Source organism: Streptomyces phaeofaciens (assembly GCF_014648915.1).
Lineage (GTDB): Bacteria > Actinomycetota > Actinomycetes > Streptomycetales > Streptomycetaceae > Streptomyces > Streptomyces phaeofaciens.
Window position 1 is genome coordinate 227,751 of record NZ_BMSA01000005.1, and the last position, 55,747, is coordinate 283,497.

Here is a 55,747-nt window from a genome sequence, read left to right on the forward strand (position 1 = left end):
GGGTCTCCGTCTCCGTGTTGACCGCGTCCGGGGCCGCGGCCAGCGTGGTCACCCGGGCCTTCGACGCGACCCTGGCGCCGCCGAGGTCGATCGCCGTGCGGGCGTCCGCGGACTGGGCGTTGACGACCTTGACGATCAGGTCGCCGGTCCGCCGGTCCTCGGTGACGACCTGGCGGAAGGGCTCGGCCGGCTTGTCGTCGGTGAAGCCGCCCCACTCCTGGCCGTCCAGGTAGAGGGTGACCTGGCGGCCGCGCACCTTGATGTCGATGTCGTAGGCGCGGCCCGTCTCGATGCTCCCGGCCTTGGAGACCAGCGTCGACTTGCCGCCGTCCACGGCCTGCTCGACGGCGCTGGTGGTGTTGTTCCAGCCGCCCAGGTTCCACCAGTAGTAGGTGCCGGTGTCCTTGACACCGAAGGCGACGAGGAAGCCCTCCTTGCCGGACTTCTTGGTGGCCTTCACGTGCAGGTCGTAGTCGTGCCAGCCCGTGTCACCGGCCGAGACCATGGTGTTCTCGGCCGCGACGTCACCCTGCACGTACTGGCCGTCCTGGAGCGTCCAGCTGCCGCCGCCGGTGTGCGTCCACTGCCCGGCGTCGCCCGAGAAGTCGTCGCTCAGCAGCGTGGCGCCGTCCGCGTCCGTGACCTTCACGTCGTCGTACGCCGCCGTGGTCGCCCAGGTGGAGAGGCCGACGGCGCCGCTGATCGGGCCCTGCACCGAGGGGGTGCCGGTGGCCGTCGAGGGGACGACGCGGTCGCCGACGTTGGTCATGAACAGCTTCTGGACCTCGTAGTTGGCCGAGTTCCAGGAGGCGTGGTTGTTGAACCAGACCAGGTCGGGGCTCCACTGGACGTAGTCCTCGTTGGCGAACAGCGGGGCGTAGGAGGCGAGCTTCACGACGTCCGCGTTGCGTTCCAGGCCGGTCATGAAGGCGGCCTCGGCGAGGCCGTTCTTGAAGGCGTTGCCCCAGGAGGCGTACTCGCCGAGGAAGACCTTCGGGCCGGAGCGGTCGTAGGAGTCGTAGCGGTCGTTGTTCTGGAGGAACCACTGGGGGCTGTTGTAGTAGTGCTCGTCGACCATGTCGACCCCGGCGTCCCTGTTGAGCCGCCAGGCCGTGTCGAAGGTCGTGCCGGAGTCGTCCGGGCCGGAGTTGGAGATCACCGTGACGTCCGGGTACTTCGCCGCGATCGCGGCGCGGAACTCCGTGAAGCGGGCGAAGAACTCCTCGGGCAGGTTCTCCTCGTTGCCGACCTCCAGGTGGGTGAGGTGGAAGGGCTTGGGGTGGCCCATCAGGGCGCGCTTCCTGCCCCAGGCCGAGGTCACCGGCCCGTTGGCGAACTCGATCAGGTCGAGGGTGTCCTGGATGTGCCGCTTCAGCAGCGCGTCGTCGACGACCGCCTTGTTCTGCCCGCAGCCGGTCACCAGGGCCGGGACGACGGGCAACGGCATCGCGCCGACGTCCTCGGCGAAGCGGAAGTACTCGTAGTAGCCGAGGCCGTAGCTCTGGTTGTAGCCCCAGAAGTTGGAGTTGGTGGCGCGCTCCTCGACCGGCCCGATCGTGTCCTTCCACTGGTAGGAGCGGGCGCGCTGCCAGCCGGAGGCCTCGCTGTAGTCCTGCATCGAGCCGGTGTTGACCAGGCAGCCGCCGGGGAAGCGGACGAAGCCGGGGCGCAGGGCGGCGACCTTCTCCGCGAGGTCCTTGCGCAGGCCGTTGGACTCACCGCGGTAGGTGTCGCGCGGGAACAGGGACACCATGTCGAGCGCGGCTGCGGAGGAGGAGCCGACGGTCAGGCGGCCGTCGCCGCCGGTACGGGTGGCGGTGAAGGCCGCCCGGTACTTCGCCCAGCCGCCGGCGCGCACGGCAACCCGGCGGGCGGTGGCCAGGGTGCCGTCGGCGTCCTGGAGGGACACCGTCAGGGTCGTGCCGCTCTCGGCGCGGGCCCAGACCGAGAAGTCGTACGTCTTGCCCTGCTCGACGTGGACGCCGGTGTTGTAGCCGGCGTTGGTGACGGCCGAACCGGCGTCCAGGGAGAGGTAGTTGCGGTTGCGGTCGTTGAGCCGGCCCGCGTCGTTCACGACGTTCGCCGAGCCGGAGACCGTCCAGGAGGTCAGCGGGGTGTAGGACCGGTTGTCGACGGTGGAGTACTCGAAGGACCGGTTCTGCACGAGTTCGGCGTACAGGCCGCCGTCCGCGGCCCGGTTGATGTCCTCGAAGAAGACGCCGTACATCGTGTCGTCGATCTTCGCACCCTTGGCGGCGGGGTCGACGGTGAGGGTGTAGTCGGTGGCGTCCGCGGCCCGGGCGGGGGCGGGGACGGCGGGGACGGCGGCGACAGCCAGGAGGAAAGCGCTTGCTCCGAGGCCGAGCCTCAGGCGGTTGCGGGTGGTGCGTGGCATGGACACTCCGCGGCTCTGGGGGTCATGTGCGGTGGGCGCGTCGGCAGGCGTGGCACGTGGTGCGGCGGCGCGCCCGACGGACGGGGCGCTTGTTCGAAATCACGGACAACGGTCAACACTTCGAACGGCAAGATAGAGACGGGGCATGAGCGCGTCAATGGGGCGGGCGTATCGTCGGGGGCACGGACGCGCCGGCAGCCGTCGCCGTGCGACCGCGGGCGAAGGGATGACGATGGGGACGTTCTGGCCCGTACCGGACACCCTGGCCCATCTGGCCGGGAGCTGGCGGGTGGAGCGCGTGGTGCGGGACCTCGCGGGCGACGGCGAGGGGTACTTCCGGGGCACCACCGTGTTCCGCCCGCTGGCCGGCGGCGGCCTGCTGCACGAGGAGTCCGGCACGTTCACCTGGCAGGGCGTCCCGCGCCCCGCCGAGCGGACCCTGCGCTTCCTGCCCGGGCCGGTGCCGGGGACCGCGGACGTACGGTTCGCCGACGGCCGGCCCTTCCACACACTGGACCTGACGACCGGACGGCACACGGCCGACCATCCGTGCTCCGCGGACCTCTACCGGGGCGAGTTCACCGTCCGGGACGCGGACCACTGGCGGTCGGTCTGGCAGGTCGGCGGCCCGGCCAAGGACCTGCTGCTGGCGACGGACTACGCGCGCGTGGACTGAGTCGCGGCCCCGTCGAAGCGCAGGTTCCAGCGTCCGCCCCGGCCGGTGACGGTGGTCGTCGACAGCGGGCGCACGTCGATGTTCCAGTACGTCGACGGCGGCGCCTTCAGCGCGTAGACGAGGGCCGCGCGGATCACACTCGGCTCGGCCACGGCGACGATCCGCCCGCCGTCGCCCACCGGGCGGGTGTCGAGCCAGCCGCCCACCCGGGTGATGAAGTCCAGCAGGGACTCCCCGCCGTGCGGGGTGGCCAGCGGGTCGGAGAGCCAGGCGTCAACCGACTCCGGCTCGCGGGCCATCGCCTCGCCCAGGGTGAAGCCGCGCCAGCGGCCCATGTCGCAGTCGCGCAGGGCCGGCTGGACGAGCGGGGCGTACCCGAGCGCGTCGCCGGTGGCCCGGCTGCGCGGGGTCGGTGAGCAGTAGCGCAGTTCGGCGGCCGCGAGCGGCAGCAGCTCGCCGACCGCGCGCTGCACCTCGTCCCAGCCCGCCTGGTCCAGCGGCCGGTCGTCCTCGAACCGCTCCGCGAGCAGCGGGGAGCTGCGTGCGGCGGCGACGAATGTGACCCGAAGTGGCATGCGGCGATGGTGGGCCGAGCAACTGGGCAGGTCAAGAGGTGTCGGCCGGCGTGCGCAGAATTCTTACCGCAGGGTCAGGAAGTGCCGGACAAGTCCTGCGAAAACGTGCGCCTCACGCCATGCCGAGCTTGGCGAAGATCAGCGCCATCCACCGGTCCGGCCGCTCCAGCGGCTCGAAGCCCGCCTTCTCGTACACCCCGTGCGCGTCGTGCGTGGCGAGCAGGATCCGGCGCAGCCCGTACGGCCGCAGATGGTCGCGCACGGTGCCGGCGAGGGCCGTGCCGATGCCCCTGCCCCGCGCCGCCGGGTCCACGTACACGTCGCACAGCCAGGCGAAGGTCGCGAGGTCGGTGACCACACGCGCGTAGGCGACCTGCGCGCCCGACGCCGTGTCGTACACGCCGAAGTTCAGCGACCCGGCGATCGCCCGGTCCTGCTTCTCGCGCTCCCGCCCGAGCGCCCAGTACGCGTCGGTCGACAGCCAGTGGTGCACGCGCGCGGCGTCGATACGGGCGGGGTCGGCGGAGATCTCGTAGCCCTCGGCGAGGGCCGGGGTGTCGTTCATGACCGTCATGGCGGGATCCTCACAGCCCGACGCTCACCTCGTCGAACGGATTCCGGGGAACACCTCGTCGCAGGCCGCCCGCAGCCGCCGTACGCCTTCCGTGATCTCCCGCGTCCCCGCGACCGCCGCGAAGCTCAGGCGGACGTGGGCGGCGGGGGGTTCGGCGCTGAAGTAGGGCCGGCCGGGGGTGAGGGCGACGCCGGCGCGCAGGGCGGCGGCGGTGAAGGCGGCCTCTCCCCCGGCGCCGAAGGCCTCGGAGGTGTCCCCGGTGCCGTCGGGCAGCCGCAGCCAGAGGTGGTAGCCGCCGGCCGGGATGTGCGGGAGGGCGAGTTCGGGCAGCTCCAGGGCGAGCGCGGAGGCCATCGTGTCCCGGCGGGCCCGCAGCTCGGCGGCGACGGCCCGCAGATGGCGGGGCCAGGCGGGCGAGCCGACGAGTTCCAGGGCCGCCTCCTGGAGCGGGCGGGGCACGAAGAAGGAGTCGACGACCTGGATCGCGCGCAGCCGTTCCAGCGCGGGTCCGCGGGCGGCCAGCGCGCAGACCCGGAAGCTGGGCGAGGTCGCCTTGGTGAGCGAGCCGACGTGGACGACGACTCCGTCGGGGTCGTCGGCGGCGAGCGGGCGGGGCAGCGGACCGGCGTCCTCGTGCGCGAGCCGCCGTACGAAGTCGTCCTCGACGACGAAGGCGCCGGCCTCCCGCGCGATGCGCAGCACCTCGGCGCGCCGGCCGGGGGCGAGCACGGCGCCGGTCGGGTTCTGGAAGAGGGGCTGGCAGACGAACACCCGGGCGCCGGTGGCCCGGAACGCGTCGGCGAGCAGCTCCGGTCTCACTCCCTCGGGGTCCACCGGGACCGGTACCGGGCGCAGTCCCGCCGAGCGGGCGATGGCGAGCATGCCGGGGTAGGTGGGCGACTCGACGAGGACCGGCGCGCCGGGCGGGGCGAGGGCGCGCAGGGCGGTGGTGAGCGCCGCCTGGCCGCCGGCGGCGACCAGTACCTCGGCCGCCGTCACACCGCCGCCGATGGTGCGCGCGAACCACTCCCGCAGCTCGGGCAGGCCCTCCACCGGCGGCCGGCCCCAGGCGCCGGGCCGCCGTCCGGCCCGGGCCAGGGCGGCGGACATCGCGCGCTCCGGCTGGAGCGAGGGGTGCAGATAGCCGCCGTTGAACTCGATCACGCCGGGCGGCGGGGCGGCCAGCGAGACCGTGACACCGGAGGCGTCGACCGAGCGCGGGACGAGGTCGGCTGCCCCGTCCGCGCTGAGCGCGACCTCCTGCCAGGAGGTGTCCCTCGCCGACGGGGCCGCGGGGCGCGGCCGGGCCCGGAAGGCGCCGGCGCCGGGGCGGGTCACCACCAGCCCCTCGGCGGCCAGCTGCGCCAGCGCCCGCGAGACGGTCACGGGGCTCACCCGGAACCGTTCGACCAGGGCCCGGCTCGACGGGAGCTTTCCACCCGGAGAGTAGCGGTCCAGCTCTTGCCGCAGCTGATTCGCCAGGTCACCGACACTGCTACGCTCGTGCATGAAGACACAGAGTAGCGCTACTGCCAGACCTGCGATAGCGGTCACCAGCCCGCACCCGCCGGCCACCACCCCGCACCCGACGGGCCTCGGCACCCTCCAGGCCGCCCTCGGCGTGGTCGCCTTCTCCCTGACCTTCCCCGCCACCGCCTGGGGGCTCGAAGGGTTCGGCCCCTGGTCGCTGGTGGCCGTGCGCTGTGTCCTCGCCGGGCTGATCGCGGGCGGATGCCTGCTCGCCCTGCGGGTGCCGCTGCCCGCCCGGCGGCACTGGACCGGGCTCGCCGTGGTGGCCGCCGGGGTGGTCGTCGGCTTCCCGCTGCTCAGCACGCTGGCGCTGGGGACGTCCACCACCGCGCACGCCGCCGTGGTCGTCGGGCTGCTCCCGCTGACCACCGCGCTGCTGTCCGCCCTGCGGGTCGGCACCCGTCCCTCGCACACCTTCTGGGCGGCGGCCCTGGTCGGCGCGTGCGCGGTGATGGCCTTCACCGTGCAGCAGAGCGGCGGCGCCCTCACCACCGCCGACCTGTACCTGTTCGCGGCGCTGCTGGTGTGCGCGGCCGGATACACCGAGGGCGGCCGGCTGGCCCGGGTGATGCCGGGCTGGCAGGTCATCGGCTGGGCGCTGGTGTTCTGCCTGCCGCTGACCGTGCCCGGCGCGGCCCTCGCGCTCGCCCACGAGCCGGTCCGGCTGACGGCGCACAGCGTGACGGGGCTGCTGTGGGTCGCGGCGGGCTCGCAGTTCCTCGGCCTGGTCGTCTGGTACCGGGGCATGGCCGCCATCGGCATTCCGAAGGCCAGCCAGTTGCAGTTGGCGCAGCCCCTGCTCACACTGGTGTGGTCGGTGCTGCTGCTGGGCGAGCACCTGACGGTGGCCGCCCCGTTGACGGCGGCGGCGGTCCTCGTCTGTATCGCCGTCACCCAGCGGGCGCGTGGCTGAGCGGGCGGCCGCACGGCCCCTGCCCGGCACCTCGGCGCGCCCGTGGCCCTCGGGCCACGGACCGCTGCTCCCGCACTCGGTGAGGAGGCTCCTAGGATGCGTGCAACCGTGGGTGACCAGCTTGTCCAGCACGGCAGGGTGGTCGGCCAACACGACAAGGTCGGCGAGATCGTGGAAGTCATGGGCCAGGCGGGCACCCCCCCGTACCGTGTCCGCTTCGAGGACGGGCACGTGGGCGTGTGCGCCCCCGGCCCCGACACCGAGATCCGCCACAAGGAGACCGGGCCGTCGATGGGGCGGTAGGCCGGCCGGTCGACGGACGGTCAGCTCGGGGGCTTCGCCGGCTGCGTGTAGTGGCCGGCGACCACCCGTGACATCGCCCCGATCCGGTTCGCCGTCACGTCCTTGGCGGCGAAGAACACATGCCCGCGCGCCTGCGGGTACTTCTTCGCGAGCGTCAGGTGCCGGGTCAGCTCGGCCGGGTCCTGCCAGGCGGCGCCCTGGCCCGCGGCACCCGCCCGGTACAGGGCCTCGCCGAGGTACAGCCGGGTGCGGCTGCCCTTCACCACGTCCGCCCACCACGGCACCAGCTCGGCGTAGTCGGCGGCGGAGTTCCCGATGTGCCAGTACAGCTGCGGGACGATGTAGTCGATCCAGCCGTTCTTCACCCACTTCCGGGTGTCGGCGTGGATGTCGTCGTACGACTGCAACGCCCTGGTGTCCGAGCCGCGGGAGTCGGTGGAGGCGTTGCGCCACACCCCGAAGGGGCTGATCCCGAACTGGGTGGCGGGCCGTACGGCCTTGATCCGGGCAGCCGTCTCCAGCACCAGCCGGTCGATGTTGTCGCGCCGCCACGCGGCCCGGTTGGAGAAGGCACCGCCGTGGGCGTCGTAGGCCGCGTCGTCGTCGAAGCTCTGGCCGGCCACCGGGTACGGGTAGAAGTAGTCGTCGAAGTGCACCGCGTCGACCGGGTACTTCTTCACCGCGTCCATCATCGCGTCCTGGACGAACGCGCGGACCTTCGGCAGCCCGGGGTTGTAGTAGAGCTTCCCGCCGTACGTCACCACCCAGTCGGGGTGCTTGCGCGCCGGGTGGGAGGCGACCAGCCTGGTGCGGTCGGTGTGGGTGGCGACCCGGTACGGGTTGAACCAGGCGTGCAGTTGGAGGCCCCGCGCGTGTGCCTCCGCGACCGCCGTGCCCAGCGGATCCCAGCCCGGCGCCTTGCCCTGGGTCCCGGTGAGGACCTGCGACCAGGGTTCGTACGACGACGGCCACAGCGCGTCGGCCGTGGGCCGCACCTGGAAGACCACCGTGTTGAGCCGGTTGCGGGCCGCCACGTCGAGCCAGCCGATCAGTTCCCTGCGCTGCGCGGCGGCGGTCATCCCCGCGCGCGACGGCCAGTCGCGGTTGCCCACCGTGGCCAGCCACATGCCGCGCATCTCGGTGGTGGCCGCCCCGCGGCCGTCCGCCCGGGGAGCGGCCACCGCGCCCGTCGTGGTGAACGCCGACAGCGCGGCCAGCGCGAACGCCCGCCGGGTCACTCGCCCCATCACACACCCCCATCACTCAGCGGATCCGTTCGGTCACGGATCGTCTCCGCGCACAGCATGCACCCACCCCGACGATCGATCATCGATACTTGCTAGTAACGTGCACGATCGGAGCAGGCCGTCCGGGACCCGGCGAACCTGCCCCGGGCATCGATGCGTCAGCGTCAGAAAAGGGCCAGAAAAGAGGACGATGTGACGGGCATCCCAGCGGGAGACATCTCACGCGTCGGAGTGGTGGGCTGCGGCCAGATGGGGGCGGGCATCGCCGAGGTCTGCGCGCGCGCCGGCCTCGACGTCAAGGTCGCCGAGACCACCGGCGAGGCCCTGGAGATCGGCCGTACCCGGCTGTTCAACTCCCTGGCCAAGGCCGCCGAACGGGGCAAGATCAGCGCGGAGGAGCGGGACGCGACCCTGGCGCGCCTCAGCTTCACCACCGACCTCGGCGAGTTCGCCGACCGCGACCTCGTGATCGAGGCCGTCGTGGAGAACGAGCAGGTCAAGACCGAGATCTTCCAGGTTCTCGACCAGGTGATGACCCGCCCGGACGCGATCCTGGCCTCCAACACCTCCTCCATCCCGCTGGTGAAGCTGGCGGTCGCCACCTCGCGGCCCGACCAGGTCGTCGGCATCCACTTCTTCAACCCGGCGCCGGTGCAGCAGCTCGTCGAGCTGATCCCCGCGCTGACCACCTCCGAGGGCACGCTCAGCCGGGCCCAGCTGTTCGCCGAGAAGGTGCTGGGCAAGCACGCGATCCGCGCCCAGGACCGCTCCGGCTTCGTGGTGAACGCGCTGCTGATCCCCTACCTGCTCTCCGCGATCCGGATGTTCGAGACGGGCATCGCCAGCCGCGAGGACATCGACAACGGCATGGAGATGGGCTGCGCCCACCCGATGGGCCCGCTGAAGCTGTCCGACCTGATCGGCCTGGACACGGTCGCCTCGGTGGCGGCCTCGATGTACGACGAGTACAAGGAGCCGCTGTACGCCGCTCCCCCGCTGCTCCAGCGCATGGTCGACGCGGGCCGGCTGGGCCGCAAGACCGGCTCGGGCTTCTACGCGTACTGACGGCCGGCGGCACGTCGAACGGGCCCGGCGCTCTGCGGAGCGCCGGGCCCGCGTGTTTCACACCCCGTGCGCACCCCGGGCCCGCATATGCCGCGCGCACACGCTCCCCGGCGGTCCACCCGCCGAGTTGACTCATCATGCGCATGCAAGGGATGCGGTGGCGCACCGCTCGGCCTGCGCGACCTTGCCCGAACCTGTCCGACCTGCCTGATCCTGTCCGACCTGCCCGAACCTGTCCGACCTGTCCGGCCCCGTCCGATCACGGAAAGGAGTGGACCAGTGACCGCCGACCCGGAGCATCCCGTGGTCCATGGAGAAGTCGCAGAGTTACGTCGTCGCCTCGACGTGGCGTACGCCCGCGTCGAAGGAGGACTGGCCCTGCTCAGTCATCGCACCGAGGAGACCGCCAAGGAACTGGACGAGCTGAACACCCGCATGATCTCGCTGGAACACACACGCTGGCCGCTCCCCTCGCTCGCCGCGCTCACGGCCCTGGGCGCCCTCGTCGTGACGATCTGGCAGGCCCTGGCCCGCTGACCGCGCTACTCCCCGGCGAGCCTGAGATGGTGCAACAGCATCAACGCGGCCGCCATGTTGGCGGCCGGGACCTCCCCCCGGGCGACCAGGTCCGGGACGAGCTTGAGGGGGACCCATTCCCTGCGGTCCGACTCGAAGTCGTCCACGGGGTGTCCGACGTACTCGCCCTCCTCCGCCCAGTAGATGTGGTGGACGGCGTCGGTGAGACCGTTGGACGGTTCCACGCTCATGAGGTGGCGCAGAGGCCCCGGTCGCCAGCCGGTCTCCTCCTCCAGTTCCCTGGCGGCCGCGCCGGCGAGCTCCTCACCGTCCTCGACGACGCCCGCCGCGAGTTCCCAGCCCCAGCTGTCGGTGATGAACCGGTGGCGCCACAGCAGCAGCACCTCGTTCGCCTCGTTGATCACCGTGGCCACGGCGACGGGCCGCAGCCGTATGAGGAAGTGGTCGAGGTGCCGGCCGTTCGGCAGCTCGACATCGGCCAGGTTGACGCTGAACCAGCGGTTTTCATACACAGTTTGTTCGTTCTGTTTCGTCCACTGCACGGTTCTGCCACCTTCCGTTGAGTAAGTGGCAATATCGCAGCAGGGACTGAGCCTCGCCGGTGTTCGGGTTCCCGCTCCGCACGGTTCTACAGCGGTACGCGCAGCGCCCCGTCGATGAGTTCGGCGGCCTCGGACGTACCGGCACAGCCGCTGCGGACGAGGTGTTCGCGCACCGCCCGGAGTCTGTCGCGCAGCCGCTGGGACTCCATCCCCCGGGCCTGTTCGGCCATCTGCACGGCGGTGACCACCGCCTTGTCCGCATGACCCTGGCGCAGCTCGATCGTGCTGAGCATGGCGAGCCGGTGCACCCGGCCCCGGTCGTGCGCCGGGTTGTCGACGGCGGCCAGGGCGTGCTCGGCGGCCGCGCCGATCTCGCCGAGGCTGAGCAGCGCCTCCGCCACCTGGACGTTGACCAGACCCGGCTGGACATAGCCCGTCTCGTCGGGCTCGCGCCCCCGCCGGATGCGTTCGGCGGCCGTCTCCGCCCGCCGGATGCACGACAGCGCACTCGTGCCGTCACCGAGGTGGGCGTACGCCTTGGCCTGCATCGCGTACAGATCGGAGGCGAGCGCCGGGGTGATGTGCCGGCCGGCCGCCCGCAGCGCGGCCTCCGCGAAGGCGACGGCCTGCCGGAACTCCTTCATGAACAGCGACTGGTTGACGAGCAGCGCGATCACGTACGCGCCAAGTCCCCGGTCCCCGCTGGCCTTCGCCAGCCGCAGCGCCTGGTGGAAGTAGCGCTGGGCGAGGCCGTGCGCGTCGGAGTCGTAGGCGCAGATGCCCGCGACGGCCACCAACCCGCCCGTGGCGCGGTGCAGCTGACGCCCCGTCTCGTCGGTGTAGCTGCCGCGCAGCAGCGGGGCCGCCTCGGCGTTGAGGAAGCCGACGATCCGGCTGCGGGTCGCGATGCCGCCGGCCTTGCGGTACATCTGCTCGTAGTGGGTACGGGCGGCGCGCAGCATCTCGATGTCGGCGGAGGTCACCCGGTGCCGGCCGCCCCGGGAGACGTCCTGGTCCTCCGGCGGGTTCTCCCACTCCCACACGGGCATCACGGCGGGCGTCCCGGTCACGGCGGGCGCGCCGAGGAGGTGCGGGCGCTGCTGCTCGTCGGAGCGCCACAGGGCGGTGGCCCGCTCGACGAAGCCGGAGAGGGAGGTGCCGTGCGGGGCGGACGGCTCGCCCGGGACGCCGAGGCCGATGTCGTCGAGGGTGACCGGCCGGTGCAGCCGCCCCGCGAGGACCTCGCAGATCAGGTCGGGCACCTGCCCGCGCGGCCGCTGGCCCTTCAGCCACCGGGCCACCGCCGTGTGCTCGTAGCGCAGCGCGAGTCCGCGCGCCCGTCCGGCCTGGTTGACGTGGGCGGCGAGGCCCGCGTGCGAGACGCCCGCCTCGTCGAGAATCGCGTCGAGCAGAGTGTTGGGCTGCATTGGGTGCCCCCCGGTGCCTCGGTGCCGTCAGACTAGTGGGTCCGTCTTCACACGGGGTGTGAACGGAGTGCGCGTATCCACGCTGTACGCGCGCTGTCGCTGAGCGTTTCCAGCCGGTTGACTGAAATGCCTCGCAAGAGGTTCGCCGGGCCGTCGGCTCCCCCTCAAAAAGCGACGGCCCGGCGATGCGCTCCGCGGGGTGGGCGTGGCCACGATGCGTCGTGGCTACGGGTGCGTCGTCGGCTGTGGGTGGGCTGCGGTGGGCCGCGCGGTTCCCCGCGCCCCCGGGAGGTTGCACCCGCGTCCGTTCTGGAGCACCAGGAGGGCGATGTCGTCCGTCGGTCTGCCCGCCGTGTGCCGCAGCAGCGCGGCCAGGACCGTCCGCAGGATCTGTTGCGGTGAGACCGGGTGGTCGTGGGCCGCCTTCGCCAGGGCTGTCGGCAGCGGGAAGAACCGGCCCCGGGCGTCCCGGGCGTCCTCCGCGCCGTCGGTGAACAGGACCAGGCACTCGCCGTGCACCAGCGGACCGAAGGGCGTGGCGGGCAGTTCGGGCGGCAGCGGGAACAGCCCGAGCGGCGGCAGCGGATCCGCCCTCGACAACGGCTCGACCCTCGGCCCGCTCAGCAGGTAGGGCCAGGGATGTCCGCAGTTCAGGGCCCGCGTCTCGCCGTCCCGGCCGATCTCCAGCAGCAGGACGGTGACGAACTCCTCGGCGACCGGGGTCTGCGCGGTGTCCGGGGTCGGGCCGCTCGCCGGGTGGGCGTCGCGGGCGCGTTCGCGCAGATGGCGGGCGAGGGCGCGCTCCAGCCGGCGCAGGACGAGAGCGAGGTCGGCCTCGTCGTGCGCGGCCTCGCGGAAGCTGCCGAGGAGGGCGGCGACGGTGCTCAGGGCGGACAGTCCGTGCCCCCGCACGTCGCCCATCACGACCCGTACGCCGTGCTCGGTGGCGATGACCTCGTACAGGTCGCCGCCGACGGTGGCGCCGCGGTCGGCGGAGAGCTGGGCGACGGCCACGTGCAGTCCGTCGACGCGGGGCGGCAGCGGCCGCAGCAGCACGCTCTGGGCGGCCCCGGCGATCCGGCGGGCCTGTTTCAGCTCGCGCAGCAGGGTCCGCCGGACATGGAGTATCAGCCCGGTGCCGACGGCGAAGAAGACGGCACTGGTGACGAGCCTGGCGCCGAGCCCGTCCTGCTGGGCCAGCGGACAGGTCAGCTTGTAGGTGATCGCCAGGGCGCCCCACGCCGTGGGCAACCCCAGCGAGAGGGCCCGGCGCAACGGTCGCCTGATGCCGAACATGATGGTTTGGCCCCCCATCCAGGCCCGCACAACGCGGAATCGGACCGGCCTCGAAAGGCCGGTCCGATTCTGTCGAGGCGCCGGCTCAGAAGGACCGGTCCGCCTCGGATTGCCACTCGGACGAGTGAAGAAACCCGGGGGCAGGGGTCAGCCCCGCAAAACCGCTCCCGTCCGGTCGCCCGCGAGCGCGACCGCCGCGTCGCGCGCGGCCGAGGCCTCGTCGACGGTCAGCGTCCGGTCCGCCGCCCGGAAGCGCAGCGCATACGCGAGGGACTTGCGCCCCTCACCCAGCTGGTCGTCGTTGACGTACACGTCGAACAGCCGGATCCCCTCCAGCAGGTTGCCCGCGCCCTCCCGCAGCGCGGCCTCGACCTCGGCGTTCGGCACGAACGCGTCGACGACGAGGGCGACGTCCTGCGTGGCGACGGGGAACGTGGAGATGCCCGGCGCCTGCGGGGTGCCGTCGCCGACCGCCTCCAGGACGTCGAGGTTCAGCTCCATCGCGGAGGTGCGGGCCGGCAGGCCGAGCGCCTTCACGACCCGCGGGTGCAGCTCGCCGGCGTGGCCGACGACCGTCTCCGTGCCGTCCGCGACGACCACGAACTCGGCGCAGCGCCCGGGGTGCCAGGGACCGTACTGGCCCTGGCGGACGATCAGCTCCGCACCGGCCTCGCGGGCCACCGCGCGCCCCGCCTCGACCGCGTCGGCCCAGTCGGCCGGACGGCCCTTGCCCCACCAGCCGGCCTGCTCGCGGGCGCCCGCGAGGACGGTGGCGACATGGCGCGGCTGCTCGGGCAGCACGGCGTCGAGCGCGGCGATCTCCTCGTCGGTCGGGCGGCGGTCGACCGGCAGGTGACCGGCGACGCCGGCCGCCTCGCGCGGGTGGAAGACCAGCCCGGTCTCGAAGAGCGCGAGGTCGTGCGAGCCCCGGCCGTCGTTGCGCCGCAGCGCGCCGAGCAGGCCCGGCAGCAGCGACGTGCGGAGCGCGGGCTCCTCGTCGTTGAGCGGGTTGGTCAGCCTGACGACACGGCGGGCCGGGTCGTCGGCGTCCAGACCGAGCTGGTCGAAGACGCCCTCGCCGATGAACGGGTAGTTCGGCGCCTCGACGTAACCGGCCCCGGCCAGGGCGCGGCCGACGCGGCGGTGCAGGCGCTGGCGGTGGGTGAGGCCGCGGCCCGACGGGGGCTTGGGCAGCGTGGAGGGCAGGTTCTCGTAGCCCTCCAGGCGGATGACCTCCTCCGCCAGGTCGTTGATCTCGGCGAGGTCCGGCCGCCAGGACGGGACGGTGACGATCAGCTCGTCCTGCCCGTAGACGTCGCAGCCGATCTCCTGGAGACGGCGTACGACGGTCTCCCGGCCGTAGCCGACACCCGCGACCTTGTCGGGGTGGTCCGCCGGGACGGTGATGGTGTGCGGGCCGGAGGGGGTGGTGACCTCCGTGACGCCCGCGTCGGCCGTGCCGCCGGCGAGGAGCACCAGCAGGTCGACGGTGCGCTGGGCGGCGGCCGCGGCGGCGGCCGGGTCGACGCCGCGCTCGAAGCGGCGGGAGGCCTCGGAGGACAGCTTGTGCCGGCGGGCCGTGCGCGCGATGGACACCGCGTCGAAGTGGGCGGCCTCGATGACGACGTCGCCGGTGGACTTCTGCTCGTCGTCGTGGTCGGCGATCTCCGTGTCGGCACCGCCCATGACACCGGCGAGGCCGATGGGGCCGCGGTCGTCGGTGATGACCAGGTCCTCGGCGTGCAGCTTCCGGGTGACCCCGTCGAGGGTGACGATCTGCTCGCCCTCGCCGGCCCGGCGGACGCCGATGGTGCCCTGGACCAGCGAGCGGTCGTAGGCGTGCAGCGGCTGGCCCAGCTCCGTCATCACGTAGTTGGTGACGTCGACGGCGAGCGAGATCGGCCGCATGCCGACCTTCTGGAGCCGGCGCTTCAGCCAGATCGGGGAGCGTGCCTCGGGGCTCAGACCGGTGACGGTGCGGGCGGTGAAGCGGTCGCAGCCCAGCGGCTCGGAGACCTGCACCGGGTAGCCGAACGCGTTCGGCGCCGGTACGTCGATCAGGGCGGGGTCGCGCAGCGGCAGACCGTAGGCGATGGCGGCCTCGCGGGCGACGCCGCGCAGGGACAGGCAGTCGCCGCGGTTGGCGGTGACGGCGATGTCCAGGACCTCGTCGACCAGCTCCAGCAGCTCGATGGCGTCCTTGCCGACCTCGGTCTCCGGGGGCAGCACGATGATGCCCTTGGTGCCGTCGTCGCCCATGCCCAGCTCGTCGCTGGAGCAGATCATGCCGTGGGAGGTCCTGCCGTACGTCTTGCGGGCGGCGATCGCGAAACCGCCGGGCAGGACGGCGCCCGGAAGGACGACCACGACCTTGTCGCCGACGGCGAAGTTGCGGGCGCCGCAGACGATCTCCTGCGGCTCGCCGGTGCCGTTGGCGGTGCCGACGTCCACCGTGCAGAAGCGGATCGGCTTCTTGAAGCCCTCCAGCTCCTCGATGGTCAGCACCTGGCCGACGGCCAGCGGGCCCTTGAGGTCGGCGCCGAGCTGCTCGACGGTCTCGACCTCGAGGCCGGCCGACACCAGCTTGGCCTGCACGTCGCGGCCGGTCTCGGTGGCCGGCAGGTCGACGTACTCCCGCAGCCAGGAAAGCGGGACGCGCATCAGATCTCCATCCCGAACGGCCGGGTGAACCGGACGTCACCCTCGACCATGTCTCGCATGTCTTCGACGTTGTGGCGGAACATCAGCATCCGCTCGATGCCGAACCCGAAGGCGAACCCGCTGTACTTCTCCGGGTCGACGCCGCAGGCGGCCAGCACCTTGGGGTTGACCATGCCGCAGCCGCCCAGCTCGATCCAGCCCTCGCTGGAGCAGGTGCGGCAGGGGCGGTCGGGGTTGCCGACGGACTCGCCGCGGCAGACGTAGCACACCATGTCCATCTCGGCGGACGGCTCGGTGAACGGGAAGAAGTTCGGCCGCAGCCGGGTCTTCATGCCCTCGCCGAACAGCGACTGGACCATGTGGTCCAGGGTGCCCTTGAGGTCGGCCATGGTGAGGCCCTCGTCCACCGCGAGCAGCTCCACCTGGTGGAAGACCGGGGTGTGCGTGGCGTCCAGCTCGTCGGTGCGGTACACCCGGCCGGGGCAGATCACGTACACCGGCAGCTCGCGGCCGAGCAGGGAGCGGATCTGGACGGGCGAGGTGTGGGTGCGCAGCACGACACCGGACTCGGTGCCGCCCTGCGGGCCCTGCACGAAGAACGTGTCGGCCTCGCCGCGGGCCGGGTGGTCCGGGCCGATGTTGAGGGCGTCGAAGTTGAACCACTCCGCCTCGACCTGGGGGCCCTCGGCGACCTCGTAGCCCATGGCCACGAAGACGTCCTCGATCCGCTCCGACAGGGTGGTGAGCGGGTGGCGGGCGCCGGCCGGTACGCGGTCGTACGGCAGGGTGACGTCCACCGCCTCCTCGACCAGTACCCGGGCGTCGCGCTCGGCCTCCAGCTCCTCCTGACGGCCGGCGAGGGCCTTGTTCACCGCGCCGCGGGCCTGGCCGACCAGCTTGCCGGCGGCCGCCTTGGCATGCGGGGGCAGGGCGCCGATCTCGCGGTTGGCCAGCGCCAGCGGCGAGGTGCCGCCGGTGTGGGCGACCTTGGCCTCCTGGAGCGCGTCGAGGGAGTCCGCGGCGGCGAAGGCGGCGAGCGCCTCGTCCCGCATGCGCTCGATCTCTTCCGGTTTCAACGCCTCGACCTCGACAGGGTCGTACGACTTATTCGGTGCCGACATCTCTTCCCGTGCTTCCGATTGGCTGGCTGAAGGTCCCCGTGACCGGCTCGTGGGTCCGTCGTGCTGGGACACAGAAGTGCCAAAGGCCGAGTCTAACGGGGTGAGGGTGTGCGAACGCGCCCGCGGGCTGCTCAGGCGTATCTCCGAAGCTCAGGAGAGATAGGCCGGGGCCCCCACGGGCAACGTAAATCGAAACTCGGCGCCGCCGCCGGGGGCGCGGCCGACCGTGATGGTGCCGCCGTGGGCCTCGACGATGCCCTTGACGATGTACAGCCCGAGGCCGGTGCCGCCGCGCTTGCTGCCCCGCCAGAAGCGGGTGAAGACGCGGTTCATGGACTCCTCCGGGATGCCGGCGCCCTCGTCGCTCACGGTGACCGATGTACCGGCGTCCTCCCCTTCGCGGGGGGACGCCGAGGGCGTGACGTCAATCGTGACGGTTCCCTCGCCGTGGCGCACGGCATTTTCGAGGAGGTTGCTGAGGACCTGGTCCACCTTGTCGGGGTCGGCCCACAGCGCGGGCAGCGGCTGCTCCAGGCGGAGCAGGAACCGGTCGGCGGGCTGCCCGGCGGCGACGTAGGCCTGGATGTGCCGTCCGACCGCGGCGCCGATGTCGACCGGCTGCCGCCGTACCTCCAGCCGCCCGGAGTCGATCCTGGAGATGTCCAGCAGCTCGGCGATGAGCCGGGTGACCCGGTCGGCGTCGGCGTCCACGGTCTCCAGCATCAGCCGCTTCTGATCGTCGGTGAACCGTTCCCACTTGGCCAGCAGGGTGGCGGTGAAGCCCTTGACGGAGGTGAGCGGGGAGCGCAGCTCGTGCGCCACGGTGGCGATCAGCTCGGCGTGGCTGCGCTCGGTGCGGCGCCGGGCCTCGGTGTCCCGCAGCGAGACGACGACCCGCCGGACGGGCCCGGTGGGTTCGGTGCGCACGTACCGCACCGAGACGAGGACCTCCCGGCCGCCGGGCAGCAGCAGGTTCCGCTCGGGCTGGCCGATCCGGATGGCGAGACCGCCGTAGGGGTCGGTCAGCTGCCACCAGCGGCGCCCCTCCAGGTCCTCTAACGGCAGGGCCTTCTCCAGCCGCTGCCCGAGGGCCTCCTCGGCGCGGACCGCGGTGATGCGCGCGGCGGCGGCGTTGAAGCAGACGACGTGTCCCTGCTCGTCGGCGACGACGAGCCCGTCGGGCAGGTCGTCCGGGTCGATGCCGAGTTCGGCGAGGTCACCGGCCGGTCGGGCCGCTCCCGGTGCACTGCTCGTACCGACACTCATCCCCGTACCTCACCTCCCAAACCTCCCGGACGAGGCCCCCCGAGCACGTCACCCTACTAGCTCTCGGTGACGGAGCGGCACCCTCCGGAGGCGCGCTGTGCACGGGCCGATGCGTAGAGACATACGGCGGCGGCCGTCGCCAGGTTCAGGCTCTCGGCCTTTCCGTGGATCGGGACGCGCACGACGGCGTCGGCGAGGGCGCGGGTCTCCTCCGGGAGCCCCCAGGCCTCGTTCCCGAACACCCATGCGGTGGGCCCGCCCATGGTGCCCTGGTCCAGCTCGTCGTCGAGGTCGTCCCGTCCCGCGCCGTCGGCGGCGAGGATCCGCACCCCGGCGCCTCTGAGCCCCGCCACGGCCTGCTCGACGGGCACGCCGACGGCGACGGGCAGATGGAACAGCGACCCGACGGAGGCGCGCACGGCCTTGGGGTTGTACAGGTCGACGGAGGCGTCGGTCAGGACGACCGCCTCGGCGCCGGCGGCGTCGGCGCACCGCAGGACGGTGCCGGCGTTCCCCGGGTCGCGCACATGCGCGAGCACGGCGACCAGTTTGGGGCGTGCGGCCAGGATCTCCTCGAACGGGGTGTCGAGGAACCGGCAGACGCCGACGAGTCCCTGCGGGGTGACGGTCGTGGAGATGTCCTCGATGACGGACTCGTCGGCGAGATGGATCCGGGCGCCCGCGGCGCGCGCCTCCCCGACGATGTCGGCGTACCGCTCCGCGGCCTCGACGGTGGCGAACAGCTCCACCAGCGTGTCCCGGCCGTACGCCGCGGCCTCCCGCACGGCCTGCGGCCCCTCGGCGAGGAACAGCCGGTCCTTCCCCCGGAAATTCCGCCGGGCGAGCCGCCGGGCGGCCAGGACGCGCGGGGAGCGGGGGGAGATCAGGTCGGGGGTGGCGGGCATGTGCGGTTCACCTTCAGCAGCGGTATGTGCAGACACGGCAGGACCCGCAGGCTTCCCCAGCCTGCGGGTCCTTCAGTCACATCGGCCGGGGCCGGTGCAGCGTCACGCAGCCTTCGGCGCGTTGACGTCCGCCGGCAGCGCCTTCTGCGCGACCTCGACGAGCGCGGCGAACGCACCGGCGTCGTTCACGGCCAGCTCGGCCAGGATCTTGCGGTCGACCTCGACGTTCGCGGCCTTGAGACCCTGGATGAGGCGGTTGTACGTCATGCCGTTCTGGCGGGCCGCAGCGTTGATGCGCTGGATCCACAGCTGACGGAAGTCGCCCTTGCGCTTCTTGCGGTCGTTGTAGTTGTAGACCAGCGAGTGGGTGACCTGCTCCTTGGCCTTGCGGTACAGGCGCGAACGCTGACCGCGGTAGCCGGAGGCCGCCTCGAGGATCGCCCGGCGCTTCTTGTGGGCGTTGACTGCCCGCTTGACGCGTGCCACTTTTTAACTCCTTGTAGCGGGGCCGTGGTTGGACTCACACGGCCCGGAATCGATTGGGTCCCGGTTAGGCGTACGGCACTCGGGCGAGCGCCGAGTACGTCACTTGCCGAGAAGCTTCTTGATCTTCGCGGCGTCGCCCGGGGCCATCTCGGCGGTGCCGGTGAGGCGGCGCGTCACGCGGGACGACTTGTGCTCGAGCAGGTGGCGCTTGCCGGCGCGCTCACGGAGCACCTTGCCGGAGCCGGTGATCTTGAAGCGCTTGCTGGCACCGCTGTGCGACTTGTTCTTCGGCATAGCGCCGTTCTCTCCTCGTCGGTGGCGTTCCGGTGCCCGGTCGTGAAACCGGGCACGGTGGAACGTCGCTTGTATCGGTTATGTCCTGGGACTGACGTCCCGAGGATCACGCCTCGGCGGAAGCCTCGGCAGGGGCCTCGTCCTCGACGTCGACCTCGGCGTTCACGGCGTCGGCGTCCGCGGCGTTCTGCGAACGGCCCGGGTTGGCCTTCGCCTCGGCCTTGCGGGCCTCCTGCGCCTGACGGGCCTCGGCCATGGCCTCGGTCTTCTTCTTGTGCGGACCGAGAACCATGATCATGTTTCGGCCGTCCTGCTTCGGGTTCGACTCGACGAACCCGAGGTCCTGGACGTCCTCCGCGAGACGCTGCAGCAGTCGGTAGCCCAGCTCGGGCCGGGACTGCTCACGACCGCGGAACATGATCGTGATCTTGACCTTGTCGCCCTGCTTGAGGAACCGGACGACGTGACCCTTCTTGGTGTCGTAGTCGTGCGGGTCGATCTTCGGCCGGAGCTTCATCTCCTTGATGACCGTGTGCGCCTGGTTCTTGCGCGCTTCACGGGCCTTCATGGCCGACTCGTACTTGAACTTCCCGTAGTCCATGAGCTTGCAGACCGGCGGGCGGGCGTTCGCCGCGACCTCGACCAGGTCCAGGTCGTACTCCTGCGCAAGCTCCAGTGCCTTGGCCAGGGGAACGATGCCCACCTGCTCGCCACTGGGACCGACAAGTCGCACCTCGGGAACGCGAATCCGGTCGTTGATGCGGGGCTCGGCGCTGATGGATCCTCCTCGGTAGCACCACGCGGCGGTCTGGCGGACGGCCGCGTAACGTCTGTTGTTAGATTCCTATAACCACGCCGAAGCACAAAAAATGCCCCGAACGATCACATGCGGGGCTCCAAGCACTACCGGAGCACCGTCGCGAGGATCGCGGGGCGCACTACCGGGCGACTCCATCGTCCGTACGGAACGATGGTGGTCGCCTGACCGGGTGACCCGCCGCCCTGGGGGTGGTCGGGTGGGAGTTCGGAGCCTCCACTTGTGGGCCGGGCCCGCCTGCTGAGTGGCACGCGTGTCCGACCGGTCGTTACACGAGATTAGCAGCCCCCGCCAGGAACGGCCAATCGAGGCCGACTGGGGGCCCGGAACGGCCTGCGCCTATCGTGTCCTGCATGAGTGACACCTCCCCCGCCGGCTCCGGCGGCTCCCCCGACTTCGCCGAGATGACCCGCGACATCGCCGAGGTCCCCGCGGTCGAGGTGATCGTGACGGTCGCCGTCAACCTGATGAGCGCCGCCGCCGTGAAGCTCGGCCTGACGGAGGAGGGCGACAAGTACAAGGACCTGGACGAGGCCCGCAAGCTGGTCACCGCGCTCGCCGGACTGCTGGACGCGAGCACGACCGAGATCAGCTCCTTCCACGCGGCGCCGCTGCGCGACGGCCTGAAGTCGCTCCAGCTGGCGTTCCGCGAGGCGTCGCTCGTCCCGGACGAGCCGGGCCAGGGGCCGGGCGAGAAGTACACCGGCCCGGTCTACGGCTAGCCGTTCACCTTCGTACGTACAGGGGCTCGCCCGGAGGCGTCGTCCCGGCCGGCAGCAGTGCCAGGTCGAGGCCGCGCACCAGGCGGGCCCTCAGTGTCTCGTCGGCGGCGAGGCGCCGGGCCACGGTCCGGGCGGCCTCGGCGGGGTCGGCGGCCGGGTCGAGGACGAGCGCCAGGGTGCCGTCGGCCTGCCCCGGCCCGAGGTGGGCCCTGACCACGGCGGACTCGTCGGCCACCGCGGCCCGTACCGCCTCCCGCACCGCCGGGTCGGCGAGCGGATCCACCGTCGTACGGCCCTCGGCGAGCGCGAGCAGCGCCGGCCCCGTCAGTTCGAAGGCCACCGGCCCGGCCAGGTCGAGGACGACCGTGTCCGCCTTCTCGTGCGCGGCCGCCTGGAGCGCCTGGTGCAGGGGCACGGCGACGGGGCGCGCCGCCGGGTCCCAGCGGGCGAGGGAGTCGGTGGAGGTGAAGGCCGGCAGCGCGGTGCGGGTGCCCGCCTTCAGGGTGGGGACGGCCATGTCACTGGTCTTCTCGCGGCGCAGGCCGTTCTCGTCCTCCTCGACCTCGCCGAGGACGGCCACCACCGGGACCAGGAGCCGGGCGCCCTCGAGCGCCTCCAGTACGGGTCCCACGGCGGTGCGGTCCTCGGCCCAGGCGGCGAGCGCGGCACTCAGCCGGGGATCGGCGGAGCCGTCGTCGTCGGAGAAGCCGGGGTCGGGAATGTTCTTGTTCGCCACGATCCCCGACCCTATCGGGGGGATGCTGCTGGGCTTGTGCGGGGCCGGAAACACGGCGGTGACCACTTTCACAGGATTCTCAGACTTCGCTGACGCGGCTCTAACGTCCGTCTAACGGCCCGCACAGTCACCGCCCCCACCATCGCGGGCATGGAGTCTCCCAGAGCCCGTCGAGGCCGCCGCGCCCGTTCGTCCCGGCGCCGTCCGCTCCTGCACACCGCGCTCGCCGCCGTCGCCGTCCTCGGCGTCACGGCGGGCGGAACCGTCTATGTGAAGGCACAGGCGCACTCCGGCGGGGAGGCCGTATCGTCGGCCTCCGCGGCGCCCTCGGTGTCCGCGTCGGAGTCGGCGGACGGAGAGGTGTCGGTGGACGGCGTGGCGGTGCCCGAGGTGGATCACGACGTACTGCTGGCCGAGGCGATGGCATCGGTGACCGTGCCCGGTGACGCGGACGTGTCCGTGGCCGTGCTCGGCACGGACTCCGGGGACACCGCCCTGTACGGCGACACCGCCTTCGACACCGCGAGCATCGTGAAGGTCGACATCCTGGCGGCCCTGCTGCTCCAGGCGCAGGACGCGGGCCGGCAGCTCACCTCGGCCGAGAGGACGTACGCCACCGCGATGATCGAGAACAGCGACAACGACTCGGCGTCGGCGCTGTGGCGGTCCATCGGCAGGGCTGAGGGGCTGGACGCGGCGAACGAACGGTTCGGGCTGACGGCCACCGAGGGCGGCGACGACATGCTCTGGGGGCTGACCCAGACCACGGCGGCCGACCAGCTCACGCTGCTCCGGCAGGTCTTCGGGACGGACTCGGAGCTGAGCGAGGCCTCCCGGTCCTACGTCCAGGGGCTGATGGGGCGGATAGCCGCCGGGCAGCGATGGGGCGTCTCGGCCGCCGCCGACGGCACCGCGTGGGAGCTGAAGAACGGCTGGCTGGCCCGGAGCGCGACCGGACTGTGGGACGTCAACAGCATCGGGCGGGTGACCTCGGACGGCCACGACTACCTGGTGGCCGTGCTCTCGAACGGCAGCACCACCCAGGCGGACGGCATCACGCTGGTGGAGGCGGCGGCGCGGGCGGCGGTGGCGGCACTCACCACCGACGACGGCGCGTCGGCGACCCCGGCGTCGGGCACCTCGGCCGACCCGGTCGGCAAGTAGGGCGTGCGGGTCGGCACGTAGGGGCGCGCCGGCCGGCTAGAAGGCGTCGTACCGCTCGCGGCGGCCGCGCCACAGGACGACCGCCGCGACCAGGAGCACCACTCCGGCGGCGCCCGCCAGGGGCGCGGCCCAGCCGGCCGTGTCCTCGTCGGAGGGGGCGGGGTCGGGCCCGGTACCGAAGTACTCCTTGCCGGGGGACACGGTCTTCAGGCCCTGCGGCTTCAGGTCGTCGGCGGCCCTGATCGCGGCCGCGGGGTCGATGAAGCCGAAGCCCCGGGAGTCGTCGCGGCCGCCCTCGGGGGCGTTGCGGGCCGTGTCCTCCAGGAGCTTCTTGATCTGCGCCGCGGTCAGTCCCGGGTGGGCGGCCTTGACGAGGGCCACCGCCCCCGAGACGAACGCCGAGGCCGCGCTCGTCCCCCACCCCTGGTAGTACTTGTGGTCCGGGTCCGCGATGACGACGTCGACGCCGGGGGCGCTGACCGTGGCGTACCAGCGGCGGGTGGAGAAAGAGGCGCGGGTGCCGTAGCGGTCGACGGCGGTCGCGGCGATGACGCCCGGGTAGGCGGCCGGGTAGGAGATGTGGTCGCCCTTCTCGCCGCCGTTCCCGGCGGAGGCGACGACGACCGCCCCCTTCTTCAGGGCGTACTGCACGGCCTCGTCCTCCGCCGGCTCCGGGTGGGCGGAGGCGGAGTCGTCGCCGAGCGAGAGGTTGATGACGTCGGCGCCGTGGTCGGCGGCCCAGCGGATGCCCTCGGCGAGGGCGTTGCCCCGGGTGTTGCGGGCCTTGGCGCGCTGTGGGTCGCCGTCCTCCAGGATTACGCGGACGGGGAGGATCTTGGCCTCCGGGGCTATGCCCATGACACCGTCGCCGTCGGCGTAGCCGTGTCCGTGCCCGGCGACGATGCTGGCCATGGCCGTCCCGTGCCGGGCCCAGGACCGGTCGCCCTCCTTCGCGCCGAAACCGACCATGTCCTTGCCCGTGAGGACGTTGCCGGCCAGGTCGGGATGGTCGGCCTCGACACCGGTGTCCAGGACGGCGACGGTGATGCCCTTGCCCTTGGTCGTCTGCCAGGCCTCCTGGGTGTGCAGGGCGTCGAGGGCCCACTGCTGGCCGCGTATCCCGTCGGCGTGGGCGGGGGCGGCGGGCAGCAGCGCGACGGAGCCGGCGAGGAGACAGCAGAGGATCCCGGCCCTGCGGGTGCGGGTGCGACGGCTCATGAAGGCTGCTCCGAGGGCGGCGTGACGGCGGTCCTGCGCAGGCTGCGCTCGATGCGGTCGGCGAGGCCCTGCGCCTCGTGGCCGAGACCGGCCTGGGCGGGCGCCGAGGTGGCGCCGGACGCGGTGGCCTCCGGCGCGGGCTGGGGGGTGTCGACGGTACGGCCGTCGGCCCAGCCGGAGACCGCGTAGACGACGACCGGGGCGTCCGTGAGCACGGAGATCGTCCAGGAGGCGCGCTGTCCGTCGCGGAAGCCGGCCGCGGCGGTGCCCTGCACGGCGTACGGGCGGGGCATCAGGTCGGTGCGCTTGACGAGGCCCTCCTTCGCGAACCGGGTGTCCAGCGCGCGCATCGCGGTGGCGTCGGCGGTGGTGAAGAGCAGGCCGACGGTGGTGACGTAGCTCTGGGTGGCGTCGGTGTAGGTGGCGCGCAGGAGCCGCTGGCAGCCGACCGGGGCCAGCGCCTTGAGCAGCAGCGGGTCGAAGGCGCCGGCGCAGCCGCTGTCCGGGGCGACGGCGATCCGCGTCCAGGTGCGGTCGGCTCCGCCGGGGCCGGCGCCCTGGCCGTCCACGGTGGGCGGGAAGAGCCGGTCGACGGACACGTTGTGCCACAGGCCGCCGGCGGTGGTGTAGCTGGTCCGCTCCGCGGCGTCCGCGGTGTCGCCGACGAGCCAGCTCCCGGTGACGGCACCGCCGATCAGCCCGAGTCCCAGCACGACACAGGCGGCCGCCACGGCGACCCGGCCCCGCCGTCCGCCGATCCTGCCCGGTTCCCCGAACCCTTCCGGCTCCGCGAACGACACCACCGGCCGGGTGGCCCCGCCGGTACCGTTCGGCGCCATCGGCGCGCTCCACGAGAGCGCCGGGTCGGGAGCGAGACCGCCGCCCGCCGGGGCGGACGGCGCCTCCGCGGGCGCGGCCACGGGCCGCGGCGGCACCTGCGGCACGGGCGGCGGCACGACGAAGTCGGGGTGCGGGAGCGAGGAGGTGGGACTCCAGGCCGGCCGGGAGTCGAGGTCCGGGTTCGGGTTCGGGTTCGGGATCGGGTTCGGGTTCGGGTTCGGGGAGGTACGAGGGGCGTTGGCGTTGCCGGAGACGGGTCGTTGGCCTGGGAAAGCGTCGTTGCCGGAGACGGGTCGCTGGTCCAGGAAACCGTCGTTGCCGGAGACGGGTCGCTGACCCGGGAAGACGTCGTTGCCGGAGACGGGTCGCCGGCCCCGGAAGGCGTCGTTGCCGGTGCCGGGACGACGGCTCGGGGCCGCGCCGCTCTCGGAAGCGGGAGGCCGGTCGGAGGGGGCGCTGCTGCCGGGGGCGGAGCGCCGGTCTGAAGCAGCGTCGTGACCGGGGGCGGGACGCCCGCCCGAGGGGCCGTTGCTGCCGGGGGCCGGACGTCGGTCCGAGGCGGCGTCGTGGCCGGGACGGTGGCCGGGAGTCGTGGTGTCGCCGGGTGTGGGACGGGCGTCCGGAGTGGCGCCCGGGGCGGGGCGGCGGCCGGGAGCGGTGTCGTCGGGGGACGCCGGGCGGCGGCCCGAGGATGTGGGAGCGGTGCCGCTGTCGGTCGCTCGTACCGGCTGCGGGGTGGGGACCCAGCCGCGGGGCAGGGGGGTCCAGGCGCTGTCGGGCGCCTGAGGAAGGTCGGGGGCGTCGGGCCGCTCGGTGGCACGCGGGGCCGCCGTGTCGGCGGCGTCCGTTCGGTGCGGGGCGCCGGGGCCGTCGGCGGTGGGGCGCGGGGCGTTCCGGCCGGGGCGGCGGAAGTCGTGCAGGCCCGCGCGGGCGGGGCGGGGGGTCGCCGGGCCCTGCGTGGCGTCCAGGCGGGCGGGGCGCGTGACACCCGGGCCCCGGGAGGCGTCCGGGCGGGACGGCCAGGGTTCGGTCGGCGCGGGTGTGCGGGGTTCGTCGCCCGGGGCGGGGTGGGCCGGCGGCGGCGGGGCGTCGGGGAAGCGGGCCGACGCGGGCGGTGGGGGCGGGGTGGTCATGGCGTCCGTGTGCTGGGGGGAGGACGGCGCCCGCAGGTTCGGGGACCTGGGCGCGGTCCGGGGGGCGGGAGGCATCGCGTCGGTGGCGGGGCCCGGCCGCGCCGGGGCCCGTGACCCGTCCGCGCCGCGGACGCCGAACGCCGACCAGGCCGCTCCCTCGCCGGAAGCTCCGGCGGCGCCCCCGGCCGTCTCCCGCTGTCCGCCCTCGTCGCGCGCCGGTCCGTCCGCGGCGCCGTCCGGGGCGGCGGGCACCGTCGGCGGCTGGGCGGGGGGAGGCGGGACGTCGGGGCGTGGGGGGATGGAGGCGCGGCGTGCTTCCGTGCTCAATGCACCCCCCGTTTCCTCGTGCCCGGGCCGTCGTTGTCGTACGCGGGCCGACGTGCGTGTGCCCGGCGGCCCGGTGCGGACGTCGTGGTCCGTTCTGGGCACGCATACCCGCACGGGCGGACCGGCATCCCGGGCGCGGCTTCCCGGCCGGAGCCGTCCTCCGTGCGTGCGCGTCACTCTACGGCTTGTTCCGGCGCGGACGGGAACCAGTCCCGCGCCCCCGGGGCATCTGCCCGGATCGTCCCCCTACCCTGCGGTAATCCAGTCTGGCAGGCTTCGTTCATGACTGCGCGCGCCGCCGACCGGGCCCGGTACGACCGGGCCACCGAGCATCTCGACGCCCCTCTCGCGATCGTCGATCTGGAGGCTTTCGACGCCAACGCCGTCGATCTCGTCCGCCGGGCCGGCGGCAAGCCGATCCGGGTGGCGAGCAAGTCCGTGCGCTGCCGGACCCTGCTGGAGCGCGTCCTCGCCAAGGACGGTTTCGCGGGGATCATGTCCTTCACGCTCGCCGAATCCCTCTGGCTCGCGCGGTCCGGGTTCGACGACATCCTGCTCGCCTACCCTTCGGCGGACCGTTCCGGCTTCGCCGAGCTGGCCTCGGACCCCAAGCTGGCCGGTGCCGTCACCGTGATGGTGGACGACGTCAAGCAGCTCGACCTGATCGACGCCGCGCGCGGGGGCGGCACCGAGGTGGTGCGGGTCTGCCTGGAGCTGGACACCGCGCTGAGGCTGCTCGGCGGCCGGGTACGGGTCGGCGCGCTGCGTTCCCCCCTGCACTCCCCGTCCCAAGTGGCCGACCTGGCACGTGCGGTGACCCGCCGTCAGGGTTTCAAGGTCGTGGGGATCATGGCGTACGAGGGGCACATCGCGGGTGTCGGCGACTCCCTCGTGGGCCGGCCGCTGCGCTCCCGTGCCATCCGGCTGATGCAGGCCACCGCCCGCCGTGAGCTGGCGGAGCGGCGGGCCGCGGTGGTGCGCGCGGTGCGGGCCGTCGTACCGGACCTGGAGTACGTCAACGGCGGCGGCACCGGCAGTGTGGAGAGCACGGCCGCCGAGGACTCGGTCACCGAGATCGCGGCCGGGTCCGGTCTGTACGTGCCGCGGCTGTTCGACAACTACACGTCGTTCAGCGGGCGTCCGGCCGCGCTGTTCGCCCAGCCCGTCGTCCGGCGGCCGGGGGTCGGGGTCGTGACCGTGCTGGGCGGCGGCTACCCCGCCTCCGGTGCCGCCGGGCCCGACCGGCTTCCGGTGCCGTATCTGCCCGAGGGGCTGCGCTACGACCCCCAGGAGGGCCCCGGCGAGGTGCAGACCCCGCTGCTCGGCTCCCCCGCCGACGATCTGCTGATCGGCGACAAGGTGTGGTTCCGGCACGCGAAGGCCGGTGAGCTGTGCGAGCGGTTCGAGATGCTGCACCTCGTCGAGGGGGACACGGTGACCGCGACCGTCCCGACGTACCGGGGCGAGGGCCACACGTTCCTCTAGGCCGCCGCCTACAGCGGGGTGACGTACGCGCCCGAGATCCCGCCGTCCACCAGGAAGTCGCTCGCGTTGACGAAGGAGGAGTCGTCGCTGGCGAGGAAGGCGACGGCGGCGGCGATCTCCTCCGCCTCGGCGAACCGGCCGAGCGGGATGTGGACCAGGCGGCGGGCGGCCCGCTCCGGGTCCTTGGCGAACAGTTCCTGGAGCAGCGGGGTGTTGACCGGGCCCGGGCAGAGCGCGTTGACCCGGATGCCCTCGCGGGCGAACTGCACGCCCAGCTCACGGGACATCGCCAGCACGCCGCCCTTGGACGCCGTGTACGAGATCTGCGAGGTCGCCGCGCCCATCCGCGCCACGAAGGACGCGGTGTTGATGATGGAGCCCCTGCCCTGGCGCCGCATGTACGGGATGGCGGCCTTGCAGCACAGGTAGACGGAGGTCAGGTTGACCTCCTGGACGCGCTTCCAGGCTTCCAGTCCTGTGTCCAGGATGGAGTCGTCGTCGGGCGGGGAGATGCCCGCGTTGTTGAAGGCGATGTCGACGCTGCCGTAGGTGTCGAAGGCCGTCTTGAACAGCGCCTCGACCTGCTCGGGGTCGGTGACGTCGACCTTCACGAAGAGGCCGCCGACCTCCTCGGCGGCGGCCTTGCCGCGGGCCTCGTCGACGTCGGCGCAGACGACGTGCGCGCCCTCGGAGGCGAGCCGGCGCGCGGTGGCGAGGCCGATGCCGCTGCCGGCTCCGGTGATGACGGCGGTGCGGCCGACGAGACGACGGCACACGATCTGATCGGTCACTGTGCGGGGCCCTCCGTGCTGATGAAGACGTTCTTGGTTTCGGTGAAGGCGGTCAGGGCGTCCGGGCCCAGCTCACGGCCGACGCCCGACTGCTGGTAGCCGCCGAAGGGGGTCCAGTAGCGGACGCTGGAGTGGGAGTTCACGGACAGGTTCCCGGCGCGCACGGCCTGTGAGACGCGCAGGGCGCGGCCGACGTCCCGGGTCCAGATGGAGCCGGACAGTCCGTAGGGGGTGTCGTTGGCGAGCCGGATCGCGTCCGTCTCGTCGGTGAAGGGGAGCAGGACGGCCACGGGTCCGAAGATCTCCTCGCGGGCCGCCTCGGAGTCGGGCGCCGCGTCCGTGAGGACGGTCGGCGGGAACCAGAAGCCGGGGCCGTCCGGTGCGGTGCCGCGCAGCGCCGGGGCGTCGTCCGGGACGAACGAGCGGACCCGGTCCAGCTGCTGACGGGAGATGAGCGGACCCATCTGTGTCTTCTCGTCGGCCGGGTCGCCCACGATCACGGCGGACAGGGCGTCGGCGAGCAGTTCACGGACCTCGTCGTACACGGACTCCTGGACCAGGACGCGGGTGCGGGCGCAGCAGTCCTGGCCGGCGTTGTCCAGGAAGGAGAAGGGGTCGACGGCGGCCTTCAGGTCGGCGTCGGCGAAGACGATGTTGGGGCTCTTGCCGCCGAGTTCGAGGGTGACGGCCTTGACCTGGTCGGCACAGAGCGCCATGACGCGTTTCCCGACCCGGGTGGAGCCGGTGAAGACGATCTTGGCGACGCCGGGATGCCGTACGAGGGAGTCGCCGGCGATGTCGCCGCGTCCGGGCAGGACCTGGAAGAGGTGTTCCGGGAGCCCGGCCTCGAGGGCGAGTTCGGCGAGCCGCAGCGCGGTCAGCGGGGTCGTCTCGGCGGGCTTGAGGAGGACGGCGTTGCCCGCCGCGAGGGCGGGGGCCGTGCCCCAGGCGGCGATCGGCATGGGGAAGTTCCAGGGCGCGATCACGCCGACGACGCCGAGCGGTTCGAGGATCGTGACGTCCAGGCCGCCGGGCACCGGGATCTGCCGGCCGGTGAGCCGCTCCACGCCGCCGGCGGCGTAGTCCAGGAGATCACGGACGTTGCCCGCCTCCCACCGGGCGTTGCCGAGGGTGTGGCCGGCCTCGCGGACCTCCAGCCGGGCCAGTTCCTCCCGGTGTTCGTCGACGACGACGGCGAAGCGGCGCAGCAGCCGGGCCCGGTCCGCGGGAGCGGCGGCGGCCCACGCCCGCTGTGCCCGCCGGGCACGGTGGACGGCGGCGTCGACGTCCTGCTCGACGGCGCCCGGAACGGTCGCGATGACCTCTCCCGTCGCGGGGTTGAGGACGTCGAGCTCGTACAGCTGGGACAAGGGGTGCCTCACATGCGTTCGAAGGAGCGGCGCAGCTCCCAGTCGGTGACCGCGGCGTCGAAGGCCTCCAGCTCGACGCGTGCCATGTTGCGGTAGTGCGCGACGACCTCCTCGCCGAACGCGGCCAGGGCGAGGGGGCTGGCCGACCAGAGTTCGGCGGCCTCGCGGAGCGTGGTGGGGACGTGTGCGTAGTCGGCGGCGTAGGCGTTGCCGGGGCAGGCCTCGGGCAGTTCCAGCTTCTGCTCGATGCCGTGCAGGCCGGCGGCGATCAGCCCGGCCACCGCGAGGTGCGGGTTGACGTCGCCGCCGGGCAGCCGGTTCTCGAAGCGCATCGAGCGGCCGTGTCCCACGACCCGCAGGGCGCAGGTGCGGTTGTCGTGGCCCCAGGCGACGGCGGTCGGGGCGAAGGAGCCCGGCTGGAACCGCTTGTAGGAGTTGATGTTCGGGGCGTAGAGCAGGGAGAAGTCGCGCAGGGCGGCGAGCTGTCCGGCGAGGAAGTGGCGCATGGTGTCGGACATCCCGCCCTCCTTGTCGCCGGCCATGACGTTGGTGCCGTCGGCGTCGGTGAGGGAGAGGTGGATGTGGCAGGAGTTGCCCTCGCGCTCGTTGTACTTCGCCATGAAGGTGAGCGAGACGCCCTCCTGGGCGGCGATCTCCTTGGCGCCGGTCTTGTAGATCGCGTGCTGGTCGCAGGTGACGAGGGCCTCGTCGTAGCGGAAGGCGATCTCGTGCTGGCCGGGGTTGCACTCGCCCTTGGCGGACTCGACGGTGAGGCCGGCCCCGGCCATCTCGTTGCGGATCCGGCGCAGCAGGGGCTCGACACGGCCGGTGCCGAGGATCGAGTAGTCGACGTTGTACTGGTTGACCGGGGTGAGCCCCCGGTAGTTCGCGTCCCAGGCGGCCTCGTAGCTGTCCTTGAAGACGATGAACTCCAGCTCGGTGCCGACCTGGGCGGTCAGGCCGTGCTCGGCGAGGCGCTCCAGCTGGCGCCGCAGGATCTGGCGGGGGGCGGCGACCACGGGCGAGCCGTCGTTCCAGGCGAGGTCGGCGACGAGCAGGGCGGTGCCTGCGTTCCACGGGACGCGGCGCAGGGTGCTCAGGTCGGGGTGCATGGCGAAGTCGCCGTAGCCTCGCTCCCAGGAGGACATGGCGTAGCCGTCGACGGTGTTCATCTCGGTGTCCACGGCGAGGAGGTAGTTGCAGCCCTCGGTGCCGTGGTGGAGCACCTCGTCGAGGAAGAATCGGGCGGCGAACCGCTTGCCCTGGAGCCGCCCTTGCATATCGGGGAAGGCCAGGACGACAGTGTCGATCTCACCGCTCGCGACGAGGGCGTGCAGTTCCTCGACACTGAGCGGGGGTGTGCGGTCTGCCACGGGAGGGCCTCCTTCGGGCTTTCCTCGGCTGTGACGGGCGGCCGGGAGCCATAAGGTATTGCGGAGAACCATTGCTTGGGAAGGGGGCACGGCCAGATGTCGGTGGACGCGGACGGAGCACCGGACGACCGGCTGACGCCGGTGCTGCGGCCGGTACGGGCCGGGAACGGCTTCGAGGAGGCGCTGGAGCAGATCCTCCAGGTGGTACGGCTCGGCCTGGTGCCGGGGGGCGAGCGTCTGCCGGCCGAGCGGGACCTGGCGGAGCGGCTCGGGATCAGCCGGGTGACGCTGCGCGAGGTGCTGAAGGTGCTCCAGGACCAGGGGCTGGTGGAGTCCCGGCGGGGCCGGTACGGCGGAACGTTTGTGCTGCCGCGGACGGACGCGGGCGGCGAGGACGAGCTGCGGCGCCGGATCTCCGAGGTCGACATCGAGGACGTCCTGCGGTTCCGGGAGGTGCTCGAGGTCGGGGCGGCGGGGCTGTGCGCGACGCACGGCCTGACCGGCGAGCGGGCGGACCGGCTGCGCGAGGCGCTCGCCCGGACCGAGGACGCGCCGCTGGCCGACTACCGCCGGCGGGACACCCTGCTCCACCTCACCCTGGCCGAGCTGTGCGGCTCGCCGTCGCTGACGGCGCAGTACGCGGCGGTCCGGGCCACGGTGAACGACCTGCTCGACTGCATCCCGCTGCTGGTGCGCAACCTGGAGCACTCGCAGCGCCAGCACACCGCGCTGGTGGAGGCGGTGCTGGACGGGGACGCGGACGGGGCCCGGGAGATGATGCGCGAGCACTGCGGCGGGACAGCGGCCCTGCTCAGGGGCTTCCTGACATGAAAAGGTTTGCGTACAGTCCATTGGGCGCGGCACGGAAGGGCCGGCGGGAGCACCGGGGCCGGGAGGGCACATGACAGGCGGCAGGCCGCTGATCGGCGTGAGTACGTATCTGGAGCCCGGCGCGCGCTGGAACGTGTGGGAGCTGGACGCGGCGCTGCTGCCGGCCGGCTATCCGTGGCTGGTGCAGCGGGCCGGCGGGCTCGTCGCGATGCTGCCGCCGGACGCGCCGGACCACGCGGCGGCGACGGTCGCCCGGCTGGACGGCCTGGTCGTCGCGGGCGGTCCCGATGTGGAGCCGGTGCACTACGGCGCCGAGCGCGACCCCCGCACCGGCCCGCCGGCCCGCGAGCGGGACGCCTGGGAGCTGGCGCTGATCGACGCGGCACTCGCGGCGGGCGTCCCCCTGCTCGGCGTCTGCCGGGGGATGCAGCTGCTGAACGTCGCGCTCGGCGGCACGCTGACCCAGCACATCGACGGGCACGCGGAGGTCGTCGGTGTCTTCGGCGAGCACCCGGTCAAGCCGGTCCCCGGCACGCTGTACGCCGGTGTCGTCCCGGAGGAGTGCGCCGTACCGACCTATCACCACCAGGCGGTGGACCGCCTCGGTTCGGGCCTCGTCGCGTCCGCCCACGCGGCGGACGGCACCGTCGAGGCGATCGAGCTGCCGTCGGCGGCATGGGTGCTGGGCGTGCAGTGGCATCCGGAGATGGGTGAGGACGTCCGGGTGATGGAGGCGCTGGTACGGGCGGCGACGGCCTGAGGCGGCCTGCGGTTGCGGTTGCGGTTGCGGTTGCGCCGGGAACGGCGGCGCCTACCCCCGGGTCAGCGACAGCAGTTCCCGCGCCGGCCCCGTCGGCCGGTGTCCCGTCGGCCAGACCGCGCGCAGATCGCGGGCCAGGGCCACCCCCTCCACCGGGATGCCGACCAGGCGGCGCAGCGCCAGCTCCTCCCCCACCGCGAGTTCGCTCAGGACCGCCGGGCCGGCCCCGCTCACCGCGGCCGCCTTCACCGCCGTCGTCGAGGACAGTTCGATCAGGGGACGGGCCAGGCCGCCCAGCGCGGTGTCCAGGACCTGGCGGGTGCCGGAGCCCTTCTCGCGCAGGATCAGCGGGGTCGACGCCAGCTCGGACGCGGCCAGGGAACGCCGGCGCCGGGCCCAGACGTGCCCGGGGGCGACCACCACGACCAGGTGGTCATGGGCGATGACCGCCGAGTCCAGCCCGCCCGGCACCGTCAGCCCCTCCACGAACCCCAGGTCGGCCTCCCCGGACAGCAGCCGCTCGGCCACCGCCGCCGAGTTGCCGGCGTGCAGCGAGACCGCGGTGTCCGGGCGCTGGGCGCGCAGCGCCAGCAGCCAGCCCGGGAGCAGGTATTCGGCGATGGTCATGCTCGCCGCGACCCGCAGCCGGGAGTCCCGCCGGTCCCGCAGCGCCTGGGCCCCCGCGTCGAACGCCGCCGCCGCCTCGACGATCCGCCGCGCCCAGTCGGTGACCAGCGCACCGGCGTCGGTGAGCCGCGACCCGCGCGGCGAGCGGTCGACGAGGGCCACGCCCAGCTGGCGTTCCATGGAGCGGATCCGGCTGCTCGCGGCGGGCTGGGTGATGCCCAGCTCCCGCGCCGCCGCGCCGAGACTGCCCAGCCGGGCCACCGCCAGCAGCAGCTCCAGCGCCCCCAGGTCCGGGACCCGATGCGCGATGGAACCCACGATCCCGGGCTGTTCCGCACTCCCCATAAGGCCAGTTTATGCCCCCATAGAAGCATCCTCCCTGGTCGCGGCCCCGCGCCCGCGCGACCGTGGTGCCATGGTCACCGCAGCCCAGCCCCTGTCCGCCCTCCCGCGCCCCCGAGCCGCCGCCGTCCGCCACCTCGGCCCGAACTGGTACGCCGCGGTCATGGGTACCGCGATCGTCGCCACCGCGGGGGCCACGCTGCCCTTCCCGGTCCCGGGGCTGCGCCCGCTCGTCACGACGGTCTGGGCCCTCTCCCTCGCCCTGCTGGTGGCCCTGCTGACCGCCCGCGCCCTGCACTGGCGCCACCATCGCGACCAGGCCCGCGCCCATCTCCTCGACCCGGCGGTCGCGCCCTTCTACGGCTGCCTGGCCATGGCGCTGCTGGCCGTCGGCGGCGGCGCCCTCACCGTCGGCCGGGACTGGATCGGCATCCGGGCGGCGGTGGCCCTGGACGCCGTGCTGTTCACCACCGGCACGGTCCTGGCGCTCGCGGCGGCCGTCGTCGTGCCGTACCTCATGGCCGTACGGCATCGGGTGGCGCCCGGGGAGGCGACGCCCGTGTGGCTGCTGCCGCTGGTCGCGCCGATGGTGTCGGCGGCGCTCGGGCCGCAGCTGGTGCCGTATCTGCCGGCCGGCCAGGCCCGTCAGACGCTGCTGTACGCGTGCGTCGCGCTGTTCGGGCTGAGTCTGCTCGCGACGCTGCTGATGCTGCCGGTGGTCTTCGCCCGGCTGGTGACCGGCGGACCGCTGCCGCTGCTCCTCACCCCCAGCCTCTTCCTCGTGCTGGGCCCGCTGGGGCAGTCCACCACCGCCGTCGGAAAGTTCGCGGAGATCGCGCCGGGGGTCGTGCCCGGCCCGGACGGGCGGGCCTTCGCGGTGTTCGCCCTGCTGTACGGGGTGCCCGTCATGGGGTTCGCGCTGCTGTGGGCGGTCCTGGCCACCGCGCACGTGGTGCGCGCCCGGCGGCGGGGCATGGGCTTCGCGATGACCTGGTGGGCGTTCACCTTCCCGGTCGGCACCTGCGTGACCGGCTCGGCGGCCCTGGCCCGGCACACCGGGCTGCCGGCCTACGACGTCCTCGCCGGCGTGCTCTACGCCGTGCTGGTGGGCGCCTGGCTGGTGGTCGCCGCGCAGACCGTGCGCGGGCTGGTCAGCGGTGAGCTGCTCGCAGGGCCTCGCCCAGGACCCGCGGTGCCTCGGCGAGCGAGGGTCCGTACCACGTCAGGTGCCGTCCGCTGACGAGCGCGCACGGCAGCCCGGGGAACGCCTCGGGGCCGTCGTCCGCGGTGAAGCGGTAGGGCTCGTCGGGCAGCACCACGAGGTCGGGTCCGGCCGCCCGCAGCTCCGCCACGGGGACCCGGGGATAGCGCTCCGCGTGGCCCGCGTACAGGTGGTCGACGCCCAGCCGGGCCAGCACGTCCCCGGCGAAGGTGTCCCGGCCCAGCACCATCCACGGGCGGCGCCAGACGGGGACGACGGCCGTGGCGCGGGCGCCGGCAGGACCGGCCTTCGCCCAGGCGTCCTCCGCCTCGTCCAGCCAGCGGGGCCGTGCGCCCGCCCCGCACGCCGTCAGCACCCGCGCCAGCTCCGAGAAGGCCTGCGGGACGCCGCGCACCTCGGTCACCAGCACGTCGACGCCCGCGGCGCGCAGGACGGCCAGGTCCGGCTCCCGGTTCTCCTCCTCGTTGGCGATCACCAGGTCGGGGGCGAGGGCCACGATCCGTTCGACGTCTGGGTTCTTGGTGCCGCCGATCCGGGCGACGGCGAGGCCCGCCGGACGGCTGCACCAGTCGGTCGCACCGGCCAGGACACCCGGCACGGTGCACGCCACCGCCTCCGTCAGCGAGGGCACCAGGGAGACGACGCGCACTACCGCTTCCGGTCCCGGACCGCCTCGATGTGCTCCGCGACCGCGACCACGATCACCCGGGTGTCCGGCTCGGTCGCGCGCCAGCGGTGGCGGACGCCACCGGTGAGGTAGAGGGTGTCGCCCCGGCCCAGCCGGTAGGCGCGGCCCTCCGCCTCGATCTCCACGGCGCCGTCGGCGACGTACAGCAGCTGGTCGTTGCGGTACTGGAACTCCCGGCCCGGGTCCTGCTCGCCGGTGAACTCCGAGGCGTGCATCTGGTGGTGCCCGCGGACCAGGGAACGCGAGCGCGGCTCCGGGCCGGGTTCGGTGATCTCGGCGCGGACGACGTCGACGCTGCACGCCGGGTCGGCGGCGGCGAGGAGTTCCACGGCGGTGGTGCGCAGGGCGTCGGCGAGCTTCTCCAGGGAGCCGGTGCTGGGCCGTGCCCGGTCGTTCTCGATCTGGCTGAGGAACGGGACCGACAGGCCGCTGCGCTCGGCGACGACGGCGAGCGTGAGCTCGAGGGACCGGCGCCGCCGCCGTACGGCCGCGCCCACCCGCAAGGGCTGTTCTTTGTGGTCGCCCATCGCTCCGGCTCCCTCCTTCGCTCGTCGTCCCGGCACTCGTGCGCCCTGTTCCGGGCGCCCGACCTCTGATGAGTTCTCTGCACCCTACGCATGTTCGGCAAACCGTTTCATGTGCCCGTCACATCGAGGACACACGGGGTGACACACGACCCCACAGTTCGCGCCAGTCGATCAGCCCCCCGACGCGCCGGGCGGGGGCCCGCCCACGGCTCTTCCGGTTCAATGCGCGGACGACCGCGAGTGTTCCCGCTCGTGACGGGCCGCGCAAGGACGAGGCCGGGGCGAGGGCATCGCTCTGCGTGGTTGGCCGGATCCTTGCCGTGGTGACAGCACGAGGGGCGGGCCCCGGCACACATCCGTGGACATGTGCCGGTGCCCGCCCCTCGACAGGCGGTGACGGGGCTGTCAGGTCACCCGGCCGCCCGGCTCTTCTCCCCCGTTTCGGGTACCGGTACCCATTTCTCGACCAGACCGGGGTGTTCCTTCAGCCAGGTACGGACCGCGTCCTGCTCCTGGCCCTTGCCGGCCTTCTGGATCCGCGCCTCCAGCCCGGTGAGCTGCTCCTCCGTCATGGAGAAGTCCTTCAGCCAGGCGCCGACCTCGGGCTGGTCGGCGGCGAGGTCCTTGCGGGCCACGGTGTGCACGCCGTCGCCCTCGCCCCAGGCGCCCGCGGGGTCCTTCAGCTTCTTGAGGCCGTACTCGCTGTACGCCCAGTGTGGCGACCAGAGGGTGACCAGAATCGGCTCCTTCCTGGCGTACGCCCGCTCCAGTTCGGCGAGCATCGCGGGGGTGGAGCCGTCGACGACCCTGTACGCGCCGTCGAGGCCGTACCGCTCGAGCACCTTGTCCTTGAGCAGGCCCATCATTCCGGCGCTGGGCTCGATGCCGGTGATCCGGCCGCCGAACTCGGAGGCGTGCGCCTTCAGGTCCGCGAGGGAGTTCACGTCCTTCACGTACGAGGGGACGGACAGCTCCAGGGAGGTGGGGCCGTACCAGGTGCCGAGATCGGCGAGCTGATCGCCGTACTTCTTCCAGTACTCGGCGTGGGTGGTGGGCAGCCAGGAGTCGGTCTGGAAGTCGATCCGGCCGGTGGCGAGGCCGGTGTAGAGCGGGCCGGCGGCGTACTGGGTGGTGGTGACCTCGAAGCCGCGTTCCTCCAGGAGTTCCTTCCAGAGGTAGGTGGAGGCGATGCCCTCGTCCCAGGGGATGTAGCCGATGGTGATCTCCCGGCCCTTGCCGACATCGGTGGCGGAGGCCTTCGCCGGGCCGTCCTTCGGGCCGGCGAGGCCCAGGCCGCCGGCCGCGAGGGCGAGGACGGCCACGCCGACGGCGGCCACGGCCGCGCGGGGGCGGTGGGTCCACATCGTCGTGCGGGCCTTGGCGGCGGCGCGGCGGCCCAGCGGAGAGATCCGGGTGCCGAGGGCGCCGGTCATCCGGTCCAGGTAGATGGCGAGGACGACGATGCCGAGGCCCGCCTCGAAGCCGAGGCCGATGTCGAGCTGGCCGATGGCCTCGTTGACGGCGCCGCCGAGGCCGCCGGTGCCGACCATGCCGGCGATGACGACCATCGACAGGCCGAGCATGATGACCTGGTTGACGCCCGCCATGACGGTGGGCAGGGCGAGCGGCAGCTGCACGCGGAACAGGGTGTCGCGCGGCGGGGTGCCGAACGCCTCGGCCGCCTCGACGAGTTCGGCGTCGACCTGGCGGATGCCCAGCTCGGTCATGCGGACGCCGGGCGCCAGCGCGAAGATCAGGGTGGCCACGACGCCGGCCGGGACGCCCATGCCGAAGAACAGGATGGCCGGGATCAGCAGGACCATCGACGGCATCGTCTGGAGCAGGTCCAGGACGGGGCGGACGGCCGTGCTGACCGCCTGTGAGCGGGCGGCCCAGATGCCCAGCGGGATCGAGATCACCAGGGCGACGAGCGTCGCCACGAGCACCAGGGAGAGCGTCGACATCGCCTCGTCCCACAGGGCGAGGGAGTCGATGAGGGCGAATCCGGCGAAGGCGAGGACACCGGCGGCCAGTCCGCGCAGCCACCAGGCGAGCACCGCGAGGATGCCCGCGAGGAGCAGCGGCTCGGGGGCGGTGAGGACGGCGTCGAGGCCGTCGTACAGGCCCTCGACGAGGGTCTTGACCGCGTCGAAGAGCCAGGACATGTGGGCGAGGAGCCAGTCGACGCCCGAGTCGACCGCGTCGCCGAGAGGGAGCCTAGGCACGGGCGGTCACCTTCTCCCCGCGGTCGCAGGGCGTGGCCGGGGCCGGCAGGGCGCCCTGGCTCTCGCCGAGGAACCGGAGCAGGCGCTGTCGCGGTACGACCCCGACGAGTCCGCGGCCGCCGTCGAGGACGGCGACGGGGTGCGGAAGCCGGGCGCCGAGCGCGCACAGCGCGGTGAACGGGGTGTCGGGGGTCGCCGTCTCGCAGCCGCAGTCGGCCTCGTCGCCGCGGACCTGCGCGTCCATGACGGCGGCGGCGGTGAGCACCCGGGTGCGGTCGACGTCCTGGATGAAGGAGGCGACGTAGTCGTTCTCCGGGCGCAGCAGGATGTCCTCGGCGGTGCCGGTCTGCACGATGCGGCCGTCGCGCATGACGGCGATGCGGTCGCCCAGGCGCATGGCCTCGTTGAGGTCGTGGGTGATGAACACGATGGTCTTCTTCAGGGTCTGCTGGAGCGTCAGCAGCTGATCCTGCATGTCGCGGCGGATCAGCGGGTCCAGCGCGCTGAAGGACTCGTCCATCAGGAGCAGGTCGGCGTCGGTGGCCAGGGCGCGGGCCAGGCCCACGCGCTGCTGCATGCCGCCGGACAGCTCGTCCGGCCAGGACTTCTCCCAGCCGGCCAGCCCGCACAGGCGCAGCGCCTCGGCGGCGCGCTCCTCGCGCTCGGGGCGTGGCACGCCCTGGACGGCGAGGCCGTAGGCGGCGTTGTCGAGGACGCTGCGGTGCGGGAAGAGCGCGAAGTGCTGGAAGACCATGCTGATCTTCCGGGCGCGGACCTCGCGCAGGGCACGGCCGGTGAGGGCGGTGAGGTCCTGGCCGTCGAAGAGGACGCGTCCGGCGGTCGGCGCCAGCAGCCCGTTGAGCATGCGCAGCAGGGTGGACTTCCCGGAGCCGGACAGGCCCATGACGACGAAGATCTGGCCGGGGTCCACGGTGAAGGAGGCGTCGATGACGGCGGCGGTGGTGCCGTCGGCGCGCAGCTCCTCCCGGTCGGCGCCGTCGCGGAGCCGTTCGACCGCCTCTTCCTCTCGTCTGCCGAACACCTTGTAGAGATGTTCGGCCTCAAGCCTGGATGACACGCGTACCTCATCGTTCGGGGACAGGACGGGAGCGGCGCCGGCCGATGCTGATGCAAAAGCGAACGGTTGAACGTGCAACCTCGCACCACTCCGAGGCGGCGCCTGCCCTGGTCCGAAGGGGTCAAACGTACGAGTGGTCCGGCTCACAATGGGTGGGCGGAGATTCCCGCGTGCCACGGGAGTGAATACCGGCCGGTCACACGGGCGGCCGTGCGGCATGATGCGAGGCGTGACCGGACGACTGATGCTCCTCGACACCGCCTCGCTCTACTTCCGCGCCTACTTCGGCGTCCCGGACTCGGTGAAGGCACCGGACGGCACGCCCGTGAACGCCGTGCGCGGCCTGCTGGAATTCATCGACCGGCTGGTCAAGGACCACCGGCCGGACGAGCTGGTGGCCTGCATGGACGCCGACTGGCGTCCGAAGTGGCGGGTCGACCTGATCCCGTCCTACAAGGCGCACCGGGTCGCCGAGGAGCGCGCGGCCGGCCCGGACGAGGAGGAGGTGCCGGACACGCTGTCGCCGCAGGTGCCGGTCATCGAGGCCGTCCTGGACGCACTGGGCATCGCCCGCGTGGGCGTCGCCGGGTACGAGGCGGACGACGTGATCGGCACCTTCACCGCGCGGGCGCGCGGTCCGGTCGACATCGTCACCGGCGACCGCGACCTCTACCAGCTGGTGGACGACGCGCGCGGGGTGCGAGTGCTGTACCCGCTGAAGGGCGTCGGCACCCTCCAACTGACCGACGAGGCCTGGCTGCGCGAGAAGTACGGTGTCGACGGGCCCGGTTACGCGGATCTGGCACTGCTGCGGGGCGACCCGAGCGACGGCCTGCCGGGCGTGCCCGGGATCGGCGAGAAGACCGCGTCGAAACTGCTGGCCGAGTTCGGCGACCTGGCCGGGATCATGGCGGCGGTCGAGGACCCGAAGGCGAAGCTCACCCCCTCGCAGCGCAAGCGGCTCGACGAGGCCCGGCCCTATCTCGCGGTCGCGCCGACGGTGGTCCGGGTGGCCGCCGACGTGCCGTTGCCGGACGTACGGACCGCGCTGCCGCACTCACCGCGCGACGGGGCGACACTGGAGGGGCTGGCGGAGCGCTGGGGCCTCGGCGGATCGTTGCAGCGGCTGCTGGCCACCCTGAGCGCGTAAGCATTGTTCTCGCGCAGGGGAATGACATTCGCCATGGCGAAAAGTCATCCTCGTCGAATGAGGTGAATCCACCTCTCGAGGGGGGAGCATCACGAGGGGGCGGGATGCTAACTTAGGTAAACCTAACCATACCCACACGGGAGGCCGTCATGGCAGAGCGTCCGGCACGGAAGCCGCGGAAACCCCACTCCGCGCAGGTCGTCCGCACGGAACGGCTGACCCCGCACATGCAGCGGGTCGTGCTCGGCGGTGACGGTCTGACGGAGTTCACGGCGGGCACCTGCACCGACCACTACGTCAAACTGCTCTTCGGCCCCGACGGGGTGACCTACCCGGAGCCCTTCGACCTGGAGCGGATCCGGGCGGAGTTCCCGCGCGAGCAGTGGCCCGTGACCCGGACGTACACCGTTCGCCACTGGAACGCCGAACACCGCGAGCTGACCCTGGACTTCGTGATCCACGGTGACGAGGGCCTGGCCGGTCCGTGGGCGGCGCGCGTCCGGCCGGGCGAGACCGTCCGCTTCATGGGCCCCGGCGGCGCCTACGCCCCCGACACGGCCGCCGACTGGCACCTCCTCGCCGGCGACGAGAGCGCCCTGCCCGCCATCGCGGCCGCCCTGGAGGCCCTGCCCGCCGGCACCCCGGCCCACGCCTTCATCGAGGTGGAGGGCCCGGACGAGGAACAGAAGATCGACTCCGATGTGACGGTCACCTGGCTGCACCGCGGCGAGCGGCCCGTCGGCGAGATGCTCGTCGAGGCCGTCCGCGCACTGGAGTTCCCCGAGGGCCGCGTCCACGCCTTCGTGCACGGCGAGGCGGCGGCCGTCAAGGACCTGCGCCGGATGCTGCGCGTCGAGCTCCAGATCCCGCGCGAGGACCTGTCCATCTCCGGCTACTGGCGGCTCGGCCACAACGAGGACGGCTGGCAGGCCGCGAAGCGGGAGTGGAACGCCCGCGTGGAGGAGGAGCAGGAGGGCGCGGCACCCGCCGCGTGACCCCGACGGAAGCGGCCCGCGCCGGTGGAGCGGGCCGCCGGTGAGACCGTGCGTCCTGACGTGCTACACCGACCGCTGGTACGAGCGCAACGTCCGGATCGACAGCCAGACCGCCGCCACCGCCAGCGCGAGCAGCGCCCCGCCGCGGTAGAGGACGGCGCCCGGGTCGGGATCCGCGGACAGCGCCGAACGGCCCGCCGTCATCGCCCAGTTCAGCGGATTGAAGTCGGCGATGTGCCGCATCCACGACGGCATCTGGTCCGGAGCCATGAAGGCGGAGGACAGAAAGGTCAGCGGCAGCAGCAGGAACGTGTTGATGCCGATGATCGACTCCCGCTCCCGCACCAGCATGCCGAGCGCGTTGGACAGCGCTCCGAACACCGTGCCCAGCAGCACCGAGGCGACGACCAGGACCAGGACGCCGGTGACCCCGCCCGGGTAGTCCGCGCCGCCCAGCAGCCCGAGCAGCACGATGACGACCGACTGGAACGCGGTGACGATGCCGTTGTGCACGACGTTGCCGTTCATCAGCGCGGCCCGGCTCGCCGGAGTCGTCAGGAACCGGTCGAGCGTGCCGCGCTGGATCTCCTCCAAGGTGCCCATGCCCGCCCACATGTTGGAGCCGAGCGCGCTCATCACCACCACACCCGGCACCAGGTAGTCGAGGTAGGAGGTGGTGCCGAAGCCGCCCAGCTCGACGACGTTGCGGAACAGAGCGCCGAACAGGAACAGCCAGACGACCGGCTGGACCAGCATGATCACCGCGTAGGCGGGCTGCCGGGCGAACACCATCAGCTGACGCTGGGTCATGTACCAGGTCTGGGTGACGGCCGTGGTCATCGGGCACCTCCGGCGAGAGCGAGGGAGCCGGTGCCGGCCTCGGCGTACCGGCGGCCGGCGTACCGGAGATAGACGTCGTCGAGGGAGGGCCGGGCGACGGTCGCGGTGGCGACGGCGGCCCCGGCCCGCTCCAGCGCGCCGAGCAGCACGGGTACGGCGGCCGCCCCGTCGTCGGCGCGGACGCTCACCCGGCGCCCCTCGCAGAGCACCTCGTGCACCCCGGGCAGTCCGCCGAGGGCGCCGTCGAGCAGCGTGCGGCCCGCCTCGCCGAGCGCGGTGCGCAGCTCCACGTGCACGGCGTCGCCGCGAAGTTCGCCCTTGAGGGCGTCGGGGGTGCCGCTGACCACGACCCGGCCGCGGTCGACGATGGCCACGCGCTCGGCGAGCCGGTCGGCCTCCTCCAGGTAGTGCGTGGTGAGCAGGATGGTGAGGCCGTCCTCGCCGGCCAGCCGGCCGATCTCGTCCCACATCGCGGTGCGGGCCTCGGGGTCCAGACCCGTGGTGGGCTCGTCGAGGAAGAGCACCTCGGGCCGGTGCACCAGCCCCAGCGCGACATCGAGGCGGCGCCGCATCCCGCCGGAGTAGCCCTTGACCGGGCGCCGGGCGGCCTCGGTGAGTGTGAAGCGCTCCAGCAGCTCGTCGACCCGCCGGTCCAGGCCCGTGCCCTTCATGCCGTGGAGCCGGCCCTGGAGACGGAGGTTCTCCCGGCCGGTGGCGACCGGGTCGGCGCCAGAGTTCTGTGCGACCACACCGATCGCGCGGCGCACCCGGTCCGGGTGGCGCAGCACGTCGTGCCCGGCGACGGTGGCCGAGCCGGAGTCGGGGCGGGCCAGGGTGGTGAGGATCTTGACGGTGGTGGACTTGCCGGCGCCGTTGGGGCCGAGCAGTCCGAAGACCGTGCCGGCCTCGACGGTGACGTCCATCCCGTTGAGGGCGGTGACCTCACCGGGGTAGGTCTTGACCAGCCCGCGCGCCTCGACCGCGGGCGCACGGGTCGCACGCGAAGGCGTACTCGTGCTCGTACTCATGCTCATGACTCGGCTCTCCTGGATGCATGACGAAAAGATCCACGTGAAGAGCGCCGGGCTATCCTGGGTGTGCCGCACCTCGATCGCCGGAACTGCCTCACCGTGGTTTCGGTTCGGGGTCCGGGACCCCGGCCGGGGCTGCTGCAACAGCTCCGCCGGGGTCCGCTTGTTCTAGGTGAACTCCGGTGGCAGCTCCCCCGTCTCGTGGAATCGCCGCCAGACGTCGACGCCGGGCAGCGAGCCCTTCCTGATCTCGTCGAGGAAGCCGCGCACCCACTCCGCCTGCGCCTCGACCAGGTGCAGGTGGTACTCGACCTCGACGAGGAACAGCCGGGGCAGCGTCTCGTAGAGCTTCGCCAGCACCGCCCGTCCGCTCGTCACCTCCACGTCCAGCGCGGACAGCCGGTCCTCGAGAAGCCGCACCACGTCGTCCGGGGGCAGCGCCCCGAGCAGGGAGAGCGCGGTCTCGAAGATCGGGTACTCCTTGGCCGGGATCGCGACCAGGTCCGACAGCCACTCGGTCATCTCGTTGCGGCCGGCGTCCGTGAGCGCGTAGACCGTGCGCTCGGGCCGGTTGCCGCGCCGCTCCACGTCGACCACCTCGACGAAGCCGTACTTCTCGAGGTTCTGCACGACCGTGTAGAGCGAGCCGTAGTTGGTCTTCGTGCTGGCGTCCTTGCCCTGGCGGCGCAGGGTCTGGGCGATCTCGTAGGGATGCATCGGCTTCTGCCAGAGCGTGGTCATCACGGTCAGCGCCAGCGGATTGGTCAGCTTGCGTCGCTTGCCCGGCACGACCGGCCCCCTTTCACCTCGCATCCGAATATCCGTAGCCGAACATATCGCGAGCACTATCTCGGGTCAACAGACACGACATATCGCGATCGGGTGCCCGGCGTCGGAACGTGAGGACTTGGGCCCGCCCCGGACACGGCCATGTGACGCGCAGGAAACAGGCCGTCCCTAATTTCTGTCGCCCGACAGGAATTCACGCCCAAGGCAGGTGCCGCCGTGACGACCACCTCTCCCGCCGACGTACGTCCCGACCCGCCGCGCGCCCCCGAGCCGGACGACGGCTCCCTCGCCGCGTTCGGCTACCGCCAGGAACTGCACCGCAGCCTCGGCCGGTACGCCTCGTTCGCCGCCGGGTTCTCCTTCATCTCCGTCCTGACGACCGTCTTCCAGTTCTTCGCCTTCGGGTACGCGTTCGGCGGCCCCGTCTTCTTCTGGGCCTGGCCGGTGGTGCTGGCCGGCCAGCTGCTGGTGGCCGCCTGCTTCGCGGAACTGGCCGCGCGCTATCCGATCTCGGGCGCGATCTACCAGTGGTCGTCGCGGCTGTCGACGCCGGCCTTCGGCTGGTTCGCCGGCTGGATCATGGTGATCGGACAGATCGTGGTCGTCGCCGCGGCCGCCCTCGCGCTCCAGATGGTGCTGCCCGCGATCTGGTCGGGCTTCCAGCTGATCGGCACCGACCCCGCCCCCACCTCACCGGACGGCGCGGCCAACGCGGCACTGCTCGGCGTGGCCCTGCTGGCGCTGACGACCCTGGTGAACGTCGTCGACAACCGCGTGATGTCCGTGATCAACCGGGTCGGGGTGACCGCCGAGATCATCGGGGCGGTGCTCATCGTCGTCCTGCTGCTCACGCACTCCGAGCGCACGCCGACCATCACCTTCCACACCGACGGGGCCGCGCAGAACGGCCTCTTCGCGGCACTGCTCGTCGGCTCGTTCACCGCCGCCTACGTGATGATCGGCTTCGACAGCGCGGGCGAGATGAGCGAGGAGACGCACCATCCGCGCCGTACCGCGCCCCGGACGATCCTCACCGCGCTCGGCGCGGCCGGCCTCCTCGGCGGGCTGATCGTCCTGGGCGGGCTGCTCGCGGCGCCCAGCCTCACCGACGGACGGCTCGCCGTCGACGGGCTCAGCTACGTCCTCACCAGCAGCCTGGGCGACGGCGTCGGCAAGGTGCTCCTCGCGGACGTGGTGGTGGCGATCGCGGTGGCCACCCTCGCCATCCAGACGGCGGCCTGCCGGATGCTGTTCTCCATGGCCCGCGACGGACAGCTCCCCTTCTCGGCCCGCCTCGCCCGCGTGCACCCGCGCACGGGCATGCCGAACGCTCCCGCCCTCGTGGTGGGCGTCCTCGCGGCCGCCCTGCTGCTGCTCAACTTCGCCTCACCGGACGCCTTCCTGGCCATCGGCACCACCTGCATCGTGATGCTGTACCTGGCGTACGCGATGGTCACCGGCCCGCTGCTGGTGCGCCGGCTGCGCGGCGGGTTCCCCGGCAGCGCCCCGTCCGGCACCGACGAGAGCGGCGCCCCGCTCTTCTCCCTGGGCCGCTGGGGCATCCCCGTCAACGCCCTCGCCCTGCTCTACGGCCTGCTGATGACCGTCAACCTGGCCTGGCCCCGGGCGGCGGTGTACGACCCGGCGGGCGGGCACTGGTACTTCCAGTGGTTCACCCTGCTGTTCCTGGGCGCGACGGTGGCGGCGGGCGCCGGCTACCGGGCGTACCGGCGGCGGACGGCGGCCGGTGCCGTACCGGAGACCGTACCGGCGTAGCCGCCCGGGGCCGGGCGCGGCCGGGCGGGCGGGTCCTGGCCCGGGATCCGACCCGGCATCTGCCCCGGGGTCCGCCCTACGGCCTGGCCCGGTCGTCCTGTACGCGCGCGTGCAGGTGCATGTCGTGCCAGCCGTCCGGGTGGAGGGTGGCGCTGCGCTTGGTGCCCTCCAGGGTGAAGCCGGCCTTGGTGGCGACGCGGCAGGAGGCCGGATTGGCGACGGAGTGCATCAGCTCCAGGCGGTGGAAGCCGATCTCGTCGAAGGCCCAGCGGGTGAGGGCGGTCGTGGCACGGGCCGCGACGCCCCGCCCGCGGGCCGCCGCCGCGGTCCAGTAGGCGACCTCGGCCACACCCTCGCTCAACACGATGCCCCGCAGCGCGACCCGCCCGAGCAACGCGTCGCTCTCCGCGTCGGCGACGGCCCACTGGGCGTCCCGTTCCGCCTCCCAGCTCGCACGCCACTCCTCGATCCAGCCGGCGGCCTCCGCCTCGGAGTCGGAGGACCGGATGTGCCACTGGTGCATCAGCGGGTCCTGGAAGACGGCGTGGACGGCGGGGGCGTCCTCGGCCCGCCACGGACGCAGGACCAGTCCGTCACCGGTGGGGAGCACGGGCTGCGGGGCGCGGGAGAGGGCTCCCGCGGGCAGGACGAAGCCGGTCGTGAAAGGCATGATCCGCATCCTGCCAACGGTTCTCGGGGCGGCCAACGGGTTTTCCCCGGCCCCGTGGCCCGATCCCGAGTCCCCGTAGGCCTGGTCCCGAGTCCCCGTAGGCTTGATCCCGATGAGACGCCGTACCCCGCCCCCGCCCTCCCCCCTGCCGCAGCGCGACGGAATCGACGCGATGCGGGTGCGGCTGCCGGGCGAGGGGCACTGGGCCACCGTGCGCGAGCATCTCGTGGAACGGCTCGGCGGGGCCGGGCCCGGGGTCGTCGACGGGATGCTGCGGGCCGGGCTGATCGTCGGCGCGGACGGACGGGCGGTGGCGCCGGACACGGCGTACGTGCCGGGGATGTTCGTCTGGTTCCACCGGGAGCTGCCCGACGAGGTGCCGGTGCCCTTCCCGCTGGAGGTGGTCCACCGCGACGCGCACCTCGTCGTCGTCGACAAGCCGCACTTCCTGGCCACCACCCCGCGCGGCAGCCATGTCACCGAGACCGCGCTGGCCCGGCTGCGGCGGGAGCTGGACATCCCCACCCTCGGCGCCGCGCACCGCCTGGACCGGCTCACCGCCGGGCTGGTGCTGTTCACGGTGCGGCCGCAGGAACGCGGCGCGTACCAGACGCTCTTCAGCGACCGGCGGGTGCGCAAGGTGTACGAGGCCGTCGCCCCCTACGACGCCTCGCGCGCGTGGCCGGTGACGGTGCGCAGCCGGATCGTGAAGGAGCGCGGGACCATGGCCGCGCGCGAGGTGCCGGGCGAGCCCAACGCGGTCAGCCGGATCGAGCCCGTCGAGCACCGCGCGGACGGGCTGGCCCGCTACCGGCTGGTCCCGGAGACCGGGCAGACCCATCAGCTGCGGGTGCACATGAGCGCGCTGGGTGTGCCGATCCTCGGCGACCCGCTCTACCCGGAGGTGGCCGCCCCCGTGCCGCCCGGCGACTTCCGGCGCCCGCTGCAACTGCTCGCGCGGGAGCTGGAGTTCACCGATCCGATGACGGGGGCGGAGCACCGGCTGCGGAGCCGACGGGTGCTCGGCGCGTGGGAGTCGTACGACCGTTGGGCCGCGGGCGGCTGACCACGGCCGGGCGGCGGGGGCCGGGCCGGCCTCCGCCGCCGTACGGGGCGCGGGTCAGTACCCCCGCCACCAGGACAGGAACCGCCGCCAGGCGTTCGGCCGGCGCGCGGGGTGCGGAACCGGCCCGGGCCGGACCGGCTCCGGGGCGGGCGGCGCCGGCGTCGGGGTGGCGGGTGTCGGGCGGCCCGCCCGCTGCGGCGGGACCTGTGCGTGGCTCGGCCTGAGCTTGGCCTCCTCCTGCTGCGGCCTCGGCTCGAAGTGGACCGGCAGCTCCACCAGGTGCCGTGAGGCGATGGACGTCGTCCAGCGCAGCTCGTCCTCCTCGCAGTCGAGCTGGACATCGGGCAGCCGTGTCAGGAGCGCGTCGACGCCGACGTCGGCGATGGCGCGGCCGACGTCCTGGCCGGGGCACTCGTGCGGGCCGCCGCCGAAGGCGAGGTGGGAGCGGTTGCCCCGCATGTGGGCGGAGAGGTCGGGACGCACCCGGGGGTCGAGGTTGCCGGGGGCCGGGGCGAAGAACAGGCCGTCGCCCTTGCGGATGCGCTGGCCGCCCAGCTCGGTGTCCTGCTTGGCGATGTAGGCGAAGATCGTGCTGAACGGCGGCTCGTCCCACAGGACCTGCTCGACCGCCTCCGGCACCGTCATCTCGCCGCCGTTGAGCTGGGCGAGGAAGCGCGGGTCGGTGAGGACCATGCGCAACACGTTGGACAGGAGGTTGACCGTCGCCTCGTAGGCGGCGAAGAGCACCAGGCGCAGATGTTCGCGGACCTCGTCGTCGGTGAGCCCGGCCGGGTGGGTGATGAGATGGCTGGTGAAGTCCTCGCCGGGCTGGGCGCGGCGGCGGGTGGTGAGCCGGCTCAGCGCGTCCACGACGTACTCGTGGCTGGCGACGGCGGTCTCGCTGCCCTTGAGCGCGTCCCGGGCGGCGGCGACCATCCGGTCGTTGTACTCGTCGGGCATGCCGAGGATCTGGCACATCACCGCCATCGGCAGATGCTCGGCGAACTGGCCGACCAGATCGGCCCGGCCCTCCTCGCAGAAGCGGTTGACCAGGGATTGCGTGGCCCGGTGGATGTACCGGCGCACGCTGCGCTCGTCGAGGGTCGCCATGGCCGAGGTCACCGCGCCCCGCAGGCGCTTGTGCTCGTCGCCCTCGGCGTGGGCGCAGATGGGCTGCCAGGCGATGTGCGGCATGAGCGGATGGTCGGGCCTGACCTTGCCCTCCCGCATCGGCGACCAGAGCCGGGTGTCCTTGGTGAAGTGCGACGGTGTGCGGGCCATCTGAAGGTTCTCGGCGTGGCCGAGGACGATCCAGATGGGCAGGTCGTCGTGGAGCAGGGCCGGTGCGACCGGGCCGTGCTCCTCGCGGAGCTGCTCGTACAGCTCGCCCAGCTCCTCGGTGCCGGGGCCGTAGAGGCGTTGCAGTCCCCCGGGGCCGCGGCCGTGCGCGGGGCAGCCGGGCGGCGGGTCGAGGGCGAGATCGTGCGGACCGGTCGAGGTCGGGTGTTCAGGCGTCACAGGGGGTCGCTCCGAAACTGTGGTCGGTCGCTGTCAGGGGGGTACGGCGGTGCGGGTGACGACGGGGGAAGCGGGTGGTGCGGGTGCGGCCGGTTCAGGCCAGGCCGTTGCTCAGGGCCAGGGCGTGCAGGAAGCGCATCAGCGTCATCAGGACGTCGCGGCTGGAGGCCCGGCGGCGGGCGTCGCACTCCACGATCGGGATCTCGGGTGCCAGGTCGAGGGCGGAGCGCAGGTCGTCGAGCGGGTAACGAGGGCCGTCCGGGAAGGTGTTGACGGCGACCACGAAGGGCACGCCGCGCTCCTCCAGCCGGCCCATGACCTCGAAGCTGACCTCCAGACGGCGGGTGTCGACCAGGACGACCGCGCCGAGGGCGCCCTCGAAGAGGCCCTCCCACAGGAACCAGAAGCGTTCCTGGCCGGGCGTGCCGAAGAGATAGAGGACGACCTCGTCGGTGATGCGGATCCGGCCGAAGTCCATGGCGACCGTGGTGGCGGTCTTGGTCTCCGAGCCGTAGTTGTCGTCGACCCCGATGCCGGCCTGGGTCATGGTCTCCTCGGTGGTCAGCGGCTTGATCTCGCTGACGGAGCCGACCATCGTCGTCTTGCCGACGCCGAAGCCGCCCACGATGACGATCTTCGCCGCCGCCGTCGTGCTCTGCGGGAGATGGTCCTCGGCCCGTGGGCCGGGGATCGTGTCAGAGCCGTTGAAGTCCATGCATCACCGCTTCGAGAAGGGACCGGTCGGGGAGGTGCTGCCGGACGATCGGGGCGCGTGCCTGCACGAGTTCGGCCGCCAGCATCTCGGTGAGCAGCACCGACACCACACTGAACGGCAGGCCGAGATAGGCCGACACCTCGGCCACCGACAGCGGGGCGCCGCACATCCGCAGCACCGCCGTCTGTTCCGGGGTGGCCGACGACGGGGGTTCGGCACGCGCCACGATTAAGGTCACCAGGTCGAGGGGCGCCCGCTCGCCGTCCGGGCCCGTGATGATGTACAGGCGCTCGGGGTTCTTCTTCTCCCCCTCCTCCTGCTCCTCCTGCTCGACGGGCTCGGGGGCCGGGGGAGGTGCCGGGACCGGCTCGGGTACGGGGTGGCGCCGCCGGCGTTGCGGAGGCGTCATACGGGGTGCCCGTTCCGGCGGGGCGGACTGGTCAGATGGGCGCCGATCCGGACCACCAGGTCGCGCATCGAGGCGCTCATCCGCCCGGGTTCGCAGCGCACGTCGGCGAGGACCGCGAGATAGGCGTTGGCGCCGGCGGACATCATGTAGAAGTAGCCGCCGTCCATCTCGATCATGACGAGGTTCATGTCGCCGTTGACGGAGGGCATCTCCTGGGCGACGGCGCCGGCCAGGCTCTGCAGGCCCGCGCAGGCGGCGGCGACCCGGTCGGCGGCATCGGGCTCACCGGCGTAACGGGCGATGCGCAGTCCGTCGGCGGAGAGGACGACGATCATCTCGATGCCCGGAACGCCGTCGTACAGCTCCTTGAGCACCCAGTCGAAGTTCTGGCGCTGCTGGATCACGTGAGGTCCCCTTCATCGTCGGCCTCGGTCTTGGCCTTGTCTTCGATCAGGTGCAGGTAGGCGGTGGGGTTGCGGGTGAAGTCGGTGGGGTGCACGCCGGGCGGGGCCTCCTTCTTCAGGCCCTCCCAGAACGCCTCGAACGCGAGCCCCGGCTCGGGCTTCTTCCGCTCGGGCACGGGCTCCTGCCGGGGCCGGGCGAACGGGTCCGGCTCGCCCGCGCGTTCGGCGGCCTGGGCGGCGTACGCCTCGCGGTAGCGCTGGGTGATGGAGATCGTCGACTTGCTGCGGCGCTGCGGCAGCCCCTGCTCGGTCCACTCGGTGACCACGGGGACGTCGTCGTCCAGCGAGACGTTGGCCGGGATCTTGGGATTGGTGGGGCGGCGCTTCTTGGGCGGGCGCTTGGGGCCCTCGATCCCGCCCAGTTCGATCTGCGGTACGGCGGTGGCGCCGATGCCGTGGGCGAAGCCGGGGGCGGGGTCGGAGGTCATCATCTCGCTGGGCACGATGAGGACGGCCCGCACTCCGCCGTACGCGGAAGTGCGCAGCGAGACCTGGAGGTTGAACGACGTGCAGAGCCGGCCGACGACGGCCAGACCGAGCCGCGGGGCGCCCCCGAGGTCCTGGATGGTGACGCCGCGCATGGCGTCGTCCAGCATCTTCTCGGTCTTGGCGCGGGCCTCCTCGCTGAGGCTGACGCCCGCGTCCTCGATCTCGATGGCGATGCCGGTCTGCACCTCTACGGCGTTGACGTGCACCTTGGTCTGGGGCGGCGAGAAGCGGGTCGCGTTGTCGAGGAGTTCGGCGAGCGCGTGGATGAGCGGCTCGCAGGAGAGGCCGCGGATGTTGACCTTGGCGATGGAGTCCAGCTGGATGCGCCGGTAGTCCAGGATCCGGGACATGGCGCCGCGCAGCACGCTGTACAGCGGGACGGGCTGGGGCCAGCTGCGGCCGGGGCGGCCGCCGCCGATCACGCCGATGGAGTCGGCGAGGCGGCCGATCAGCGTGGTGCCGTGGTCGATGCGCAGCAGGTCGTCGAAGACCTCGGGGTTGCGGCCGTGGTCCTCCTCCATCTCCCGCAGTTCCGCGGACTGCTGGTGGACGATCGCCTGGACCCGGCGGGCGACGCTGACGAAGGCGCGCTGGGCGGAGTCGCGCAGGGCCTCCTCGTAGTCGACGATCTCCAGGACCTTCCGGATCACCGCGCGCTGGGCGTCGTCGAGGTCGCGATAGGCCGGATCACCCTCACGAAGGTGGTTCATCACCTCCCTGGGGGAATTTCCGCTGCGCAGCCACTCCACGGTCAGCGGCACGATGTCGTCGGCGAGGCGCCGGTTGTCCTCCTGGTGGGTGGCGACGCGCCGTTCGAGGTGGGCGATGCGCTGGTCCTGCCGGGCGCGCAGTTCGCCGAGTCGTCGGCCCTGGCGCAGCGCCTGGGCCCCCGCCGCGGTCACCAGGAGGGTGGCGACGGCTCCGCAGACGCCGACGGCGAGCCGGGCCTGCACCGCCACCAGGGCGACGGCGGCTCCGGTCGCCGCGGCCGTCAGTATCGCGGGCAGCAGGATCAGACGCGCGGAGGGAAGTTCTCGGCGATCGGGTGGGGACTGAACTCTCGCCATGTGGGCACCCTCGTATAGGGATCTGTCGGCATCTTCGTAATATTTGGGAACAAGCGCACGAATACACCGCAACTTGGTGCGCCGCGGGCGAGCTTAGTCCGACCGGATCATCGCTGTGTCATATTCAGCAACCACCTGAAACCGACCGTGCGAGTGGAGTACCCTCGGCCCCATTTGCACGCTCAGGCATCAGTCGCACACACTCGGTCACGGCGAACACATGTGCCGAACCGGCTCACCGGGACGGGTGAGCCGGCCCCTCCGCGGGTGTCTCAGGCCCCGGCGATGCGCAGCGCCGCGTCGGCGGTGGCGCGGGCGAACTCCGAGACGGGACGCTCCGGATCGGAGCGGTGGACGAGGATGACACCCTCGATCAGCCCGAAGACGAGATCGGTGCGCAGATCGAGCCCGCTCTTCGCGAGCGCCCCGCCCGCGGCCGTGGCGGCGATCAACTGCCGGTAGCCGTCCTTGAGTTCGGCGCGCACGGCATGGAAGCCGGCGAACCGCTCGGTGCGCACCTCGGGCAGCAGATAGAGCCCGCCCAGGTTGTGCGGCCCGGCGCACAGCAGCTCGACGTCGGTGCGGCACAGCTCCCAGAGCCGGCCCTCGGCGGGCCGGGTGTCGTCGGCGAGCAGCTCACGGGCGCAGACCAGCGAGGGCGTGACCGTGGACTCCAGGAGCTGGGCGAGCAGCTCCTCCTTGCCGGACACGTAGTGGTACATGGACGCCTGGCGCATGCCCGCCCGCTCGGCGACGACCCGCGTGGTGGTGGCCGCGTACCCGCGGGTGGTGAACAACTCCGCGGCGGCGGCGAGCAGTTCGGCGCGCGGTTCGAGGCCGCTGTCCGGCCGCTGCGCGGCCCGCGGCCTGCCGACCCGACGCCCGCTGCTGCTCCCCATGCCTTCGATCCTCGCACACCGCGACGGACGGCGATCTTCGACGAGCCCCGTGAGGAGTCGGTAACGGCCCCGCAACCCGAGGGCAACGGCGCCGACCCGGCCCGCACCTAATTTCTGTCGGGCGACAGAAATAGCCGCCGACCCGGAGGAGAAGAGGTCCCGCGATGGCGACAGCGACCACCTACGGAGCACGCGCCCACGCCCGCGCCCAGCAGGGCACCCGGACCGAGGCCATGCCCGTCGTCCCGGCGGCCCAGTGGCCGGCCCCGCCCTGCGAAGCGGGCCACCTGGTGTGGGCCGAGACGGTGGCGGGCGGCAACTACACCCACCGGGTCCTCGCTCGCGGCACCGAACTGCGCCTGACCGACCTGCGCGGCGACGCCTGCGCCCATCTGCTGCTGTACGCCGACGGCCGCCCCTGGGAGCGGCTGAACGTCGCCGACACGGTCAAGGTCCAGTGGAACGCCTACCTCGGCGAGGGCGTCCTGCTCCTCTCCGACCAGGGCCGGGTCCTCGCCTCGGTGGTCGCCGACACCTCCGGCCGGCACGACGCGCTGTGCGGCACCTCCACCCTCGTATGCAACACCGGGCGCTACGGCGACGGCACCCCGCAGAGCCCCTCCCCCGCCGGGCGCGAGCTGTTCAAGCTGGCCGCGGCCAAGAACGGCCTCGAACCCCGCGACCTGCCGCCCTCGCTGTCCTTCTTCCAGGGCGTGGAGATCCGCGACGACGGCTCCCTCGACTTCACCGGCTCGGCCGGCCCCGGCGCCGGCGTCACCCTGCGCGCCGAGCAGGACCTCACGGTCCTGATCGCCAACGTGCCGCACCCGGCCGACCCCCGCCCCGCGTACGTCAGCACCCCGCTGGAGGTGCTCGCCTGGCGCGCGGCGCCCACCCGCCCCGGCGACCCGCTGTGGGACACCACCCCCGAGGGCCACCGCGCCTTCCTCAACACCGCCGAATTCCTGACCTCCAGGGGGCTCGCATGAGCACGAAGACCGTGGTCCCGGCCCGCGCGGCCTGGTCGTCCGTCGTCCACGCCGGCGAGACGCTCACCGTCACCGACCTGCACGGCAACCAGGCCGTCGACTTCCTCGTGTACGACGCCCACGACACGTCCGTGCGCTACAGCGCGCCCGACACGATCCACGCCCAGGGCGGCATCTTCCTCACCACGGGCAGCGTGCTGATGTCCAACGAGCACACCCCGCTGATGACGGTGACCGCCGACGCCGTCGGCCGGCACGACACCGTCGGCGGCGCCTGCTCCAAGGAGTCCAACACCCTGCGCTACGGCCATCACACCTTCGCGCAGCACGCCTGCGTGGACAACTTCCTGGCCGAGGGCGCCCGGTACGGCCTCGGCAAGCGGGACCTGGTCTCCAACATCAACTGGTACATGAACGTGCCCGTCGAGAAGGACGGCACCCTCGGCATCGTCGACGGCCTCTCCGCCCCCGGCCTCGCCCTCACCCTGCGCGCGGAACGGGACGTCCTCGTCCTCGTCTCCAACTGCCCGCAGATCAACAACCCCTGCAACGGCTTCGAGCCCACGGCCGTGGAGATGACGATCACGAAGGCGGACGCATGACCTTCGACACCCTGCTGGTCGCCAACCGGGGCGAGATCGCCGTCCGCATCATCCGCACCGCCCGCGAACTGGGCCTGCGCACGGTCGCCGTGTACTCCGACCCCGACCGTTCGGCACCCCACGTCCGGCTCGCCGACGAGGCGGTACGGCTCGGCCCCGCGCCCGCGAAGGAGTCGTACCTCGACGCCG

Annotated in this window: 54 protein-coding genes (2 of these 54 only partly in view); 18 read left to right on the forward strand and 36 right to left on the reverse strand. The window is 72.7% G+C overall.

The genetic code is table 11. The features are described from left to right. Positions 1 to 2,395 carry the 5' portion of an alpha-L-arabinofuranosidase family protein gene (locus tag IE275_RS12540; RefSeq protein ID WP_189710907.1) on the reverse strand. 101 nt of this gene lie to the left of the window's left edge, so the window shows 2,395 of its 2,496 coding nt (coding positions 1-2,395); its start codon is at positions 2,393 to 2,395; the stop codon falls past the left edge of the window. Between the two features lie 232 nt (positions 2,396 to 2,627). Here IE275_RS12540 and IE275_RS12545 point away from each other — a divergent pair, with 232 nt between their 5' ends. Further along, on the forward strand, positions 2,628 to 3,071 hold the full coding sequence (locus IE275_RS12545; protein ID WP_189710909.1) for a DUF6314 family protein: 444 nt from the start codon (positions 2,628 to 2,630) through the stop codon (positions 3,069 to 3,071). Here the strand turns inward: IE275_RS12545 and IE275_RS12550 are convergent. The 3 genes from IE275_RS12550 to IE275_RS12560 all read right to left on the reverse strand — a co-directional run bounded on the left by IE275_RS12550 (position 3,053) and on the right by IE275_RS12560 (position 5,729). After that, positions 3,053 to 3,646 (reverse strand): histidine phosphatase family protein, encoded by a 594-nt coding sequence (locus IE275_RS12550; RefSeq protein WP_189710911.1) that lies wholly within the window; start codon positions 3,644 to 3,646, stop codon positions 3,053 to 3,055. The two genes, IE275_RS12545 and IE275_RS12550, sit on opposite strands and share 19 nt — an antisense overlap. 112 nt (positions 3,647 to 3,758) lie before the next feature. After that, positions 3,759 to 4,211, reverse strand: a complete 453-nt coding sequence (locus tag IE275_RS12555; protein WP_189711122.1) for a GNAT family N-acetyltransferase — start codon at positions 4,209 to 4,211, stop codon at positions 3,759 to 3,761. Between the two features lie 33 nt (positions 4,212 to 4,244). Next, a complete protein-coding gene (locus IE275_RS12560) occupies positions 4,245 to 5,729 on the reverse strand; it encodes an aminotransferase-like domain-containing protein (RefSeq protein WP_189710913.1) in 1,485 nt (494 codons plus the stop codon). Here IE275_RS12560 and IE275_RS12565 point away from each other — a divergent pair. Together IE275_RS12565 and IE275_RS12570 are read left to right on the forward strand one after the other, a co-directional pair. Further along, positions 5,728 to 6,663, forward strand: a complete 936-nt coding sequence (locus IE275_RS12565) for a DMT family transporter (protein ID WP_189710915.1) — start codon at positions 5,728 to 5,730, stop codon at positions 6,661 to 6,663. The two genes, IE275_RS12560 and IE275_RS12565, sit on opposite strands and share 2 nt — an antisense overlap. Before the next feature lie 96 nt (positions 6,664 to 6,759). Beyond that, the gene (locus tag IE275_RS12570) at positions 6,760 to 6,966 is read left to right on the forward strand and encodes a DUF1918 domain-containing protein (RefSeq protein ID WP_189710917.1); all 207 of its coding nucleotides are present in this window, start codon (positions 6,760 to 6,762) and stop codon (positions 6,964 to 6,966) included. A gap of 20 nt (positions 6,967 to 6,986) precedes the next feature. Here IE275_RS12570 and IE275_RS12575 read toward each other — a convergent pair whose 3' ends face one another. Continuing rightward, on the reverse strand, positions 6,987 to 8,213 hold the full coding sequence (locus IE275_RS12575) for a glycoside hydrolase family 10-like protein (protein ID WP_189710919.1): 1,227 nt from the start codon (positions 8,211 to 8,213) through the stop codon (positions 6,987 to 6,989). Between the two features lie 192 nt (positions 8,214 to 8,405). Between IE275_RS12575 and IE275_RS12580 the strand changes: the two genes are divergently transcribed. Further along, entirely contained in the window at positions 8,406 to 9,278 is an 873-nt protein-coding gene (locus IE275_RS12580) for a 3-hydroxybutyryl-CoA dehydrogenase (RefSeq protein WP_189710921.1), read from the forward strand. A 279-nt stretch (positions 9,279 to 9,557) separates the two neighbouring features. Beyond that, positions 9,558 to 9,815 (forward strand): hypothetical protein, encoded by a 258-nt coding sequence (locus IE275_RS12585; RefSeq protein WP_189710923.1) that lies wholly within the window; start codon positions 9,558 to 9,560, stop codon positions 9,813 to 9,815. 5 nt (positions 9,816 to 9,820) lie between these two features. On the opposite strand, the gene IE275_RS12590 is transcribed toward IE275_RS12585, so the two are convergent. From IE275_RS12590 to infC, 10 genes are all read right to left on the reverse strand, one after another. Continuing rightward, entirely contained in the window at positions 9,821 to 10,357 is a 537-nt protein-coding gene (locus IE275_RS12590; RefSeq protein ID WP_189710925.1) for an NUDIX hydrolase, read from the reverse strand. Positions 10,358 to 10,443: 86 nt separating this feature from the next. Then, on the reverse strand, positions 10,444 to 11,784 hold the full coding sequence (locus IE275_RS12595) for an NsdA family TPR-like regulatory protein (RefSeq protein ID WP_189710927.1): 1,341 nt from the start codon (positions 11,782 to 11,784) through the stop codon (positions 10,444 to 10,446). 225 nt (positions 11,785 to 12,009) lie between these two features. Next, positions 12,010 to 13,080: a PP2C family protein-serine/threonine phosphatase gene (locus IE275_RS12600; RefSeq protein WP_189710929.1), complete on the reverse strand. Its 1,071-nt coding sequence runs from the start codon at positions 13,078 to 13,080 to the stop codon at positions 12,010 to 12,012. 147 nt (positions 13,081 to 13,227) lie between these two features. After that, positions 13,228 to 15,741 (reverse strand): phenylalanine--tRNA ligase subunit beta, encoded by a 2,514-nt coding sequence (gene pheT, locus IE275_RS12605; protein WP_189710931.1) that lies wholly within the window; start codon positions 15,739 to 15,741, stop codon positions 13,228 to 13,230. Beyond that, positions 15,741 to 16,862: a phenylalanine--tRNA ligase subunit alpha gene (gene pheS, locus IE275_RS12610; RefSeq protein WP_189710933.1), complete on the reverse strand. Its 1,122-nt coding sequence runs from the start codon at positions 16,860 to 16,862 to the stop codon at positions 15,741 to 15,743. The genes pheT and pheS overlap by 1 nt, the downstream gene beginning before the upstream one ends. A gap of 150 nt (positions 16,863 to 17,012) precedes the next feature. After that, on the reverse strand, positions 17,013 to 18,128 hold the full coding sequence (locus IE275_RS12615; RefSeq protein ID WP_189710935.1) for a sensor histidine kinase: 1,116 nt from the start codon (positions 18,126 to 18,128) through the stop codon (positions 17,013 to 17,015). Positions 18,129 to 18,184: 56 nt separating this feature from the next. After that, a complete protein-coding gene (locus tag IE275_RS12620) occupies positions 18,185 to 19,033 on the reverse strand; it encodes a TrmH family RNA methyltransferase (protein ID WP_189710938.1) in 849 nt (282 codons plus the stop codon). Between the two features lie 102 nt (positions 19,034 to 19,135). Then, entirely contained in the window at positions 19,136 to 19,519 is a 384-nt protein-coding gene (gene rplT, locus IE275_RS12625; protein WP_162469411.1) for a 50S ribosomal protein L20, read from the reverse strand. A gap of 99 nt (positions 19,520 to 19,618) precedes the next feature. Beyond that, complete coding sequence (gene rpmI / locus IE275_RS12630; RefSeq protein ID WP_006374321.1) at positions 19,619 to 19,813, reverse strand: 50S ribosomal protein L35; 195 nt, start codon at positions 19,811 to 19,813, stop codon at positions 19,619 to 19,621. Positions 19,814 to 19,919: 106 nt separating this feature from the next. Then, positions 19,920 to 20,591 carry a translation initiation factor IF-3 gene (gene infC / locus IE275_RS12635; RefSeq protein ID WP_189711124.1) on the reverse strand — a complete coding sequence of 224 codons (672 nt, stop codon included), beginning with the start codon at positions 20,589 to 20,591 and terminating at the stop codon, positions 19,920 to 19,922. Between the two features lie 392 nt (positions 20,592 to 20,983). Here infC and IE275_RS12640 point away from each other — a divergent pair, with 392 nt between their 5' ends. Further along, positions 20,984 to 21,352, forward strand: coding sequence for a DUF1844 domain-containing protein (locus tag IE275_RS12640; RefSeq protein WP_189710940.1), 369 nt, complete (start codon positions 20,984 to 20,986; stop codon positions 21,350 to 21,352). A gap of 4 nt (positions 21,353 to 21,356) precedes the next feature. On the opposite strand, the gene IE275_RS12645 is transcribed toward IE275_RS12640, so the two are convergent. Then, positions 21,357 to 22,088 carry an SseB family protein gene (locus tag IE275_RS12645; RefSeq protein ID WP_189710942.1) on the reverse strand — a complete coding sequence of 244 codons (732 nt, stop codon included), beginning with the start codon at positions 22,086 to 22,088 and terminating at the stop codon, positions 21,357 to 21,359. A gap of 150 nt (positions 22,089 to 22,238) precedes the next feature. Between IE275_RS12645 and IE275_RS12650 the strand changes: the two genes are divergently transcribed. Then, positions 22,239 to 23,252: a serine hydrolase gene (locus tag IE275_RS12650; RefSeq protein ID WP_189710944.1), complete on the forward strand. Its 1,014-nt coding sequence runs from the start codon at positions 22,239 to 22,241 to the stop codon at positions 23,250 to 23,252. Between the two features lie 36 nt (positions 23,253 to 23,288). On the opposite strand, the gene mycP is transcribed toward IE275_RS12650, so the two are convergent. Together mycP and IE275_RS46800 are read right to left on the reverse strand one after the other, a co-directional pair. Next, positions 23,289 to 24,470, reverse strand: a complete 1,182-nt coding sequence (gene mycP / locus IE275_RS12655) for a type VII secretion-associated serine protease mycosin (protein WP_189710945.1) — start codon at positions 24,468 to 24,470, stop codon at positions 23,289 to 23,291. Continuing rightward, positions 24,467 to 26,770 (reverse strand): hypothetical protein, encoded by a 2,304-nt coding sequence (locus IE275_RS46800; protein WP_268255263.1) that lies wholly within the window; start codon positions 26,768 to 26,770, stop codon positions 24,467 to 24,469. The genes mycP and IE275_RS46800 overlap by 4 nt, the downstream gene beginning before the upstream one ends. Before the next feature lie 282 nt (positions 26,771 to 27,052). On the opposite strand from IE275_RS46800, the gene IE275_RS12665 reads away from it, so the two are divergent. Further along, complete coding sequence (locus IE275_RS12665; RefSeq protein WP_189710947.1) at positions 27,053 to 28,255, forward strand: amino acid deaminase/aldolase; 1,203 nt, start codon at positions 27,053 to 27,055, stop codon at positions 28,253 to 28,255. A gap of 8 nt (positions 28,256 to 28,263) precedes the next feature. Here IE275_RS12665 and IE275_RS12670 read toward each other — a convergent pair whose 3' ends face one another. Genes IE275_RS12670 through IE275_RS12680 form a run of 3 tightly spaced genes read right to left on the reverse strand, consistent with a single transcriptional unit; the run spans position 28,264 to position 31,789 of the window. Further along, positions 28,264 to 29,046 carry a 3-oxoacyl-ACP reductase gene (locus IE275_RS12670; protein WP_189710949.1) on the reverse strand — a complete coding sequence of 261 codons (783 nt, stop codon included), beginning with the start codon at positions 29,044 to 29,046 and terminating at the stop codon, positions 28,264 to 28,266. Further along, positions 29,043 to 30,416: an aldehyde dehydrogenase family protein gene (locus IE275_RS12675; protein ID WP_189710951.1), complete on the reverse strand. Its 1,374-nt coding sequence runs from the start codon at positions 30,414 to 30,416 to the stop codon at positions 29,043 to 29,045. Before IE275_RS12675 ends, IE275_RS12670 begins: the two co-directional genes overlap by 4 nt. Positions 30,417 to 30,424: 8 nt before the next feature. After that, positions 30,425 to 31,789, reverse strand: coding sequence for a glutamine synthetase family protein (locus IE275_RS12680; protein ID WP_189710952.1), 1,365 nt, complete (start codon positions 31,787 to 31,789; stop codon positions 30,425 to 30,427). A 96-nt stretch (positions 31,790 to 31,885) separates the two neighbouring features. Here IE275_RS12680 and IE275_RS12685 point away from each other — a divergent pair, with 96 nt between their 5' ends. Next, a complete protein-coding gene (locus IE275_RS12685; RefSeq protein WP_189710954.1) occupies positions 31,886 to 32,620 on the forward strand; it encodes a FadR/GntR family transcriptional regulator in 735 nt (244 codons plus the stop codon). 70 nt (positions 32,621 to 32,690) lie between these two features. Then, positions 32,691 to 33,380 (forward strand): gamma-glutamyl-gamma-aminobutyrate hydrolase family protein, encoded by a 690-nt coding sequence (locus tag IE275_RS12690; protein WP_189710956.1) that lies wholly within the window; start codon positions 32,691 to 32,693, stop codon positions 33,378 to 33,380. Between the two features lie 51 nt (positions 33,381 to 33,431). Here the strand turns inward: IE275_RS12690 and IE275_RS12695 are convergent, their stop codons facing one another. Beyond that, entirely contained in the window at positions 33,432 to 34,352 is a 921-nt protein-coding gene (locus IE275_RS12695) for a LysR family transcriptional regulator (RefSeq protein WP_189710958.1), read from the reverse strand. A 70-nt stretch (positions 34,353 to 34,422) separates the two neighbouring features. Between IE275_RS12695 and IE275_RS12700 the strand changes: the two genes are divergently transcribed. Then, on the forward strand, positions 34,423 to 35,589 hold the full coding sequence (locus IE275_RS12700) for a TDT family transporter (protein WP_189710960.1): 1,167 nt from the start codon (positions 34,423 to 34,425) through the stop codon (positions 35,587 to 35,589). Here IE275_RS12700 and IE275_RS12705 read toward each other — a convergent pair. From IE275_RS12705 to IE275_RS12720, 4 genes are all read right to left on the reverse strand, one after another. Then, positions 35,501 to 36,220, reverse strand: a complete 720-nt coding sequence (locus tag IE275_RS12705; protein WP_189710962.1) for a helical backbone metal receptor — start codon at positions 36,218 to 36,220, stop codon at positions 35,501 to 35,503. The two genes, IE275_RS12700 and IE275_RS12705, sit on opposite strands and share 89 nt — an antisense overlap. Next, entirely contained in the window at positions 36,220 to 36,786 is a 567-nt protein-coding gene (locus IE275_RS12710; RefSeq protein ID WP_189710964.1) for a helix-turn-helix domain-containing protein, read from the reverse strand. Before IE275_RS12710 ends, IE275_RS12705 begins: the two co-directional genes overlap by 1 nt. A 410-nt stretch (positions 36,787 to 37,196) precedes the next feature. Next, on the reverse strand, positions 37,197 to 39,011 hold the full coding sequence (locus IE275_RS12715; RefSeq protein ID WP_189710966.1) for an ABC transporter permease/substrate binding protein: 1,815 nt from the start codon (positions 39,009 to 39,011) through the stop codon (positions 37,197 to 37,199). After that, on the reverse strand, positions 39,004 to 40,089 hold the full coding sequence (locus tag IE275_RS12720; RefSeq protein ID WP_189710967.1) for a quaternary amine ABC transporter ATP-binding protein: 1,086 nt from the start codon (positions 40,087 to 40,089) through the stop codon (positions 39,004 to 39,006). The genes IE275_RS12715 and IE275_RS12720 overlap by 8 nt, the downstream gene beginning before the upstream one ends. A 220-nt stretch (positions 40,090 to 40,309) precedes the next feature. On the opposite strand from IE275_RS12720, the gene IE275_RS12725 reads away from it, so the two are divergent. After that, the gene (locus tag IE275_RS12725; protein ID WP_229870217.1) at positions 40,310 to 41,239 is read left to right on the forward strand and encodes a 5'-3' exonuclease; all 930 of its coding nucleotides are present in this window, start codon (positions 40,310 to 40,312) and stop codon (positions 41,237 to 41,239) included. A gap of 149 nt (positions 41,240 to 41,388) precedes the next feature. Continuing rightward, complete coding sequence (locus tag IE275_RS12730) at positions 41,389 to 42,234, forward strand: siderophore-interacting protein (RefSeq protein WP_189710971.1); 846 nt, start codon at positions 41,389 to 41,391, stop codon at positions 42,232 to 42,234. Positions 42,235 to 42,297: 63 nt separating this feature from the next. On the opposite strand, the gene IE275_RS12735 is transcribed toward IE275_RS12730, so the two are convergent. From IE275_RS12735 to IE275_RS12745, 3 genes are all read right to left on the reverse strand, one after another. Further along, positions 42,298 to 43,074 carry an ABC transporter permease gene (locus IE275_RS12735; RefSeq protein ID WP_189710974.1) on the reverse strand — a complete coding sequence of 259 codons (777 nt, stop codon included), beginning with the start codon at positions 43,072 to 43,074 and terminating at the stop codon, positions 42,298 to 42,300. Continuing rightward, complete coding sequence (locus IE275_RS12740) at positions 43,071 to 44,108, reverse strand: ABC transporter ATP-binding protein (protein ID WP_229870211.1); 1,038 nt, start codon at positions 44,106 to 44,108, stop codon at positions 43,071 to 43,073. The genes IE275_RS12735 and IE275_RS12740 overlap by 4 nt, the downstream gene beginning before the upstream one ends. A gap of 165 nt (positions 44,109 to 44,273) precedes the next feature. Next, positions 44,274 to 44,894, reverse strand: coding sequence for a PadR family transcriptional regulator (locus tag IE275_RS12745; protein WP_229870212.1), 621 nt, complete (start codon positions 44,892 to 44,894; stop codon positions 44,274 to 44,276). A gap of 216 nt (positions 44,895 to 45,110) precedes the next feature. On the opposite strand from IE275_RS12745, the gene IE275_RS12750 reads away from it, so the two are divergent. Continuing rightward, entirely contained in the window at positions 45,111 to 46,670 is a 1,560-nt protein-coding gene (locus IE275_RS12750; RefSeq protein WP_189710977.1) for an amino acid permease, read from the forward strand. Between the two features lie 76 nt (positions 46,671 to 46,746). Here the strand turns inward: IE275_RS12750 and IE275_RS12755 are convergent, their stop codons facing one another. Continuing rightward, a complete protein-coding gene (locus IE275_RS12755) occupies positions 46,747 to 47,340 on the reverse strand; it encodes a GNAT family N-acetyltransferase (protein WP_189710979.1) in 594 nt (197 codons plus the stop codon). A 112-nt stretch (positions 47,341 to 47,452) separates the two neighbouring features. Between IE275_RS12755 and IE275_RS12760 the strand changes: the two genes are divergently transcribed. Next, complete coding sequence (locus IE275_RS12760; protein WP_189710981.1) at positions 47,453 to 48,406, forward strand: RluA family pseudouridine synthase; 954 nt, start codon at positions 47,453 to 47,455, stop codon at positions 48,404 to 48,406. A gap of 54 nt (positions 48,407 to 48,460) precedes the next feature. Here IE275_RS12760 and IE275_RS12765 read toward each other — a convergent pair whose 3' ends face one another. The 6 genes from IE275_RS12765 to IE275_RS12790 all read right to left on the reverse strand — a co-directional run bounded on the left by IE275_RS12765 (position 48,461) and on the right by IE275_RS12790 (position 53,967). Continuing rightward, entirely contained in the window at positions 48,461 to 49,924 is a 1,464-nt protein-coding gene (locus IE275_RS12765) for a cytochrome P450 (RefSeq protein WP_189710983.1), read from the reverse strand. 94 nt (positions 49,925 to 50,018) lie between these two features. Then, positions 50,019 to 50,639 (reverse strand): GTP-binding protein, encoded by a 621-nt coding sequence (locus IE275_RS12770; protein ID WP_189710985.1) that lies wholly within the window; start codon positions 50,637 to 50,639, stop codon positions 50,019 to 50,021. After that, entirely contained in the window at positions 50,620 to 51,048 is a 429-nt protein-coding gene (locus IE275_RS12775; protein ID WP_189710986.1) for a DUF742 domain-containing protein, read from the reverse strand. The genes IE275_RS12770 and IE275_RS12775 overlap by 20 nt, the downstream gene beginning before the upstream one ends. After that, a complete protein-coding gene (locus tag IE275_RS12780) occupies positions 51,045 to 51,452 on the reverse strand; it encodes a roadblock/LC7 domain-containing protein (RefSeq protein WP_189710988.1) in 408 nt (135 codons plus the stop codon). The genes IE275_RS12775 and IE275_RS12780 overlap by 4 nt, the downstream gene beginning before the upstream one ends. Continuing rightward, positions 51,449 to 53,068, reverse strand: coding sequence for a sensor histidine kinase (locus IE275_RS12785; protein ID WP_229870213.1), 1,620 nt, complete (start codon positions 53,066 to 53,068; stop codon positions 51,449 to 51,451). Before IE275_RS12785 ends, IE275_RS12780 begins: the two co-directional genes overlap by 4 nt. A 272-nt stretch (positions 53,069 to 53,340) precedes the next feature. Further along, positions 53,341 to 53,967 (reverse strand): TetR/AcrR family transcriptional regulator, encoded by a 627-nt coding sequence (locus tag IE275_RS12790; RefSeq protein WP_189710990.1) that lies wholly within the window; start codon positions 53,965 to 53,967, stop codon positions 53,341 to 53,343. Between the two features lie 164 nt (positions 53,968 to 54,131). Here IE275_RS12790 and IE275_RS12795 point away from each other — a divergent pair, with 164 nt between their 5' ends. The 3 genes in view from IE275_RS12795 to IE275_RS12805 are tightly spaced (each overlapping or abutting the next) and all read left to right on the forward strand, a layout consistent with a single transcriptional unit that may run on beyond the window. Continuing rightward, positions 54,132 to 54,956, forward strand: a complete 825-nt coding sequence (locus IE275_RS12795; protein WP_189710992.1) for an urea amidolyase associated protein UAAP1 — start codon at positions 54,132 to 54,134, stop codon at positions 54,954 to 54,956. Next, on the forward strand, positions 54,953 to 55,558 hold the full coding sequence (locus tag IE275_RS12800; RefSeq protein WP_189710995.1) for an urea amidolyase associated protein UAAP2: 606 nt from the start codon (positions 54,953 to 54,955) through the stop codon (positions 55,556 to 55,558). The genes IE275_RS12795 and IE275_RS12800 overlap by 4 nt, the downstream gene beginning before the upstream one ends. Next, positions 55,555 to 55,747 carry the start of a 5-oxoprolinase/urea amidolyase family protein gene (locus IE275_RS12805; protein ID WP_189710997.1) on the forward strand. It continues 3,314 nt past the right edge of the window, so the window shows 193 of its 3,507 coding nt (coding positions 1-193); the start codon lies at positions 55,555 to 55,557; its stop codon lies beyond the right edge, outside the window. The genes IE275_RS12800 and IE275_RS12805 overlap by 4 nt, the downstream gene beginning before the upstream one ends.

Coding starts and splice junctions, on each gene's coding strand:
- IE275_RS12545 (WP_189710909.1), top strand. CDS start 2,628: ATGGGGACGTTCTGGCCCGTACCGGACACCCTGGCCCATCTGGCCGGG.
- IE275_RS12550 (WP_189710911.1), bottom strand. CDS start 3,646: ATGCCACTTCGGGTCACATTCGTCGCCGCCGCACGCAGCTCCCCGCTG.
- IE275_RS12555 (WP_189711122.1), bottom strand. CDS start 4,211: ATGAACGACACCCCGGCCCTCGCCGAGGGCTACGAGATCTCCGCCGAC.
- IE275_RS12565 (WP_189710915.1), top strand. CDS start 5,728: ATGAAGACACAGAGTAGCGCTACTGCCAGACCTGCGATAGCGGTCACC.
- IE275_RS12560 (WP_189710913.1), bottom strand. CDS start 5,729: ATGCACGAGCGTAGCAGTGTCGGTGACCTGGCGAATCAGCTGCGGCAA.
- IE275_RS12570 (WP_189710917.1), top strand. CDS start 6,760: ATGCGTGCAACCGTGGGTGACCAGCTTGTCCAGCACGGCAGGGTGGTC.
- IE275_RS12575 (WP_189710919.1), bottom strand. CDS start 8,213: ATGGGGCGAGTGACCCGGCGGGCGTTCGCGCTGGCCGCGCTGTCGGCG.
- IE275_RS12595 (WP_189710927.1), bottom strand. CDS start 11,784: ATGCAGCCCAACACTCTGCTCGACGCGATTCTCGACGAGGCGGGCGTC.
- IE275_RS12600 (WP_189710929.1), bottom strand. CDS start 13,080: ATGTTCGGCATCAGGCGACCGTTGCGCCGGGCCCTCTCGCTGGGGTTG.
- pheT (WP_189710931.1), bottom strand. CDS start 15,741: ATGCGCGTCCCGCTTTCCTGGCTGCGGGAGTACGTCGACCTGCCGGCC.
- pheS (WP_189710933.1), bottom strand. CDS start 16,862: ATGTCGGCACCGAATAAGTCGTACGACCCTGTCGAGGTCGAGGCGTTG.
- IE275_RS12615 (WP_189710935.1), bottom strand. CDS start 18,128: ATGAGTGTCGGTACGAGCAGTGCACCGGGAGCGGCCCGACCGGCCGGT.
- IE275_RS12620 (WP_189710938.1), bottom strand. CDS start 19,033: ATGCCCGCCACCCCCGACCTGATCTCCCCCCGCTCCCCGCGCGTCCTG.
- rpmI (WP_006374321.1), bottom strand. CDS start 19,813: ATGCCGAAGAACAAGTCGCACAGCGGTGCCAGCAAGCGCTTCAAGATC.
- IE275_RS12640 (WP_189710940.1), top strand. CDS start 20,984: ATGAGTGACACCTCCCCCGCCGGCTCCGGCGGCTCCCCCGACTTCGCC.
- IE275_RS12650 (WP_189710944.1), top strand. CDS start 22,239: ATGGAGTCTCCCAGAGCCCGTCGAGGCCGCCGCGCCCGTTCGTCCCGG.
- mycP (WP_189710945.1), bottom strand. CDS start 24,470: ATGAGCCGTCGCACCCGCACCCGCAGGGCCGGGATCCTCTGCTGTCTC.
- IE275_RS12665 (WP_189710947.1), top strand. CDS start 27,053: ATGACTGCGCGCGCCGCCGACCGGGCCCGGTACGACCGGGCCACCGAG.
- IE275_RS12685 (WP_189710954.1), top strand. CDS start 31,886: ATGTCGGTGGACGCGGACGGAGCACCGGACGACCGGCTGACGCCGGTG.
- IE275_RS12690 (WP_189710956.1), top strand. CDS start 32,691: ATGACAGGCGGCAGGCCGCTGATCGGCGTGAGTACGTATCTGGAGCCC.
- IE275_RS12695 (WP_189710958.1), bottom strand. CDS start 34,352: ATGGGGAGTGCGGAACAGCCCGGGATCGTGGGTTCCATCGCGCATCGG.
- IE275_RS12700 (WP_189710960.1), top strand. CDS start 34,423: ATGGTCACCGCAGCCCAGCCCCTGTCCGCCCTCCCGCGCCCCCGAGCC.
- IE275_RS12710 (WP_189710964.1), bottom strand. CDS start 36,786: ATGGGCGACCACAAAGAACAGCCCTTGCGGGTGGGCGCGGCCGTACGG.
- IE275_RS12725 (WP_229870217.1), top strand. CDS start 40,310: ATGCGAGGCGTGACCGGACGACTGATGCTCCTCGACACCGCCTCGCTC.
- IE275_RS12730 (WP_189710971.1), top strand. CDS start 41,389: ATGGCAGAGCGTCCGGCACGGAAGCCGCGGAAACCCCACTCCGCGCAG.
- IE275_RS12735 (WP_189710974.1), bottom strand. CDS start 43,074: ATGACCACGGCCGTCACCCAGACCTGGTACATGACCCAGCGTCAGCTG.
- IE275_RS12740 (WP_229870211.1), bottom strand. CDS start 44,108: ATGAGCATGAGTACGAGCACGAGTACGCCTTCGCGTGCGACCCGTGCG.
- IE275_RS12755 (WP_189710979.1), bottom strand. CDS start 47,340: ATGCCTTTCACGACCGGCTTCGTCCTGCCCGCGGGAGCCCTCTCCCGC.
- IE275_RS12760 (WP_189710981.1), top strand. CDS start 47,453: ATGAGACGCCGTACCCCGCCCCCGCCCTCCCCCCTGCCGCAGCGCGAC.
- IE275_RS12770 (WP_189710985.1), bottom strand. CDS start 50,639: ATGGACTTCAACGGCTCTGACACGATCCCCGGCCCACGGGCCGAGGAC.
- IE275_RS12775 (WP_189710986.1), bottom strand. CDS start 51,048: ATGACGCCTCCGCAACGCCGGCGGCGCCACCCCGTACCCGAGCCGGTC.
- IE275_RS12785 (WP_229870213.1), bottom strand. CDS start 53,068: ATGGCGAGAGTTCAGTCCCCACCCGATCGCCGAGAACTTCCCTCCGCG.
- IE275_RS12790 (WP_189710990.1), bottom strand. CDS start 53,967: ATGGGGAGCAGCAGCGGGCGTCGGGTCGGCAGGCCGCGGGCCGCGCAG.
- IE275_RS12795 (WP_189710992.1), top strand. CDS start 54,132: ATGGCGACAGCGACCACCTACGGAGCACGCGCCCACGCCCGCGCCCAG.
- IE275_RS12800 (WP_189710995.1), top strand. CDS start 54,953: ATGAGCACGAAGACCGTGGTCCCGGCCCGCGCGGCCTGGTCGTCCGTC.